Annotated in this window: 50 protein-coding genes, 7 tRNA genes and 2 pseudogenes (2 of these 59 running past the window's edge); 53 read left to right on the top strand and 6 right to left on the bottom strand. The window is 59.3% G+C overall.

Translation table 11 applies throughout. From position 1 onward, the window contains the following. The 13 genes from CLU84_RS14335 to CLU84_RS14275 all read left to right on the top strand — a co-directional run. Nucleotides 1-863: the 3' portion of an efflux RND transporter periplasmic adaptor subunit gene (locus CLU84_RS14335; RefSeq protein ID WP_233210167.1), read on the top strand. 313 nt of this gene lie to the left of the window's left edge; only the last 863 of its 1176 coding nucleotides appear in the window; its start codon lies beyond the left edge, outside the window; its stop codon occupies nt 861-863. Beyond that, nucleotides 860-4069 (top strand): efflux RND transporter permease subunit, encoded by a 3210-nt coding sequence (locus tag CLU84_RS14330; RefSeq protein WP_099737735.1) that lies wholly within the window; start codon nt 860-862, stop codon nt 4067-4069. The genes CLU84_RS14335 and CLU84_RS14330 overlap by 4 nt, the downstream gene beginning before the upstream one ends. Nucleotides 4070-4151: 82 nt before the next feature. Next, nucleotides 4152-4238, top strand: a tRNA-Leu gene (locus CLU84_RS14325). 338 nt (nt 4239-4576) lie between these two features. Next, complete coding sequence (gene tig, locus CLU84_RS14320; protein ID WP_099737734.1) at nt 4577-5887, top strand: trigger factor; 1311 nt, start codon at nt 4577-4579, stop codon at nt 5885-5887. Nucleotides 5888-6022: 135 nt separating this feature from the next. Then, nucleotides 6023-6631 (top strand): ATP-dependent Clp endopeptidase proteolytic subunit ClpP, encoded by a 609-nt coding sequence (clpP, locus tag CLU84_RS14315; protein WP_099737733.1) that lies wholly within the window; start codon nt 6023-6025, stop codon nt 6629-6631. Nucleotides 6632-6807: 176 nt separating this feature from the next. Continuing rightward, nucleotides 6808-8070 carry an ATP-dependent Clp protease ATP-binding subunit ClpX gene (gene clpX / locus CLU84_RS14310; RefSeq protein WP_099737732.1) on the top strand — a complete coding sequence of 421 codons (1263 nt, stop codon included), beginning with the start codon at nt 6808-6810 and terminating at the stop codon, nt 8068-8070. 157 nt (nt 8071-8227) lie between these two features. Then, nucleotides 8228-10645, top strand: coding sequence for an endopeptidase La (gene lon / locus CLU84_RS14305; protein ID WP_099737731.1), 2418 nt, complete (start codon nt 8228-8230; stop codon nt 10643-10645). Between the two features lie 109 nt (nt 10646-10754). Then, nucleotides 10755-10830 (top strand) — tRNA-Gly (locus CLU84_RS14300). Between the two features lie 57 nt (nt 10831-10887). Continuing rightward, a tRNA-Gly gene (locus tag CLU84_RS14295) sits at nt 10888-10963 on the top strand. Nucleotides 10964-11020: 57 nt separating this feature from the next. Continuing rightward, nucleotides 11021-11096 (top strand) — tRNA-Gly (locus CLU84_RS14290). A 57-nt stretch (nt 11097-11153) separates the two neighbouring features. Continuing rightward, nucleotides 11154-11229, top strand: a tRNA-Gly gene (locus tag CLU84_RS14285). 16 nt (nt 11230-11245) lie between these two features. Next, nucleotides 11246-11319: transfer RNA gene (locus CLU84_RS14280), tRNA-Cys, on the top strand. 192 nt (nt 11320-11511) lie between these two features. After that, a complete protein-coding gene (locus tag CLU84_RS14275) occupies nt 11512-12720 on the top strand; it encodes a tyrosine-type recombinase/integrase (protein WP_099737730.1) in 1209 nt (402 codons plus the stop codon). On the opposite strand, the gene CLU84_RS14270 is transcribed toward CLU84_RS14275, so the two are convergent. Together CLU84_RS14270 and CLU84_RS14265 are read right to left on the bottom strand one after the other, a co-directional pair. After that, nucleotides 12717-13088 (bottom strand): helix-turn-helix domain-containing protein, encoded by a 372-nt coding sequence (locus tag CLU84_RS14270; protein ID WP_099737729.1) that lies wholly within the window; start codon nt 13086-13088, stop codon nt 12717-12719. The genes CLU84_RS14275 and CLU84_RS14270 overlap by 4 nt on opposite strands. A 2-nt stretch (nt 13089-13090) precedes the next feature. Next, the gene (locus CLU84_RS14265; protein ID WP_199173740.1) at nt 13091-13261 is read right to left on the bottom strand and encodes a hypothetical protein; all 171 of its coding nucleotides are present in this window, start codon (nt 13259-13261) and stop codon (nt 13091-13093) included. 35 nt (nt 13262-13296) lie between these two features. Between CLU84_RS14265 and CLU84_RS14260 the strand changes: the two genes are divergently transcribed. The 12 genes from CLU84_RS14260 to CLU84_RS14205 all read left to right on the top strand — a co-directional run bounded on the left by CLU84_RS14260 (nt 13297) and on the right by CLU84_RS14205 (nt 22632). Then, nucleotides 13297-13680, top strand: a complete 384-nt coding sequence (locus CLU84_RS14260) for a hypothetical protein (RefSeq protein WP_199173739.1) — start codon at nt 13297-13299, stop codon at nt 13678-13680. A gap of 42 nt (nt 13681-13722) precedes the next feature. Beyond that, nucleotides 13723-14310, top strand: coding sequence for a hypothetical protein (locus CLU84_RS14255; RefSeq protein ID WP_099737728.1), 588 nt, complete (start codon nt 13723-13725; stop codon nt 14308-14310). Between the two features lie 2 nt (nt 14311-14312). Next, on the top strand, nt 14313-14804 hold the full coding sequence (locus tag CLU84_RS14250) for a DUF1833 family protein (protein WP_099737727.1): 492 nt from the start codon (nt 14313-14315) through the stop codon (nt 14802-14804). Between the two features lie 372 nt (nt 14805-15176). Continuing rightward, nucleotides 15177-17861, top strand: a complete 2685-nt coding sequence (locus tag CLU84_RS14240; RefSeq protein ID WP_099737725.1) for a host specificity factor TipJ family phage tail protein — start codon at nt 15177-15179, stop codon at nt 17859-17861. An 83-nt stretch (nt 17862-17944) separates the two neighbouring features. After that, on the top strand, nt 17945-19918 hold the full coding sequence (locus tag CLU84_RS14235) for an SGNH/GDSL hydrolase family protein (protein ID WP_099737724.1): 1974 nt from the start codon (nt 17945-17947) through the stop codon (nt 19916-19918). A 39-nt stretch (nt 19919-19957) separates the two neighbouring features. Further along, the gene (locus tag CLU84_RS14230) at nt 19958-20350 is read left to right on the top strand and encodes a hypothetical protein (RefSeq protein ID WP_099737723.1); all 393 of its coding nucleotides are present in this window, start codon (nt 19958-19960) and stop codon (nt 20348-20350) included. After that, nucleotides 20347-20634 carry a hypothetical protein gene (locus tag CLU84_RS14225; protein WP_099737722.1) on the top strand — a complete coding sequence of 96 codons (288 nt, stop codon included), beginning with the start codon at nt 20347-20349 and terminating at the stop codon, nt 20632-20634. Before CLU84_RS14230 ends, CLU84_RS14225 begins: the two co-directional genes overlap by 4 nt. Then, nucleotides 20631-21170 carry a hypothetical protein gene (locus CLU84_RS14220; RefSeq protein WP_099737721.1) on the top strand — a complete coding sequence of 180 codons (540 nt, stop codon included), beginning with the start codon at nt 20631-20633 and terminating at the stop codon, nt 21168-21170. Before CLU84_RS14225 ends, CLU84_RS14220 begins: the two co-directional genes overlap by 4 nt. Next, complete coding sequence (locus tag CLU84_RS14215; protein ID WP_099737720.1) at nt 21167-21562, top strand: hypothetical protein; 396 nt, start codon at nt 21167-21169, stop codon at nt 21560-21562. Before CLU84_RS14220 ends, CLU84_RS14215 begins: the two co-directional genes overlap by 4 nt. Then, nucleotides 21562-21858, top strand: a complete 297-nt coding sequence (locus CLU84_RS14210; protein ID WP_099737719.1) for a hypothetical protein — start codon at nt 21562-21564, stop codon at nt 21856-21858. Before CLU84_RS14215 ends, CLU84_RS14210 begins: the two co-directional genes overlap by 1 nt. A gap of 170 nt (nt 21859-22028) precedes the next feature. Next, entirely contained in the window at nt 22029-22349 is a 321-nt protein-coding gene (locus CLU84_RS21940) for a hypothetical protein (protein ID WP_144445467.1), read from the top strand. A 31-nt stretch (nt 22350-22380) separates the two neighbouring features. After that, nucleotides 22381-22632 carry a hypothetical protein gene (locus tag CLU84_RS14205; protein ID WP_099737718.1) on the top strand — a complete coding sequence of 84 codons (252 nt, stop codon included), beginning with the start codon at nt 22381-22383 and terminating at the stop codon, nt 22630-22632. A gap of 69 nt (nt 22633-22701) precedes the next feature. Here the strand turns inward: CLU84_RS14205 and CLU84_RS14200 are convergent. Further along, nucleotides 22702-23999: pseudogene (locus tag CLU84_RS14200) on the bottom strand (Y-family DNA polymerase). A gap of 6 nt (nt 24000-24005) precedes the next feature. Beyond that, nucleotides 24006-24419, bottom strand: a complete 414-nt coding sequence (locus CLU84_RS14195; RefSeq protein ID WP_182312461.1) for a LexA family transcriptional regulator — start codon at nt 24417-24419, stop codon at nt 24006-24008. Between the two features lie 115 nt (nt 24420-24534). Here CLU84_RS14195 and CLU84_RS22070 point away from each other — a divergent pair. The 23 genes from CLU84_RS22070 (at nt 24535) to CLU84_RS14085 (ending at nt 47979) form a co-directional block, all read left to right on the top strand. Then, a tRNA-Cys gene (locus CLU84_RS22070) sits at nt 24535-24644 on the top strand. A 201-nt stretch (nt 24645-24845) separates the two neighbouring features. Then, a complete protein-coding gene (locus tag CLU84_RS14190; RefSeq protein ID WP_099737716.1) occupies nt 24846-25577 on the top strand; it encodes an SDR family NAD(P)-dependent oxidoreductase in 732 nt (243 codons plus the stop codon). An 11-nt stretch (nt 25578-25588) separates the two neighbouring features. Then, nucleotides 25589-26356 carry an SDR family NAD(P)-dependent oxidoreductase gene (locus tag CLU84_RS14185; RefSeq protein WP_099737715.1) on the top strand — a complete coding sequence of 256 codons (768 nt, stop codon included), beginning with the start codon at nt 25589-25591 and terminating at the stop codon, nt 26354-26356. Between the two features lie 13 nt (nt 26357-26369). After that, nucleotides 26370-27017, top strand: a complete 648-nt coding sequence (locus CLU84_RS14180; protein WP_099737714.1) for a nuclear transport factor 2 family protein — start codon at nt 26370-26372, stop codon at nt 27015-27017. A gap of 9 nt (nt 27018-27026) precedes the next feature. Then, on the top strand, nt 27027-28109 hold the full coding sequence (locus tag CLU84_RS14175) for an alkene reductase (RefSeq protein ID WP_099737713.1): 1083 nt from the start codon (nt 27027-27029) through the stop codon (nt 28107-28109). A gap of 309 nt (nt 28110-28418) precedes the next feature. Beyond that, nucleotides 28419-29321 carry a VOC family protein gene (locus CLU84_RS14170; protein WP_199173738.1) on the top strand — a complete coding sequence of 301 codons (903 nt, stop codon included), beginning with the start codon at nt 28419-28421 and terminating at the stop codon, nt 29319-29321. A gap of 15 nt (nt 29322-29336) precedes the next feature. After that, complete coding sequence (locus CLU84_RS14165; RefSeq protein ID WP_099737711.1) at nt 29337-30215, top strand: CoA transferase subunit A; 879 nt, start codon at nt 29337-29339, stop codon at nt 30213-30215. A 10-nt stretch (nt 30216-30225) separates the two neighbouring features. Beyond that, the gene (locus CLU84_RS14160) at nt 30226-30996 is read left to right on the top strand and encodes a CoA-transferase subunit beta (protein WP_099737710.1); all 771 of its coding nucleotides are present in this window, start codon (nt 30226-30228) and stop codon (nt 30994-30996) included. A gap of 1 nt (nt 30997) precedes the next feature. After that, entirely contained in the window at nt 30998-31903 is a 906-nt protein-coding gene (locus CLU84_RS14155) for an enoyl-CoA hydratase (protein WP_099737709.1), read from the top strand. Next, nucleotides 31900-32979: a nitronate monooxygenase family protein gene (locus CLU84_RS14150; RefSeq protein ID WP_099737708.1), complete on the top strand. Its 1080-nt coding sequence runs from the start codon at nt 31900-31902 to the stop codon at nt 32977-32979. The genes CLU84_RS14155 and CLU84_RS14150 overlap by 4 nt, the downstream gene beginning before the upstream one ends. A gap of 36 nt (nt 32980-33015) precedes the next feature. Then, nucleotides 33016-33774, top strand: coding sequence for an enoyl-CoA hydratase family protein (locus CLU84_RS14145; protein ID WP_099737707.1), 759 nt, complete (start codon nt 33016-33018; stop codon nt 33772-33774). A 29-nt stretch (nt 33775-33803) separates the two neighbouring features. Beyond that, a complete protein-coding gene (locus CLU84_RS14140) occupies nt 33804-34958 on the top strand; it encodes an acyl-CoA dehydrogenase family protein (RefSeq protein ID WP_099737706.1) in 1155 nt (384 codons plus the stop codon). Nucleotides 34959-34975: 17 nt separating this feature from the next. Next, entirely contained in the window at nt 34976-36115 is a 1140-nt protein-coding gene (locus tag CLU84_RS14135; RefSeq protein WP_099737705.1) for an acyl-CoA dehydrogenase family protein, read from the top strand. Continuing rightward, nucleotides 36112-37266, top strand: a complete 1155-nt coding sequence (locus tag CLU84_RS14130; RefSeq protein ID WP_099737704.1) for an acetyl-CoA C-acetyltransferase — start codon at nt 36112-36114, stop codon at nt 37264-37266. The genes CLU84_RS14135 and CLU84_RS14130 overlap by 4 nt, the downstream gene beginning before the upstream one ends. Nucleotides 37267-37377: 111 nt before the next feature. Further along, nucleotides 37378-38949, top strand: a complete 1572-nt coding sequence (locus tag CLU84_RS14125) for an amidase (protein WP_099738032.1) — start codon at nt 37378-37380, stop codon at nt 38947-38949. Between the two features lie 27 nt (nt 38950-38976). Further along, entirely contained in the window at nt 38977-40536 is a 1560-nt protein-coding gene (locus CLU84_RS14120; protein WP_099737703.1) for an amidase, read from the top strand. Between the two features lie 57 nt (nt 40537-40593). After that, nucleotides 40594-41469: an SDR family oxidoreductase gene (locus tag CLU84_RS14115; RefSeq protein WP_099737702.1), complete on the top strand. Its 876-nt coding sequence runs from the start codon at nt 40594-40596 to the stop codon at nt 41467-41469. A 79-nt stretch (nt 41470-41548) separates the two neighbouring features. Then, a complete protein-coding gene (locus CLU84_RS14110; protein ID WP_233210060.1) occupies nt 41549-42688 on the top strand; it encodes an acyl-CoA dehydrogenase family protein in 1140 nt (379 codons plus the stop codon). Next, the gene (locus CLU84_RS14105) at nt 42685-43863 is read left to right on the top strand and encodes an acyl-CoA dehydrogenase family protein (protein ID WP_099737701.1); all 1179 of its coding nucleotides are present in this window, start codon (nt 42685-42687) and stop codon (nt 43861-43863) included. The genes CLU84_RS14110 and CLU84_RS14105 overlap by 4 nt, the downstream gene beginning before the upstream one ends. A 219-nt stretch (nt 43864-44082) precedes the next feature. Beyond that, nucleotides 44083-44868: an SDR family oxidoreductase gene (locus tag CLU84_RS14100; RefSeq protein ID WP_099737700.1), complete on the top strand. Its 786-nt coding sequence runs from the start codon at nt 44083-44085 to the stop codon at nt 44866-44868. A 3-nt stretch (nt 44869-44871) separates the two neighbouring features. Beyond that, nucleotides 44872-45357: a MaoC family dehydratase gene (locus CLU84_RS14095; protein WP_099737699.1), complete on the top strand. Its 486-nt coding sequence runs from the start codon at nt 44872-44874 to the stop codon at nt 45355-45357. A 135-nt stretch (nt 45358-45492) separates the two neighbouring features. Further along, nucleotides 45493-46695: an acetyl-CoA C-acyltransferase gene (locus tag CLU84_RS14090; protein WP_099737698.1), complete on the top strand. Its 1203-nt coding sequence runs from the start codon at nt 45493-45495 to the stop codon at nt 46693-46695. Nucleotides 46696-46731: 36 nt separating this feature from the next. Then, on the top strand, nt 46732-47979 hold the full coding sequence (locus tag CLU84_RS14085) for a helix-turn-helix transcriptional regulator (protein ID WP_099737697.1): 1248 nt from the start codon (nt 46732-46734) through the stop codon (nt 47977-47979). A gap of 80 nt (nt 47980-48059) precedes the next feature. Here the strand turns inward: CLU84_RS14085 and CLU84_RS14080 are convergent, their stop codons facing one another. Together CLU84_RS14080 and CLU84_RS14075 are read right to left on the bottom strand one after the other, a co-directional pair. Beyond that, nucleotides 48060-48398, bottom strand: coding sequence for a hypothetical protein (locus CLU84_RS14080; protein WP_144445466.1), 339 nt, complete (start codon nt 48396-48398; stop codon nt 48060-48062). 388 nt (nt 48399-48786) lie between these two features. After that, nucleotides 48787-49920 (bottom strand): CaiB/BaiF CoA-transferase family protein, encoded by a 1134-nt coding sequence (locus CLU84_RS14075; protein WP_099738030.1) that lies wholly within the window; start codon nt 49918-49920, stop codon nt 48787-48789. Nucleotides 49921-50088: 168 nt separating this feature from the next. Here CLU84_RS14075 and CLU84_RS14070 point away from each other — a divergent pair, with 168 nt between their 5' ends. The 5 genes and pseudogenes from CLU84_RS14070 to CLU84_RS14050 all read left to right on the top strand — a co-directional run. Then, nucleotides 50089-50832, top strand: coding sequence for an SDR family NAD(P)-dependent oxidoreductase (locus CLU84_RS14070; RefSeq protein WP_099737695.1), 744 nt, complete (start codon nt 50089-50091; stop codon nt 50830-50832). Nucleotides 50833-51134: 302 nt separating this feature from the next. Then, a pseudogene (locus CLU84_RS14065) lies at nt 51135-52339 on the top strand (acetyl-CoA C-acetyltransferase). Nucleotides 52340-52356: 17 nt separating this feature from the next. Beyond that, entirely contained in the window at nt 52357-54519 is a 2163-nt protein-coding gene (locus tag CLU84_RS14060) for a 3-hydroxyacyl-CoA dehydrogenase NAD-binding domain-containing protein (protein WP_099737694.1), read from the top strand. 76 nt (nt 54520-54595) lie between these two features. Beyond that, on the top strand, nt 54596-56314 hold the full coding sequence (locus CLU84_RS14055) for a GMC family oxidoreductase (RefSeq protein ID WP_099737693.1): 1719 nt from the start codon (nt 54596-54598) through the stop codon (nt 56312-56314). Between the two features lie 31 nt (nt 56315-56345). Further along, nucleotides 56346-57671 carry the 5' portion of an acyl-CoA dehydrogenase gene (locus CLU84_RS14050; RefSeq protein ID WP_099737692.1) on the top strand. It continues 1086 nt past the right edge of the window, so 1326 of the gene's 2412 nt are visible here — the first part of the coding sequence; the start codon lies at nt 56346-56348; its stop codon lies beyond the right edge, outside the window.

Genomic DNA, 57671 nt, shown 5'->3' with positions numbered 1-57671 from the left:
GGCGCTTTCGCACGCTGCGGGCGCAGAACTTCATCAGCGCCGCCGAGATGGAGCGCTATGAGGCCAATTTGAAGGCCGCTCAGGCATCGCTGGACCAGGCCAAGGCACAGCTGTCCAGCCAGTCCAATCAGGAAAATTACACCCAGTTGCTGGCCGATGCCGATGGCGTAGTGACCAGCGTGGATGCCGAGCCCGGACAGGTCGTAAGCGCAGGCTCACCCGTGGTGCGCATTGCACTCGATGGCGCGCGGGATGCGGTGTTTAACGTGCCAGAAGATCGCCGCAGCGCCATCAAGCCCGGGCAGGCCGTCAAGGTACGCCCCTGGTCTGATGAATCTCGCCTGATTGATGCACAGGTGCGCGAGGTGGCTGCCAGTGCTGATGCGGCAACGCGCACCTATCTGGTCAAGGCAGCCTTGCAGGGTGCCGATTTGCCCGCGCTGGGCTCAACGGTGCAGGTCATCCCCGAAGGCATGGGTGCGGGCAAGCAGGCGGTGGGCGCGCAGGTCATCAAGCTGCCGACCACGGCTTTGCGCCAGGAAGGTGACAAGGGCCAGGGCACGGCGGTGTGGCTGTATGACGCGGCCAGTGGCTCCGTCAAGCTGCAGCCGGTGCAAGTCGGTGCAGCGGATGGCAACGAGGCGGTGATTGCCTCTGGTCTGCAGCCGGGTATGCAGGTGGTGGCCACGGGTGTGCATGTGCTGACACCGGGGCAAAAGGTCACTGTGTACCGCGATAAATATGCCAAGCCGGCTCAAAATTTACAGCCAAATCAGCCTCAAGCGCAGGCAGGTGAAGCGCAAGCAGCTCCTGAAACAGAAGCGAAGGCACAGCCAGCAGCAGCCGTGGGGGCTGGCAAATGAGCGGCGGAGACAAGCATAAGACAGGCGGTTCGCACTTCAATCTTTCCCGCTGGGCACTCGATCATGTGGCGCTGACGCGCTACTTCATCGTTGTGCTGATGGTGCTGGGCTTTGCGGCCTTTTTCCTGCTGGGGCAGGATGAAGATCCGCCGTTTACCTTCCGCGCCATGGTCATTCGTACCTACTGGCCTGGCGCCACGGCGGAGCAGGTGGCGCAGCAGGTGACGGACAAGATAGAGCGCACTCTGCAAGAGGTGCCCTATGCCGACAAGATCAGCAGCTACTCCAAGCCCGGCGAGTCGCAGGTCATCTTCCAGGTCAAGGACTACTCGCCGCCCAAAGAGGTGCCGCAGCTCTGGTACACGGTGCGCAAAAAAGTGGGCGATATGCGCTACACCTTGCCGCAGGGCGTACAGGGGCCGTTTTTTAACGACGATTTTGGCGATGTCTATGGCGTGATCTACGCGCTGCAGGCTAAGGGCTTCAGCTACGCCGAACTGAAGACGCTGGCCGACGATGTGCGCCTGCAACTGCTGCAGGTGCCCGACGTGGCCAAGGTGGAGCAGTTTGGCGTGCAGGACGAGAAGGTCTACGTTGAGCTGTCACATCGCGCCACGCAAATGGGGCTGAACCTGAAGCAGGTGCTCGATCAGCTCAACCAGCAAAACGCCGTGGCATCGGCTGGCATGCTGCAAACGCCTGCTGAAACCATCGTGCTGCGCGTGCAAGGTCAGTTCAACGATCTGAATCAGCTTCGCGAAATGCCGATTGCCGGCCCGGGCGGTGCCCAGTTCAGGCTGGGCGATATTGCCGAGGTGCGCCGTGGCTACGCCGATCCCGCCAATGTGATGGTGCGCTTTCAGGGCGAGCCTACGGTGGCGCTGGGTGTCTCCATGGTCAAGGGCGGGGACATCATTGCCCTGGGCAAAGCGCTGACGCTGACGACAGATCGCATCGCCAAGAGTTTGCCTGTGGGCGTTACGCTGAACAATATGCAGAACCAGCCCAAGGCGGTGGCGGATTCGGTCAGCGAGTTCCTGCAGGTGCTGGTCGAGGCCGTTGTCGTGGTGCTGGCCGTGAGTTTTCTGAGCCTTGGCCTGCACAAACGTCAGGGCCAGAATCCGCTATGGAGGCGCTGGTATATCGACCCTCGCCCCGGTCTGGTGGTGGGCATCACCATTCCGTTGGTGCTGGCGGCCACTTTTCTGGCCATGTGGTACTGGGATATCGGGCTGCACAAGGTGTCGCTGGGCTCGCTCATCATTGCGCTGGGCCTGCTGGTGGACGATGCCATCATTTCCGTGGAGATGATGGTGCGCAAGATGGAAGAGGGCTACGACAAGTACCGCGCCGCTACTTTTGCCTATGAAATCACGGCCAAGCCCATGCTGACCGGTACGCTGATTACGGCAGCGGGCTTTTTGCCCATTGGCATGGCCAAGTCCATGACGGGCGAATACACCTTTGCCATCTTCGCGGTGACGGTGATCGCGCTGGTGCTCAGCTGGTTTGCATCGGTCTACTTCGTACCCTATCTGGGTTTGCTGCTGCTCAAGAAGCCGCCACATGCGGCCAAGCTGCCGCCTGAGGTGGCATCTGGCGAGGTGTCTGCCGAAGAAGCTGGCATCAACACCAATGCCGGTGAGCACGAGCTATTCAACACGCCGTTCTACAACCGCTTTCGTCGCATGGTGAACTGGTGTGTGCAGCACCGCTGGCTGACGATTGGGGCCACGGTGCTGGTGTTTGCGCTGGGGCTGGTGGGCATGGGCAAGGTGCAGCAGCAGTTCTTCCCAGATTCCAGTCGCCCTGAGGTGCTGGTCGATATCTGGTTCCCCGAAGGTACGGCACTCAGTGCCAACAAGGAAGTCACGTTGCGCGTGGAAAAGCGCTTTCTGGAGCTGGAAGGGGTGGACTCTGTCAGCGAATGGATTGGCTCCGGTGCGCCGCGCTTTTATTTGCCGCTGGATCAGGTGTTCCCGCAGAACAACGTCTCTCAGTTCATTCTGGTGGCGAAGGACTTGAAGGCGCGCGAAGAAATTCGCAAAAAGCTGCCGGCACTGATGGCCGAGGAATTCCCCGAGGTACGGGCCCGCTCCAAGTTGTTGCCCAATGGGCCGCCTGTGCAATATCCGGTGCAGTTCCGCGTGATGGGGGCTGACCCCGCCAAGCTGCGCACTTATGCCGATAACGTCAAGAAGCTGATGCAGGACAACGCCGATATGCGCGGCGTGAATGACAACTGGAACGAATCCGTCAAGGTTATTCGTCTGCAGGTCGATCAGGACAAGGCGCGTGCCCTGGGGGTGACCAGCCAGTCGATTGCCGAAGCCACCGGCATGAACTTCAGCGGCACCACCGTGGGACAGTTCCGCGAGGGCGATAAGCTCATCGACATCGTGATGCGCACACCCAAACAGGATCGTGACGCCATCACGGATATTGCTGGCGTTTATGTGACCACCAGCGGCGGCAAGTCGATTCCGCTCACGCAAATCGCCAAGCCTGCCATGGTTTGGGAGCCCGGCGTGATGTGGCGCGAGAAGCGCAACTTTGCTATCACTGTTCAGGGCGATGTGCGTGAAGGCCTGCAAGGTGCGACGCTCACCAATGAATTGCTGCCGCAGCTGCGCAAGATGGAGGCGACTTGGCATGCCGGCGGTGATGTTGGCTATCGCATCGAAGTCGCCGGCGCGGTGGAGGAGAGCTCCAAAGGCTCCGGTGCCATCGTGGCGGGCATTCCGGTGCTGCTGTTCCTGACGTTTACGCTGCTCATGCTGCAGCTGCGCAGCGTCAGCCGCTCGCTGCTGGTGTTTATCACCGGCCCGCTGGGTGTGCCGGGAGTGGCTGCGGCATTGCTGCTGCTGAACCGCCCGTTTGGCTTTGTGGCGCTGCTGGGGGTGGTGGCCTTGATGGGCATGATTCAGCGCAACTCCGTCATCTTGATCGACCAGATTGAGACCGGCCGTGCGCAAGGCGTGCCCGCGTGGGATGCGATTGTGGAAGCGGCGGTTCACCGTCTGCGCCCCATCGTGTTGACTGCCGCTGCTGCTGTGCTGGCCATGATTCCGCTGTCACGCAGCGTGTTCTGGGGCCCTATGGCGGTAGCCATCATGGGCGGCTTGATTGTGGCGACCGTGCTCACATTGCTGGCGCTGCCCGCCATGTATGCGGCAGTGTTTCGTATCAAGAAGGAAACGGCCTGACCTCTTTGTGCTGAAAGCTGCCAATTTGCGGCTAGAATCTGCGTCTTGACCTCAGTAAGCGTAAATTTGCGCATTACTGACCGCGCGGGTGGCGAAATTGGTAGACGCACCAGGTTTAGGTCCTGACGGTGGCAACACCGTGCCGGTTCGAGTCCGGCTCCGCGCACCAGATACTGGCAGCTCATGCTGCCAAGAGCCCGCAACCTCAAACAAGGTGCGGGCTTTTTCTTTGCTGCACAGGGCTTTTTTGCAAAGCCGGTGTCAGCTTTTCAGGCAAACCCCTTATGTCCGATGACGGAGCCAGCGCAGCGGCTCGTTATAATGGTCGGCTTCGCCTGTTTCTGATTTGAATAAATGCCCGGTGCCAGACGCGGGGCTCATTACCGGAGCAGGCTTCGAAAATTTGTGGTGCCGCATGACGCTAGATGTGCGCGCACTGTGACTTTGCGCAATACGGTGCAGGTTGCACAGCAATCTGCACGGTCCTCATCCCTCTTAGGAAAAATCATGGCCGTTAACGTTGAAACTCTTGAAAAGCTCGAGCGCAAGATCACGCTGAGCGTGCCCCTGTCTGCTATCCAGTCCGAAGTGGATGCACGTCTGAAGAACGTTGCGCGCACTGTGAAGATGGACGGTTTCCGTCCTGGTAAGGTGCCTATGAGCGTTGTGGCTCAGCGCCATGGTTACGCTGTTCAGTACGAAGTGCTGAACGATAAGGTGGGCGAGGCTTTCGCTGCTGCTGTGACTGAAGCCGACTTGCGCGTTGCTGGTCAGCCCAAGATTACTGAAAAGGAAGGCGCTGCTGAAGGCGAAGCCCTGTTCGAAGCAGTGTTCGAAGTGATGCCTGAAGTCAAGATCGGTGATCTGACTGCTGCTGAAGTGGAAAAGCTGTCCACCAATGTGGACGACGCTGCTATCGACAAGACTGTAGACATCCTGCGCAAGCAGCGTCGCACTTTCGTCGAGCGCGCAGCCACTGAAGCTGCTGTAGATGGCGACCGCGTGACTGTGGACTTCGAAGGCAAGATCGACGGCGAAACTTTCTCCGGCGGTAAGGCTGAAGACTTCCAGTTCCTGGTTGGCGAAGGCCAGATGCTCAAGGAATTCGAAGACGCAACCCGCGGCATGAAGGCTGGCGAGTCCAAGACTTTCCCCCTGGCTTTCCCTGCTGACTACCATGGTGAAGACGTGGCCGGCAAGACTGCCGACTTCCTGGTGACAGTGAAGAAGGTGGAAGCCGCTATCCTGCCCGAAGTGAATGCCGAGTTTGTGAAGACTCTGGGCGTGGACGGCGGTTCAGTTGAAGCCCTGCGCGAAGACATCAAGAAGAACCTGGAGCGCGAAGTGAAGTTCCGCGTTCAAGGCCGCAACAAGCAAGCCGTAATGGACGCTCTGGTGTCCGTGGCTGAGTTGGACCTGCCTAAGGCTTCCGTGCAAGCTGAAGTGGGTCGTCTGCTGGAAGGCGCTCGCGCTGAACTGGAACAACGCGGTATCAAGGACGCAGCCAAGGCTGAAATCCCTGAAGACATCTTCCTGCCCCAGGCAGAGCGTCGCGTGCGTCTGGGTCTGGTGGTGGCCGAGCTGGTCAAGACCAATGAACTGCACGCTACGACTGAGCAAATCAAGGCTCACGTGGAAGAGCTGGCTTCCAGCTACGAAAAGCCTGAAGACGTGGTTCGCTGGTACTTCGGCGACCGTAACCGTCTGGCCGAAGTGGAAGCTGTTGTGATCGAAAACAACGTGACCGAGTTCGTGCTGGCCAAGGCCAAGGTGACGGACAAGGCTGTGTCCTTCGACGAACTGATGGGTCAGGCTTAATCGCTGTTGATCTATTGTCGGTACTTGCCCTAGGCAGGTACTGATAAGTTGAAAAGCGGGGCTTGTGCTTTTGCGCGCAGGCCCCATTTTCATTTCAGAATGCGGCTACAGTAGGCGCATAGCACTGGAGAAAACATGAGCGCATTGGATACACTGGGTTTGGGCATGGTTCCCATGGTCGTTGAACAGTCGGGTCGCGGTGAGCGCTCTTACGACATCTATTCGCGTCTGCTCAAAGAGCGCGTGATTTTCCTGGTCGGTGAGGTCAATGACCAAACCGCCAATCTGGTGGTTGCTCAGTTGCTGTTTCTGGAAAGCGAAAATCCTGATAAGGATATTTCTTTCTACATCAACTCCCCTGGTGGCAGCGTGTCGGCAGGCATGGCGATTTTTGACACCATGAATTTCATCAAGCCTGATGTGTCCACTCTGTGCACAGGTATGGCTGCCAGTATGGGCGCGTTCCTGTTGTCCGCCGGAGCCAAGGGCAAGCGTTATGCATTGCCCAATGCTCAGGTCATGATTCACCAGCCTCTGGGTGGTGCGCGTGGTCAGGCCACTGAAATTGAAATTCATGCCCGCGAAATCCTCAAGACGCGCGAACGCCTGAACAAGATTCTGGCTGAGCAGACCGGTCAGCCGCTGGAGCGCATCCAGCGCGACACAGAACGCGACTATTACCTTTCTGCCGAAGAGGCTAAGGAATATGGTCTGGTTGATCAGGTGATCAGCAAGCGTTCTTGAAATTGCTAGCGCCAAGCCCAGTCCCTGACTGGGCTACAAGGCAGCTTCAATCAAAAATCTGATTGCTGTTCAAAGGCTTTCAGAGCTTGCTCGGCGGCGTTTGCCCCTGATGGCATACGCCGCCTTGTCTTTGGTTATCATTAATTTTCGTTTTTTCGTAACGAGGCATAGCCCCCATGGCCGATAAAAAAGGCTCTTCCACCGAAAAGAATTTGTATTGCACCTTCTGCGGCAAAAGCCAGCATGAGGTCAAGAAGCTGATTGCCGGCCCGTCCGTGTTCATCTGCGATGAGTGCATCGACTTGTGCAATGAGATCATTCGTGACGAACAGCCTGCTGTCGACCCCAAGGAAGGTCGTGGAGATCTGCCTACGCCTGCAGATATCAAGAACAATCTTGATAACTATGTGATTGGGCAGGAGCAGGCCAAGCGCACGCTGGCTGTGGCGGTATACAACCACTACAAGCGCCTCAATCACAAGGACAAGGCTGGCAAGGACGACGTGGAACTGACCAAGAGCAATATCTTGCTGATTGGCCCCACGGGTTCTGGCAAGACGCTGCTGGCTCAGACGCTGGCGCGTCAGCTCAATGTGCCGTTTGTAATGGCCGATGCCACCACGCTGACCGAAGCCGGTTATGTGGGTGAGGACGTCGAAAACATCATCCAGAAGCTGCTGCAAAGCTGCGAGTATGACGTTGAGCGTGCCCAGCGCGGCATTGTCTACATCGACGAAATCGACAAGATTTCTCGCAAGTCTGATAACCCCAGCATCACGCGTGATGTTTCGGGTGAAGGCGTGCAGCAGGCGTTGCTCAAGCTGATTGAAGGCACGATGGCCAGCATCCCTCCTCAGGGCGGTCGCAAGCACCCCAATCAGGACTTCCTGCAGATCGATACGACCAACATCCTGTTCATCTGCAGCGGCGCGTTTGCAGGGCTGGAAAAGGTCATTGAGAACCGTACCGAAGCTTCTGGCATTGGCTTTGGCGCTGCCGTCAAGAGCAAGAAGCAGCGTTCTATCTCTGACATTTTCCAGGAGATTGAGCCTGAAGATCTGATCAAGTTTGGCATCATCCCCGAGCTGGTTGGCCGTATGCCTGTGGTAACTGCACTGTCCGAGCTGAGCGAAGAGGCGCTGGTACAGATTCTGACCGAGCCCAAGAACGCTCTGGTCAAACAGTACAGCAAGCTGCTGGCCATGGAGGGCGTGGAGTTGGAAATCCGTCCTGCAGCGCTTAAGGCAATTGCCCGTAAGGCACTGGCTCGCAAGACCGGTGCTCGTGGCCTACGCTCCATCGTGGAACAGTCGCTGATCAGCACCATGTTCGAGCTCCCAACAGCAGAGAATGTGGAAAAAGTCGTGGTGGAAGAGGCCACGATTGAGGACGGTAAAGAGCCGTTGCTGGTTTACCGCGAAGCCGCCAAAAAGGCTTGATACTGTAGCTGGCATGCAAGGCGTGTGATGAAAAGTCACCGCTTTGCCGCCGCAGGCTGAAAGGCAATGCCCCTGGAGAAGCAAAAAACAATTTGTAGCCAGGGGTTGAAATACACCGGTAGGCGGACCATCTTCCGCAGAGAAACCGAGGATATCTATGTCTGCAAAAAAATCTTTGCCTTCTACCGAGCTGAATCTGCCACTGCTGCCTTTGCGCGATGTAGTGGTGTTTCCGCATATGGTGATCCCGCTGTTCGTGGGGCGCTCCAAGAGCATCAAGGCTCTGGAGCTGGCCATGGAAGGCGACCGCCGCATCATGCTGGTGGCGCAAAAGACTGCGTCCAAGGATGAGCCTGCTGCTGAAGACATGTTTGATGTGGGCTGTGTGTCCACCATCTTGCAGATGCTCAAGCTGCCCGATGGCACCGTGAAGGTGCTGGTCGAAGGTCAGCAGCGCGCTCTCGTCAAGCAGATCAATGACGAAGATACGCATTTCACAGCCTCTGTCACGCCTGTTGAATCATTGGGTGAAGGCGCACATGCGCAAAGCGAAATCGAAGCGCTGCGCCGTGCAGTGACCCAGCAGTTTGACCAGTACGTCAAACTCAACAAGAAGATTCCTCAGGAAATTCTGACCTCTATCGCCAGCATTGACGATGCAGGTCGTCTGACTGACACCATTGCGGCCCACCTGCCATTGAAGCTGGAGAGCAAGCAAGCCGTTCTGGATCTGGTGGACATCAAGGAGCGTCTGGAAAACCTGTTCGAGCAGCTCGAACGCGAAGTAGACATCCTCAACGTCGACAAGCGCATCCGTGGCCGCGTCAAGCGTCAAATGGAAAAAAACCAGCGTGACTTCTATCTGAATGAGCAGGTCAAGGCTATTCAGAAGGAGTTGGGCGAAGGCGAAGACGGCGCAGACATCGAAGAGATCGAAAAGAAGATCAAGCTCGCCAAGATGCCTGCCGAGGCACGCAAGAAGGCAGAAGCGGAGATCAAAAAGCTCAAGCTGATGTCGCCCATGTCGGCAGAGGCGTCGGTGGTGCGTAACTACATTGAAGTGCTGACGGGTCTGCCTTGGTCCAAGAAGACCAAGATCAAGCACGACCTGGCCAATGCCGAAGAAGTGCTCAATGAAGATCACTTTGGCTTGGATAAGGTCAAAGACCGCATTCTTGAATATCTTGCAGTGCAGCAGCGCGTGGACAAGGTCAAGGCACCGATCCTGTGTCTGGTAGGTCCTCCTGGTGTGGGTAAGACCTCGCTGGGGCAGTCCATTGCCAAGGCCACGGGGCGCAAGTACGTCCGTATGGCGCTGGGCGGCATGCGTGACGAAGCTGAGATTCGCGGACATCGCCGTACCTATATCGGTGCCATGCCGGGCAAGGTGTTGCAGAGCCTCGAAAAAGTTGGCACGCGCAACCCTTTGTTCCTGCTTGATGAAATCGACAAGCTGGGTATGGACTTCCGTGGCGATCCATCGAGCGCCTTGCTGGAAGTGCTGGACCCCGAGCAGAACAACAAGTTTGGCGACCACTATGTGGAAGTCGACTTCGATCTGTCTGACGTGATGTTTGTGGCGACTTCTAACTCCATGAACATTCCTTCGGCGCTGCTGGACCGTATGGAGGTGATTCGTCTGTCGGGCTATACCGAAGACGAAAAAACCAATATCGCCATGCGCTACCTGCTGCCCAAGCAGATCACCAACAATGGTGTGAAGGAGAGCGAGCTGGAGGTGACCGAGTCCGCTATTCGTGACATCGTGCGCTACTACACCCGTGAGGCGGGCGTGCGTTCGCTGGAGCGCGAGCTGTCCAAAATTTGCCGCAAGGTGGTCAAGGGATTGCAGCTGGGCAAGCTCAAGCCTCAGGTCGTGGTGAATGCCGACAACCTGAATGACTACTTGGGTGTGCGCAAGTTCAGCTACGGCCGTGCAGAGCATGCCAATCAGGTGGGTCAGGTGGTGGGGCTGGCCTGGACGGAAGTGGGCGGCGATTTGCTGACCATTGAAGCGGCCATCATGCCTGGCAAGGGTGTCATCACGCGTACTGGCTCGCTGGGCGATGTGATGAAGGAATCCGTGGAAGCTGCCCGTACTGTGGTGCGCAGCCGCGCACGCCTGCTGGGTATCAAGGATGAAGCCTTTGAGAAAAAAGACATTCATGTGCACGTGCCCGATGGCGCGACACCCAAGGATGGTCCCAGCGCTGGCGCGGCCATGACAACGGCTTTTGTCTCGGCGCTCACAGGTATTCCTGTGCGTGCTGATGTGGCTATGACCGGTGAAATCACCCTGCGTGGTGAAGTCACGGCGATTGGTGGACTTAAGGAGAAGCTGCTGGCCGCTCTGCGTGGAGGCATCAAGACTGTGCTGATCCCTGAAGAGAACGCCAAGGACTTGCAGGACATTCCGGATAACGTGAAGAGCGGTCTGGAGATCATTCCTGTGAAGTGGATTGACCAGGTGCTCAAGGTCGCTTTGGAGCGCGTGCCTGATCCTCTGCCCGAGGAAACAGTGCCTGCTGTCAGCGCTGCAGATGCCAAGCCCACCGAGGCTGCAATCAAGCACTAAGCTTGTTTTTATGAAAAATGTGGCGTTTTTTCTGGGACCCCTCAGAACTGCGCTACAATTCATCCATCGCAGCAAACAACGTTGTAGAATGTTGGGCTTCGGTAGATATGCGGGAATAGCTCAGTTGGTAGAGCGATACCTTGCCAAGGTATAGGTCGACGGTTCGAACCCGTTTTCCCGCTCCAGATTTTTAGAGTCTGTAGCAATGCAGATTCGCATCGGAAGGTGAAAGCCTTTTGAATGCGGGAATAGCTCAGTTGGTAGAGCGATACCTTGCCAAGGTATAGGTCGACGGTTCGAACCCGTTTTCCCGCTCCAGATTTTTAGAATCTGTAGCAATACAGATTCGCATCAGAAGGTGAAAGCCTTTTGAAAGCGGGAATAGCTCAGTTGGTAGAGCGATACCTTGCCAAGGTATAGGTCGACGGTTCGAACCCGTTTTCCCGCTCCAGATTTTCAGAATCTGTAGCAATGCAGATTCGCATCAAAAGGTGAAAGCCTTTTGAATGCGGGAATAGCTCAGTTGGTAGAGCGATACCTTGCCAAGGTATAGGTCGACGGTTCGAACCCGTTTTCCCGCTCCAGGTTTTTTGTGATGACGGCGCGATAGCAAAGCGGTTATGCCCCGGATTGCAAATCCGGTTAGACCAGTTCGACTCTGGTTCGCGCCTCCAGATTTCTCCAAGGAAATCAACAAGTTAGGCCTCCCACACGGGAGGCCTTTTTGTTTTTGCACGCGCAAAACCCCCGCAAAAACGATGCTGACCGCGCGAAAAGTGCGGTCAAACCACGCCTCATCTGCATTACTTGGCGGTGAGACGAGTACACTGCGCCACTGAGTTTTTATACAGCTGTTGGGGGTGTATATGGCAAGTGTGAGAGAGACGCGCACGGGTCGCTTCGAGCTGACGATCCGAAACAAGCTGCTGCCCAAACCGGTGTATCTGTCGTTTGACACGCGGGAAGCGGCCGAAACCTATGGCAAACAGTGTGACATGCTGCTGGCGGGTGGCGTGGTGCCGCCCAATTTGATCAACACCGAAGTGCAACCCAAGGTGACTGAGCGCTTGCGCTACATCATCGGGGCTTGGATGGATACCGGTCAGCCCGCGAAAAGTGACCTGGAGATCCTGCGGTTGCTGCAGATTGAGCTGGGCAAAGTTCTGATCGCTGACGTCAATTACAAATGGGCCGAAGCCTGGGTCAAGTCGATGAAGCTTGATGCAGACAAAAACTATGCGCCCAGCACCATCCGCAAGCGCATCGGATCACTGTCCCGTTGCTTTGACTGGTGGCTAAGGCATGCTGCAGACGTGAATATGGGCAACCCGTTGAAGCTGCTGCCCCGTGGCCTGGCTTCATACAACGGCAAGGACCGTCAAGAGATTGAGGAAGCTAACGCAAATGCCAAGCCTGGTGCTACTGAGCTGGCCATCCGTATGGACATCAGCAGAGAGCGGCGATTGTTTGCGGGCGAGGAAGACAAGCTGTTGCGGGCCATGGCCGGTGAGAAGCGTCCAGACCGTGAGCGTGCATTGAGCGCGCCGGATATGCGGGCGATGTCAGCGCTGTTCAGTGTGATCGTCTGGACTGGGCTGCGGCTGCGTGAAGCCTACACATTGACCCGTGGGCAAGTCATGCTCGATGCCGTGAAGCTGCGTGTGCGTACCAGCAAGCAGTGGCATGGTGCCGTGAAGTGGCGGGAAGTTCCAGTGCGGCCGGAGTTGCTGCCTGTGCTGCGTGACTACTTGGCCACCTTGCCAGATCATGGGGCTGATCAGCTGATTTTCCCGTTCTGGGGAGGGGAAGAAGAAGAGATGGTGCGGGTGTCAAACAGGTTGTCAAACCGCTTCAAGACTGTGTTTGCGTATGCAGGTTGCGAGGCTTTGACTGAGCACGACTTGCGACATGAGGCAACCTGCCGCTGGTATGAGATGCGTCACCCGAAGACGGGTGACTGGATGTTCCGCGAGATTGAGATTCCGAAAATTATGGGCTGGGCACCTGGCAGCAAAATGCCGCAGCGCTACGCCAGCTTCAGAGCTGAAGACTTGGCCGCGCGCATGTACGGTTAGCACGCCAGCCCCGTGCTGGACAGCAGGCCGCTGAGGTCTGGTGGTGTGCGCCTCTGCCCACGTGTGCGGCGGGGCTCGCTGCTGGGCAGCAGAGGTGATGGCGCGGCAGGGTCTTGGCCCTTGTCCAGCGCATCTGCGCGTGTGCGCTGCAGCTCTGCACGGCGCTTGGCGGCTTCGGCCTGGGCCATGTCGTTGAGGCATTGCAACAACGCTTGGCGGGGGATGACCCAGCCCTTGCCGAATTTGATACCGGGCAGATCGCCGCTGCGGATGCGGGCCTCGGCCGTTTCCTTGTCGCAGCTCAGCAGCTCTGCCAGTTGCGCAGCGGTGTAGATCTCGCTGTCAATGATTTGTGCCGGCGTATCCATTCTCAGGCTCGCTTTCTTTGTTCTTGTTTGTGGGGTGTCAGTGTGGCCATGCTGTCGTCGGCCTGGTAGACCTCGCCGCCTTCGCTTTGCGTGCGGGCGATCAGGCGGCGCGCCGCTTTGTGGACTTCACCGGCCGTGAGCTGCTGCAACTGGAACTCGTGCAGATCCAGCATTTCGCGCAGGGCATACGACCCGGCACGCCAGCCCCTTGTTGCGCACCAGCATGGCATCGGGCCGGGCGCGTCAGCGCCGCAAATTCACCAGTGTGCCCAGTGTGCACACGTGTGCATGGCTGATGACGCAGGCGCAGGCGCAGGCTTTTGAGGCATGGTTTGCCGAGAAGCTGGTCGACGGTGCGCAGTGGTTCAACATGCCGCTCAGGACGCCCATGGGTTCGGGAAAGCTGCTTTGCCGATTCATGGACATGTATGAAGGCCCGGATCTGGTGGGGATCGACCGCTGGCAGATCTCCGCTCCGATTGAGGTGTGGGCGCGGCCGCTTCTGCCGCCTGGCTGGGGCCTGCTGCCGGAGCTGGTGATCGGCTCCAGCATCATTGACCGGGCCGTGAATCAAGAATGGCCGAAGGCTTGAGGCAGTATCGCCAATAGCGCTTTGAATTTCACAGGATCAAACATGACATTCGATACCTTTTTGACGATGGCCTTCACCTCCTTGGTGTCCAGTGGATTGGCCGTGTTTCTACTGAAAAAATGGGTGGAGCATTTATTCAGCGCTCGGCTCGCAAAACTTGAAACGGAAAACCGCATGCGCGCCCATGAGCATCAGATTCGATTTACGCGCTTTGACGAAAAGTTGGCGCATGCAATTGAGGAAGCTTATGAATCTGTGTGTGCCTACACAGAGGCTGTACAACATTCTGTAAGGGTGATGCATGAGCAAGGTATCGATGCCGCCAAAGATTCAGTAAAAAACACAGACGAGCTTGCGTTTGAATTCATGAATGCCATGCGTCGAAATGCGATTTATCTTCCTGAAGGGATCACGAATAAATTGCGCGAGACGCGTTACGCTTTGCGCGATGCATATTCTGCAGAGCTCTTTTATTTTCGTGACAAGCAAGCGGGCGAGACAGAAGCTGTATCGTCTGTTATTAAGGGCGTATATCGAAACGCAGGCTTACGAGATTCCTGCGACAAACTGATGCTTGAACTGCAGTGCATGCTGAGAGAGCATCTCAGTCGCTTTGAACGCGTGCATTGAGCATGGTAACCAGCACAGTTTTGAAGCTGTTATACGCCGGCGACGATGTGACGACCTTGCGCATCTGTACGCTCGACATCGAGCTGCCGAGTGGCGAGCACATACGCCTTGCCCACAGCTATGAAGACCTCACACTGGGCGTGGACGGTGTGCCACAACTCTTCGAGGCCTGCGGCTTGGAGATCTCCCTGCCAGAGCGCAGCACCATCGGGAACCAGTCCCTGCGCTTTGGCCTGGGGGTGGTCGATGGTCGGGCGCATCGCCTGATCAGTGACGCGCTCGACTCTGGCCAGCCTTCGTATGTTGTCTACCGCGAGTATGTGTCGACCGATACCTCGGCGCCGGCAACCGCACCGAAGCGCATGCTGATCCAGGGGGGCGATATGAATAGCAACGTCCTGCAGGTCGAGGGCAGTTACTTCGACCTGCTTAATCTGGCCTGGCCGCGTGATCGCTATACGGCGGACAAGGCACCTGGCGCCAAGTACCAATGAGGCAGTTCCTGCGGACGCGCTACGTGCGCGGCGGGCGCGGCCCCGTGGACTACGACTGCTGGGGCCTGGTGCGCGATGCGCGCTCGTCGCTGTTCGGCCGGGCGTTGCTGCCGACCCTGCAGGAGGCCCGACCGGGTGAGCTGCGCGGCATAACACGGGCGGTCGACCGGGTCATCGCCCTGCATGGCTTCGCGCCGTGCGCCCCTCGGGTGGGCGCGGTTGCCACGGCCTGGAGGGCCAGCCTGTGCGTGCATGTGGGGCTGTTGGTTCAGGTGGACGGCCAGCTGCGAATACTCGAAACCGATGAGCCCGATGGGCCATGTCTGACTGCTCTCAACCGATTTCAGGCCCGCTACACGCGGGTTTTGTTTTATGACGATCAAGATTTACCCCGGTCAGATGCCGAGCCAGCCTGTGGAGTCGCACCCGTGGGCGGGCACGATTGCGGGCTGGTTTGCGGCGGTGGGCATTGACTATGCGGCGCGCGAGATCCAGCCCATCACGCTGCATCTGAATGGCGTGTTGCTGCCGGTGGAGGCCTGGGCTGAGACGGTGATCAGCAATGAAGACCAGGTTGATATCCGCCCCATCCCTCATGGCGGCGTCTTCAAGCTGGTGGGCAGCATCTTCAACTTCTTCTTCGGCTGGCTGCTCCCATCGACCAGCAATCAGCGCTACGACACGCCGCAGGGCAAGCAGCTGAGTTCGGCCGAGGGCAAGGCGAACACGGCAAAGCTCAACGGCGTGGTGCCTGAGCTGCTGGGCCAGTTCATCCGCTACCCGGACTATCTGACCCCGCCGCGCCGCTACTTCAGCACGCCGCGCGAGCAGTGGCTGGAGATGCTGCTCTGTGTCGGTCCCGGCCAGTACCTGATCGAACCGGCCACGGTCAAGATCGGCAACACGCCGCTGAGCACACTGGAGGGCGCTGAGTTCACAGTGCATGGCCCTGGCGCCGATATCGGCGGCATCACCCAGCATGAAAACTGGTACAGCTGCCCGGAGGTGGGTGGCACCAGCGCCGGCACTGCGGGGCTTGAGCTGAGCGCCATTGACTCTGGCAACGTCAACCCCACGGCCAGCAGCTATGCGCTCAATGGCGCGCAGATCACTGCTGATGTGGATTGGCCCAATGCCTGGGGCTCTGGCACTGCCATGTCGCTGATGTTTGAGCAGGACGTGACGGTCGCCAAGGTGCTTTTGACGGGCGAAGAGGGCGGCTCCTACAACACCTTCACCGCCGACTGGCGCGAGATTGCGCCATCGCTGTGGATGCTGCTCACGGCATCCGGTGCGCTGACCGGCTCGCTGCGGGTGGAATCTGTGGCCGGCAACATGATCACCCTGGGGGAGCCGGTCAGCGATGGCGATGGGGGCTTCACCTATAAGCTCATCAGCGGCCTGCCCGATGGGGTCATATCGCTGGCCGTGTGCCGAGCTGGGCGCACCTACACGGCTGCGTCAGTGGCGGGACAGGTGCTGACGCTTGCACCCAGCGAGGGCGGCAGCTGGGCGGGCTTTGCGCCGCGCACAGTGCCGGCGGCAAAGGCCACGTTTGCCGTTCAGGCGGAAACTGTCTACGGTGAGCAGGCCGGCCCCTTTGTGGGATGCCCGGCCGCTGAGGTCTCCAGCACGCTGGAGGTGGACATCTTTTTCAGCCAGGGCCTTTGCTATGTCTCCGACAAGGGGGAGGTGCAGGGCAGATCCGTGGGGGTGGAGATCCAATACCGGGACTATGCCGCCGCCGGCACCTGGCAGAGCGTGGTCAAGTGGTACAGCGATGCCACCATGGACCAGATCGGCTTCACCGAGCGCATCGCCTTGCCCTATGCCATGCGGCCGCAGGTACGGGTGCGGCGCCGGGGTGCCAAGAGCACCAGCACGCAGGTACACGATGAGGTGCAGTGGTATGCCATGCGTACCCGGCTGCCCGCGCGCACCAGCTACCCGGACTGGACCACGCTGAGCGTGCGGGTGCGGGGCCTGGGGCAAATCGCGGCCAGGTCAGAGAATCAGCTCAACCTGGTGGCCACGCGCATGCTGCCCGTGCTGCAGGGCGATGGCTCCTGGACCGCTCCCCAGCCTACCCGCGATATCTCGGCTGCTCTTCGGCACATCTGCAGCACTGTGGGTTATGGGCTGGACAGCATCGACATGGCAGAGCTGCAGCGCCTGCATGGAATCTGGACGGCTCGCGGTGAAACGGCAGACCATGTGTTTGACGAAACCACGGTGCTTGCAGCATTGCAGGCAGTGTTGGCTGCCGGCATGGCCGAGCTGACGATTGATGACGGCCTGCTGCGCCCTGTGCGCGCTGGTGTACGCACGGTCGAGGACGGGCATGCCTACAGCGCGCAGAACACCACGGAGGGCATCGCGCGCTCATTCAGTGGTATCCGGCCCGATGACAACGATGGCGTGGAAGTGGAGTACAGCGATGCCAGTGACAACTGGAATACCAAGACGGTGGCCTGTGTGCTGCCTGGCTCGCTGGGCATCAAGCTGGAAAAGCTCAAGGTACTGGGGGTGACAGACCGCACGCGCGCCTGGCGCATCGGCATGCGCCGCGCCAGGCAGCTGCGGTATGAACGCTGGACATACAGCTTCACCACGGAGCTGGATGCGCTGAGCAACAGCTACGGCGACTTTGTCAGCCTGGTCGACGACATCCCCGGTTTCGGCCAGTCGGCCCTGCTCACTGGCATCAGCAATGCCGGCGGTCAAGCCCGGCTGGAAGTGACGGAGCCGCTGCGCTGGGATGGAGTAGATCCGTATGTCGTGGCGTTTCGCAAGGCGGATGGCACGTTGGCCGGTCCATGGTCGGCAGCTAAAGGGGTAAGCGCGTATGAAGTGATGGCCCCGATCCCGGTCGGGGAGTGGCCGCAGATCAAGCTGCCGGAGCCGCCCCATGTGTATTTCGGGCCGGTCACTCGCTGGAGCTTTCCGGCCATCGTCAAGAAGGTCAGCCCCAGCGGCACCGATGGAGCCAGCGTGCAGTGCGTGAACTACGACGCGCGCATCTTTGACGACGACAACAACGCACCGCCACCGCTTTGAGTAGCCGGCCACCTGGCCGTAGAGATCTTCAACACCCGCCCGCATGGTTCGCCCAGCGGGCTTTTTGTTTTGTGCGAGGACACATGACGACATTCGACACAGGCAACCCGCTGGGGAGCCCAGATCCCCGTGATCTGTTTGACAACGCGCAGAACACCGATGACGCGGTAAACGGCGAGGGCAAGACTTGGGTGGATCGGTTTGGCCGCACTCGCGTCTCTATGAAGGGCGTGGAGGAGGCCGTGCCTGATGCGATTGCTGCCAGGGATGACGCTACATCGGCCCGGGATGCGGCTGTCTTAGCGCGCGATGCATCTGTCGCTGCCGCTGGTCCTATGTATTTGACCGAAGCTGCCGGCCGAGCAGCTGTAGCCGATGGCGAAACCTTCAAGGTTCAAGGCAGTGGAAATGTGGCGACGACTATGTATCGCCGTACCAGCGCCGCAGTTAGCACTTTGGTGGCTGAATTTCCTTCTGTGGCCGCTGTAGACGGCGTATCTCGGGCATTCCAGGGTGCTGTTCCGGTTGAAATCTACAGTGCCGCCAATGAGTTTGTTGGCTACTACCTTCGCACGTCCGATGGTGCCCTGTCGGCATCAGCTACTGCGGCATGTGCGTTTATCCCTGTCACACCAGGCAATACCTATCGGATTAAAGCCTCGTCGTTTAGCGCTTCCAACTTCAAGCTAGCCTACCGAGCCAGTAAGGCCTTGACTGTTGGTGCATCTATTGCTGTCGGTGTGCTTGTTGATAGAGGCGTTGCCGGTGAGCGCGAGTTCACTGTGCCTAACGATGCCAGCATCAAGTATGCATGCATCAACGTCATGCTTTCCAGTGGGGCTTGGGACATCCGCGGCAGTGTCTCTGTCCATGTGATATCGGCCATTGACTTCCCGGACGCGACGGCGCGCGCCGCAGTGTCGGGCCTCATTGCGCAAGAGCCCGTCGGTAAGGGTGACCTGGGTAGCTTGGTTGTAAACCTGTATGACGCATCGCGAAACGTCGCAGACCGCTATATCAACCTGGCCTCGGGCTCTGCAAACTACGGAAATATCTCCGTATCAGCGGGCACGATGCTTGGGCGTTTTCCTGTTACTCCGGGGCTCACCTATCGGATTACTGCATCCTCGTTCTCGTCGACGACATTCGGGGTCATTCTGAAGGCAAACGACGATCCGCTGGATATTTACTCGCTCAATGGACTGGAGCCATTGGTCGCTGAGACTTCGTCCACACGCTTACTGTCCGTGCCTTTGGGGAGCAGCGCAAAATTTGCCTTCTTGAACTTAGTTTTCCCAAGTTTCAGTTGGGATATTCGCGCCTCTTTAAAGATCGAAGTCGTCGAAGAGATCGGCTCCATACGTGGGCGGCATCTGGCTGATGCAGTTGCCCGGCAACTGTTCTCTGGATCGACTGCTGGGCGATTGCGCGGCAAGCGCTGGGTCGTTGTTGGCGACAGCATTACTCAGAAGACCTACCGATCCAATCTCAACTATCACGACTATGTGAGCCAGCTGGTCGGCGGGATGCTGATCGACAACTATGGCATTGGTGGGAGCGGCTATTACAACCGCAGCGGTGTTGCAGACACGATCACGTCATCACCTGATTTCATCACCGTCTTCCTGGGAACCAACGATTGGGCTGGTGCAGGTGGGACCAATCTCCCATTGGGGGCCTTTGGTGACACAGGTACGGCGACCATGTCCGGTTGCATCAATACCTTGTTGAGCGGGTTGATTGCCAAGTTCTTCGGTGTGCCCATCGGCGTTGTCACGCCTCTGCCTCGTTTCAGTAATTGGGGAAGTGCGGCGGCTCCAAATGCTTCGGGCTATACGCTGAAGCAACTTTCCGAGCTAATCAAGCAATATGCGGCGCATTACTCGCTGCCTTGGCTTGATCTTTACTCCTCATCGAATCTGCCTGTATGGATTGCAGCTGCCAATGAGCTGTATTTCACCGCACCAGGTGAGACAGTGCCTGACGGCTTACACCCCAATGATGCTGGACATCAGGTGATGGGCCGAAAGTTCATCGAATTGCTCGCTCGTCTCTAGCCCCGCTTCGGCGGGTTTTTTTATGCCCGAGGGAGGGCTATGAATCAACTGGAACCAACCAATGTTGCGATTGCGCTGGCATCAGTGCTCTTCGGCCCCGCGCTGGCCGGTGTGATAGGTCCGTATGCCGTGATCCTGATCGCATCGACAGTGGGTGCGGCCTGGGCATTGGGGCGGCGTGACCCATCGGCCAGGTTGGGCGCGGCAGGGTACTTCCTGCGGCTCAATGCGACGGCACTGCTGATCACTGCGGGTTTGTCAACGCTTGCGGGCGGATGGCTGGGCTTTGAGGAAACCAACTGGATGCTTGCCCCTATTGCATTGCTTGTGGGCGGCATTGGTGACGACTGGCCCCGGCTGGCCCGCTGGGTGTTTGAGCGCCTAGGGCGAATTCTGGAGCGCCGCGCCGGCGGTGATGGAGGTGCGACATGACGTGGGAAACCCATCAGCTCATCGCAATGGTCAATCTCGCCATCTGCCTGGCCATTGGCTGGGCCTGTATCTGCCGGCTGAACTCGAACATCAGCCGGCGATTTCGGCTAGCCCGCGCTCGCTACGCGCTGCTGCTAGCCGGGGCCATGTCGTCTGGCTTGCAGCCGTTGATGTTTGGCACCTGGTCAAGCATCGCAGACGTAATTTTCAACTCGGCCGTGCTGGCCGGGCTCGTACTCAACGTGGTGCGCTGGTATGCGCCCGAGAAACAGGAGGCGTCATGACGCTTGATCAAATTATCAAGACCGGTATCAATCCGGCGCTGGCCCTGCTGTCTCCCGGCATGGATACGCCGCAGGCTCGGGTGATGCTGCTGACCATCGGTCTGCAGGAAAGCCGCTTCGAGCACCGCTATCAGATCGTGCAAGGGCGCCCGGGCGCGAAGGGCCCGGCGCGCGGCTTCTGGCAGTTCGAGCTTGGCACTGCAGCCAGCCGAGGCGGCGTCTGGGGTGTGTTTTTGCACTCAGCCAGCAATGAACCGCTCAAGCAGGTCGCAATGCAGCGCGGTGTAGCACTGTCGCCTACAGCGATCTGGCAGGCCATAGAGACTGATGATGTGCTTGCAGCTGCACTTGCTCGCCTGCTGCTGTGGACTGATCCCAAGGCGTTGCCCAAGCTGGGCGACGCAGAGACCGCATGGCAACAGTATCTGCGCACCTGGCGCCCTGGTGCCTATGAGCGCGGCAATGCTCAGCAGCGTGTGGATCTGCGCGCAAAGTGGGCCCGCAACTATGCCCAGGCGCTGGAGGCAGTGCAATGACGGCCGCAGCAAAAGCTGCTGCAGCGCTTGCCCTGGCGCTGCTGCTGAGCTTGGCGGGCAATGTGGTCCTGGCCCTGATGTACGTGGGTCAGCGTGACGCGGCAACCCTGGCCAGATCCAATGCCGATCATGCGGCCGATAAGGAATCGCTGGCGCGCAGGAGTGCAGACGTATGCACAAAAGCTGTTGATGCGCTGCAGCTGGCTGGTGATGGTCTCAAGCGCGAGCGCGACCAGGCGCGGGCACAAGCGGCTACGGTCGCTGCTGGCCATAAGGCCCGCGCAGACAAGATCCTGAGCACGCCGGTGTCAGTGCCTGGCGATGCATGCGCAAGCGCACAGGCCCGAGTGGCTGAGCTGCTGGCGTCCCGGAAGTCTGGAGGAGGTCAGTGATGCGCCGTCTATCCCTACTCTCGGCTGCGCTGGCGGCTGCTATCCTCCTGGCTGGTTGCGGAGCAACGCCGCCGGCGAGGGTCGAGATTCAACAGGTCAAGGTCGCTGTACCTGTGCCCTGTGATGAGCCTGAGCCAGAGCGGCCGAGCATGCCGACCGAGCACCTGCCGGCTGGTGCAGACGTGGACATGTACGTCCAAGCCTCCGGCGCCGAGCTTGAGCGCCGCGAGGGCTACGAAACCGAGTTGCAAGCGGCGCTGGCCAACTGCAAGCGGCCGCTCAAAGCGGCCATCTAAATATGAAAGCCTCCCCGGTGCTTCGGCATCGGGGAGGCTTTTCTGCATTTTGGTTTTGCAGAACTCATGACATGTTGTTCTAGCGGTTAAAGTACACTATATTTGTGTTGCAAAAAATGATTTTCAATATTTTTCAAACCTCGTAAGCACTGCATGCTTTAAGGATTTTCATGCCAACAGCATTTACTATTGATGGTGGTGAAATAAATTTTGGCGAGCACGTTGCAATATATGGCTGGGATGTCGGTATAGATTTGCGAAATGGTGCAGACTTGGATATTTCAAATGTTTCCATATATGCTGGAGTTGGAGTCAAAGCAGCCGATGCTGGAAACATAACCGCGAAAAATTGCACGTTCACTGAAATTCCTGAATGGGTTATATCGGGAAGATATACCAGTCCTGTAGGCTTTTCTGGAAAATTTTTGAAATATAAAGTTCTCCTGGACCCGGAAATTGCCCGTTCCAGAAAATGGTGGAAGAGTAAGTAGTTACGTTTTTCTTGTATAGGAGTGCCAGCGGATGACGATGTTTGATGTTAAGGGTGCAAAAAAAGTTAATCTCGATGGAAATATCACAACGGGAGACAAGATACTAAAGGGTCGAAATATTGATGAATTGAATGGGAGAAACAATATTGCGCTTGGTGAAGGGAAAAGCAATAAGGGTCTGATGAATAATATTTTCTACCCTGCAATTGCTGCAATATTGGCTGCATTGTGTATTGGTATGGCAGTATATTTTGTCCCTGAATTAAAGCAATTTCTTAAGTAAATTAGGTGGGGGCCGCGTAAGAAATTTATTTTGTCGCGCACGTTCGCATGCTAGGCTGATTCCTGTTTATTAGGCTCTAGCGATCGGTATTTCTTCAATCTTTGTTGTGTACCGTGGAGTGCGAAGCTCTTGGCGCATGCGCCAGCCGCTCTCATCCTGCTCGGGCAAGCCGGTGCTGGCGACATGCACCGTGCCCTTGCCGAAGCGCTTGTTGACCTTGTCCATGGCTTCCATCAGCTTGCTTTGATCGCGGCCGGGTTCCTCGAAAAGCAGGTCGCCTTGTTGCACGGTTGCCGAGCACAGATCCTGCAGCATCACCCCGGCCTTGGAGAGCTGGTAGCCGGGCTCATAGATCATGCGCAAGCCGCGCACCGCTGCGTTCACTAGGGCCTTAGTGTCGGAGGACGGGGGCTGCAACTGCATCACGGCCATTTTGTAAAACCTGGGACCGGGTCTGAATGGCGAGGTGTGCGCGAAAACATGCAGGGCACCTGCGCGCAAGCCACCAGCGCGCAGCTTTTCTGAGGCCCTGGTTGCAAATTCGCTCACGGCTTCAATCAGTGGGGGGAGGGTGGTGATGGGGTGGCCGAAGCTGCGAGTGCATGCAATCTGCTTTTTGGCGGCTGGGGCCAACTCCAAGCTCATGCAGCTGACGCCTTGCAGCTCGCGCACGGTGCGCTCCAGCACGACGCTCCAGCCATCGCGCGCGGCATGAGCGGGCAGCCTGGCAAGGTCCAGCGCCGTCAGCACGCCTTGCTCGGCCAGTTGGGCCGAGATGCGCCGGCCACGCCCCAGATCTCGCCGGCAGGCGTGCGGCCTAGAATGTTGATGCGCTGCTGCTTGGACAGCTCGGCCCAGTTGCAGACCCGCTGCAGCTCGGCGGGGTAGCTGCCCGGCTTGCGCTCTGAATCCTTGGCAACATGGTTGCAGAGCTTGGCCAAGGTCTTGGTGGGAGCCAGGCCCACGCATGTCGGGATGCCGGTCCATTTCAGAATGCGTGCACGAATGGCGAAGGCGCGCCGGGTCAGATCCCGCACGCCGTCCAGATCTCCGATGAATGACTCATCAATGCTGTAGATCTCCTGGGTAGGGCCCAGGCCGGCAGCCAGGGTCATCATGCGGTCGCTCATGTCGCCGTACAGCTCAAAATTCGGGGAGAGGCAGACAAGGCCTTTGTGCTCGACCAGATCGCGCAACTGAAAAAACGGCTGGCCCATCTTCACGCCCAGGGCCTTAGCCTCGTCGGAGCGTGAGATGGCGCAGCCGTCGTTATTGCTCAGGACGACGACAGGGATGCCCTCAAGAGCAGGCCGGAAAGCCCGCTCGCAGCTGACGTAGAAGTTGTTGCCATCGATGAGCGCGAACATACATGCTCATGCAAAGCGTTTGATGCAGGACTTGACCACGCCCCAGATTGCGAGCTCTTGGTTCTCTTTGGGGACGATGTCGGGATAGGTCGGGTTGCCGGCCTTGAGCTTGAAGCAGCCGCCAGCGTTGTGCAGCACCTTAACGGTGAAGTCGTTATCAAGCAGGGCCACGACGATGCTGCCATGGCGTGGGCGCAGTGCCCGGTCAACCACGATGAGGTCGCCGTCATCGATGCCGTACTCGCGCATGGATGGCCCGGCCACCCGCAATAGGTACGTGGCCTGCGGGTGCTCAACCAGCAGCTCGGCTATGTCCAGCCGTTTGCCGGAGAAGTCCTCGGCTGGAGAGGGGAAGCCTGCGCGCACGCTGCAATCTGCCAGAGGCAAAGCAACTGGGGAGGCAGTGAGTTGGACGGGCATGCCGCTCAAGAGTCGATGACTGTACATGCATACAGTATATAGATTGATTGAAATCAAACTCTATGAATCCACTATGCCGCCGTATGCTTTCGACGCTAGCTGTTCATCTTTAGTCGGCATCGATATCAGTGGGTATGAGCGGTTTGGTCGCAAGTTATTGATTCTTAATGGATATAGTGGATTGCAAATCCGGTTAGACCAGTTCGACTCTGGTTCGCGCCTCCAAAATAAGCCAGAACTCTCACGAGTTCTGGCTTTTTTATTTCAGATCCAAGATTCTCTTTTCGAACGCCAGTATTGCGCTGCGTGCTCCTGATTGAGTAGCAAATTAAACAAATTTGCTTAGTCTTGATGGACGATGGGCTGAATCCATTTTCTTTTTACGCTGTCTCCATATCTTGATTGCACATCAACAAGGAGACAAAAATGCGTTTAACAGGAAAAGTGGCCGTGGTCACAGGGGCCGGCCAAGGCATGGGCCGTGCGATTGCACAGCGTTTTGCAGATGAAGGCGCTACCGTGGTGGCGGTTGATCTGAACGAAGAAGCTGCCAAGCAGACGCTGGAAGGCAAGGGCGGCAAGCACCTGGCACGTTCCGTCAACGTGGGTGACAGCGCAGCCATTGACACGCTGTTTGCTGAAATCAAGCAAAACCTGGGCTCTGTGGATGTGCTGGTGAACAATGCAGGCGTGGGCTCTGTGGATCAGTTTGCCGATATCACCGATGCCACCTGGGAGCGCGTGATTGGCGTGAACCTGAATGGTGCTTTCTACTGCGCCCGTGCAGCGGTCAAGCAGATGCAAGAAGGCCAGGGCGGCGCCATCGTCAACATCTCCAGCACCTCGGCTGTCAGCGGTGACGGCCCTGCTCACTACTGCGCTTCCAAGGCTGCGCTGATGGGTCTGACCCGTGGCATGGCCAAGGAACTGGCCTCCAAGAAGATCCGCGTGAACACGCTGGTTCCCGGCCCCACCAACACACCCATGATGCAAGGCATTCCTCAGGAATGGGCTGATGCCATCATCGCTGGCGTGCCCATGGGCCGCATGGCCGAACCCGATGACATTGCCAAGGTGGCAGTGTTCCTGGCCAGCGATGACAGCGGTTTTGTGACCGGTCAGAACGTGGCAGTCAACGGCGGCAGCGCCTTCCTGTAAGGAGTATGAATATGAGCAAGCGTCTGGAAGGCAAAGTGGCATTCGTTACCGGTGGTAGCTCCGGCATTGGTGCTTCAACGGCAGAGCGTTTCGCCCAAGAGGGTGCCACGGTGGTGATTTGCGGTCGCCGCAAGGAAGCGCTGGATGAAGTCGTTGCCAAGATCAAGGCAGCGGGCGGCAAGGCTGAAGCGGTTGTGGCCGATGTGGGGATTGAGGCTCAAATTGTGGGCGCGCTGGAGCAAACTGCACAGGCGCACGGCAAGCTGGACATTCTGGTGAACAACGCCATGGCCTATACCTGGGGTGGCATTGAAGCCATGTCCACGCAAGACTGGCAAGCCAACTTCGGCACGTCGGTGGACGGTACTTTCTGGGGCACGCGCACGGCCTTGAAGCTGATGAAGAATGGTGGCGGCTCCATCATCAACCTCAGCTCGATCTGCGGCACGCTGGGCACACCCTATATGGCGGGCTACTCGGCAGCCAAGGCTGCGGTGATTAATTTCTCGCGTGCAGCGGCTGCCGAAGGTGCTGCTGCGGGTGTGCGCGTGAACGTGATCATTCCTGCGGTGATCGAAACGCCCGCCACTGCCGGCATGTTGGCTGATGAGGCGTCTCGCCAGACCACGGAAAAGCTGATCCCCATGGGGCGCGTCGGTCAGTCGCAAGAAGTGGCCAATGCCATTTTGTTCCTGGCCAGCGATGAGGCCAGCTATGTGACCGGTGCCTCGCTGCCTGTGGATGGCGGTCGTTCGGCTGTGCTGGTGACGGCGCTGTAAGAGAGAGTTGAAGATGAGTGAACCCGTGAATCAGTGGCCAAAAACGCTGGAAGAGCGTATCGACAGGCTGGAGTCGCTGGATGCGATTCGTCAGCTGGCTGGCAAGTACTCCCTGTCGCTGGACATGCGTGACATGGATGCCCACGTCAACCTGTTTGCACCCGATATCAAGGTGGGCAAAGACAAGGTTGGACGTGATCATTTCATGGCCTGGCAGGACAGTACGCTGCGTGACCAGTTCACGGGCACTTCCCATCATCTGGGGCAGCACATCATCGAGTTCGTGGACAAGAATCACGCCACCGGCGTCGTCTATTCCAAGAACGAGCATGAGTGCGGTGCCGAGTGGGTCATCATGCAGATGCTGTACTGGGATGACTACGAGCGCATTGACGGTGAGTGGTTCTTCCGCCGCCGTCTGCCCTGCTACTGGTATGCCACCGATCTGAATAAGCCGCCCATTGGCGACATGAAGATGCGCTGGCCCGGTCGTGAGCCCTATCACGGTGCTTTTCACGACCTGTTCCCTAGCTGGAAAGAGTTCTGGGCCAACCGCCCCGGCAAGGATGAGCTGCCACAAGTGGCAGCACCTGCGCCGCTGGAGCAGTTTCTCAAAACCATGCGCCGTGGCACGCCAGCACCGCGCATGCGTGTGCGCTAAGGAGTCGGTATGAATCAAACGCTTTTTACGCCCACCCATTTCGGCAAGATTGCACTGCAAAATCGCGTTGTCATGGCGCCCATGACGCGCAATCGCGCAGAGGTAGATGGCACGCCCACGGACATCATGGCCGAGCACTATGGTCAGCGCGGTGATGCAGGTTTGATCGTTGCTGAAGGTGCATGGCCTGAAGTGACGGGCCAAGCCTATTGCCGCCAGCCCGGCATTGAAACGGCCGAGCATGTGCGGGGCTGGCGCAAGGTGACGGATGCAGTGCATGCACGCGGTGGCTCCATCGTGCTGCAGATCATGCATTCGGGTCGCATTGGCAGCAGCCAGATCAAGCCTGCGGGTGTGCGCTCGATATCACCATCGGCCATTCAGGCGCAGGGCAAGATCTGGACCGATGCCGCTGGCATGCAGGACTTTGATGTGCCTCACGCTTTGAGTGCTGGCGAAGTGCGCAAAGCCATTGCCGAGCACGCTGCAGCCGCCAAGCGCGCTGTGGATGCGGGTTTTGATGGCGTAGAGCTGCACGGCACCAGTGGCTATCTGAGCCTGCAGTTTCTGCACTCCAGCACCAACCAGCGCACCGATGAATACGGCGGCAACGCTGCCAGCCGTGCGCGCTTTGCGGTGGAGTGTCTGGCTGCCATGGGTGAAGCGATTGGGATTGCCCGCGTGGGCCTGCGCCTGAACCCCGGCAACACCTTCAACGACACCTCGGATGAAAACTCTGAGGCCACCCATGCAGAGCTGATGCGCCAGGCAGCCAAGCTGGACATTGCCTACCTGCACGTCATGCGTGCACTGTTTGAGCCTTCAATTGATGCCTTCAAGCTGGCTCGTGAGAACTTTGGTGCCAACCTGATTCTTAACGATGGCTTTAATGCAGAAAGCGCTGAAGCGGCGCTGCAGGCTGGCGAGGGCCAGGCGGTGTCGTTTGCACGACATTTCATTGCCAACCCAGATCTGGTAATGCGCATGCGTCTGGGCTTGCCGTTGAGCAAGTTTGATCGCAACACCCTCTACACCGCTGGTGCCAAGGGCTACAACGATTATGCGCAGGCTGACGAGATTCAGACCGCCTGATTAAGAGATTGCTGGTCAGCTTTCGGGTTGATCCCTAAGTAGTTCATCGTGTTGGCCGCATTTCCTTTTGGGAGTGCGGCCTTTTTTGCTTTCTCCATTGTCGCCAGAGCGTCGGGCTGGACTACCTCAAATGGCTGAAAGGGTTTAGTCCTATTGGCTTGCATCGCTTTCTGTTTATTGGATGAGTGCTATGAAATTTGTTGCAAGAGGCCGTGATTCGTTAGTCTCAATGGACGATGTTTGTACCCCCTGTCAGAACCAGAATCCATCACATCACTAAACAAGATTTGGGTTGGAGGCCCCGGCATCATGATGGAAATACGTGGACTAGCGTACGTTGTCGCTGAGAGCTCTGATTTGGATCGCTGGGTCAGCTATGCACGTGACGTGCTTGGCATGATGCCCAGCACCACCGCTGATGGCGATTTGCTGATCAAGATGGATGAACGTCAGTTCCGCTTCCAGGTTCAGCCTGGCAGCCAGGACAAGTACTTTGCATCCGGTTGGGAAGTGGCCAACAAGGAAGCCTTTGAGCAGGCGCTCAAGGCGCTGGAAGCCGCTGATGTTCGTTACGAAATTGGCAATGCCGCACTGTGCGCCAAGCGTCGCGTGCAGCAGCTGGCTATCGTGCAGGACCCTTCGGGCAACCGCCACGAAATCGTCTGGGGCTTCAAGTCCGATTTCACCCACTTCGCATCGCCCCAAGGTGTGTCGCGCTTCATCACCGGTGACTACGGCCTGGGCCACACCGTGCTGCCCGCACCGGACTTTGACAAGACCGCAACCTTTGTGAGCGACGTGCTGGGCTTTGGTCTCTCGGACATCTACAACTTCAAGCCCGCAGGCGATGAAGGCCCGACCATCCGCATTCACTTCTTCCATTGTGCCAATGCCCGTCACCACAGCCTGGCGCTGGCTGAGTTCCCTTCTCCATCGGGCTGCGTGCACGTGATGGTCGAGGTGGACAACATGCCCGAAGTGGGCCGTGCCATGGACCGCATGCAAAAGGGCGAAGTCAAACTTTCGGCCACGCTGGGTCAGCACACCAACGACAAGATGATCTCGTTCTACATGAAGACGCCCTCCAATTTCGACCTGGAGTTCGGCTATGGCGGCGCCATCATCGACTGGGATCACCACATCACGCATGAATTCACGACCGTCAGCCTCTGGGGACACGACTTCAGCGTAGGTCGTCCTGAAAACAACTAATAGGAGGCTTGAGACATGGCCAATAAATTAATGACAGCGAAGGACGTTGTGGCATCCATCAAGGATGGCATGACGATTGGTATTGGTGGCTGGGGCCCTCGCCGCAAGCCCATGGCTCTGGTGCGAGAGCTACTGCGCAGCGACGTCAAAGATCTGACCGTGGTGGCTTATGGCGGTGCTGATGTGGGCATGTTGTGCGCCGCTGGCAAGGTCAAGAAACTGATCTTCGCCTTTGTGTCGCTGGACTTCATTCCACTGGAGCCTTACTTCCGCAAGGCCCGCCAGAACGGCTCCATCGAAGTGATGGAAATCGACGAAGGCCACATGGTGCTGGGCCTGAAGGCTGCTGGCATGCGCATTCCCTACATCCCCACTCGCGTGGGTCTGGGTACCGATGTGATCAAGCACAACAGCGGCATCAAGCTGGTGGACTCTCCTTACGACAACAAGGAGTGGGTTGCGATGCCTGCTATCAATCTGGATGTAGCCCTGCTGCATGTGGACCGCGCTGACTCGCGTGGTGTTTGCCAGATTGCAGGCCCCGATATTTATATGGACGACCTGTTTGCCCGCGCTGCTACCAATACGTTTGTGAGCTGCGACGAACTGGTTGAATCCAGCACTTTCGAGTCGGCTGACGCTGCGCGACTGGTGTTCTGGGAGCGTTCCGAGACAACTGGCGTGGTTCACCTGCCCGGCGGTGCTCACCCCACATCCTGCGCGCCTCTGTATGGCTTTGACGTCAAGCACTTCAAGGAATACGTAGCCAGCAGCAAGGAAGAGGGCGGCTGGAACGAATATCAGCAGAAGTACGTGCAGTGCACGGAGCAGGAATATCTGGAAAAAGTGGGTGGTATGGACGCAATCAAGCGCCTGCCCCTGCCTGTGTTCTAAGGAGGCAAAGATGAGTGAAATTGCATTGGTCGATCGCGTCATCTGCGCCGCGGCACGCGCCTGGGAAAAAGACGGTGAAGTTCTGGCCACCGGCATTGGCCTGGTACCACGTCTGGCGGCTTCGCTGTGCATGAAGTCCATCAACACAGATCTGATGATGACGGACTCCGAAGCCTGGGTGGTCAGCGAGCCCGTGCCCGTCGGCCCCCGTGGTGACTACAAGATCAAGCGTGAGTCCTGGATGGGCTTCTCCCGCATCTTCGACAACGTCTGGGGTGGCAAGCGCCACGCCATGGTGGGCCCCGTTCAGGTGGACCGCTTTGGTCAGGGCAACATCTCCATGGTGGGCGGCGACTACGCACGTCCCAAGTCCATGATGCTGGGCGTGCGCGGTTTTCCGGGTAACTCCATCAACCACGCCAACTCCTTCTTTGTGCCCAACCACAGCCCCAAGGTGTTTGTGTCGGGCGAGGTGGATGTGGTTGGCTCTGTGGGCTATAACCCCGCACGCCTGGCCAAGGGCTGGACGCTGGAAGAAACCACGGACATCCGTTTCATCTTCACCAACCTTTGCGTGCTGGACTTCGGTGGCCCTGACCATCAGGTGCGACTGGTCTCTCTGCACCCCGGTGTGACGGTTGGGCAGGTGCAGGAAGCCACAGGTTTCCCGGTGCATATCCCTGCCAACGTGGGGGTGACGGCCGACCCCACACCCGAGCAGCTGGCTTTGCTGGCCCAGCTCGATCCGCACAACCTGCGCGCTACGGCCATGGGAGCGTGATATGGAAAATGCAGCTTCCAGCGAATTTGTGACACGCGAAGACAAGGCCGTCTACGAAACCGACGAGCCCGTGCTCTACAGCGTGGACAACGGCATTGCCACGGTCACCATGAATCGGCCCACGTTCAACAACGTGCAGAACTCGCAGATGACCTATGCGCTGGATACTGCCTTCCGCAAGGCGACCGATGACGATAGCGTCAAGGTCATCGTGCTGCGCGGTGCAGGCAAGCACTTCAGCGCGGGGCACGATATTGGTACGCCCGGTCGAGACATCAATAAGCCTTTTGACCGTGCGCACCTGTGGTGGGATCACACCAACAAGCCCGGTGGCGAGCAATTGTTTGCCCGTGAGCAAGAGGTTTATCTGGGCATGTGCCGCCGCTGGCGCGACATTCCAAAACCTCTGATCGCCATGGTGCAAGGCGCCTGCGTGGCGGGCGGCCTGATGCTGGCCTGGGTCTGCGATCTGATTGTGGCCAGCGATGACGCGTTCTTTCAGGACCCCGTAGTGCGCATGGGCATCCCCGGCGTGGAGTACTTTGCCCACGCTCACGAGCTGCATCCCCGCATCGCCAAAGAATTCCTGCTGCTGGGCGATCGCATGACTGCAGACCGTGCCTACCAGATGGGCATGGTCAACCGCGTGGTGCCACGTGCCGAGCTGCAAGAGCAGGTCGATGCCATCGCTTTGCGCCTGACAGCCCAGCCCCGTCTGGGTCTGGCACTGACCAAGATGGTTGTCAACAAGGCTGAAGAGCTGCAGGGGCTGCGCTCCACCATGGACATGGCCTTTGGCTACCACCACTTTGCGCACGCTCACAGCCAGGCTATGGGCATGGGCCAGCTCGGCGGTCAAGACGCCAAGACCATGGCCAGCGCCAACAAGAAGGAGGTCGCGCAATGAGCGAGGTCAATGCACTGCGCACGCCTTTGTGCGATTTGCTGGGATGCCGTTACCCCATCGTCCAGACCGCCATGGGCTACGTGGCGGGTGCGGATCTGGTGATCGGTACGACAAACGCCGGTGGCTTTGGCTTTCTGGCCGGCGCCACGATTCATGCTGACAAGATTGAAGCCGAGATTCTGCGCGTCAAGCGCGAGACGGATGATCAGCCTTTCGGCCTGAACTTTCACATGTTCCAGCCCAACGCCCAGCAACTGCTGGACCTGGCCGTGAAGTATCGCCTGCGCGCCGTGAGCTATGGCCGCGGCCCGGACAAGAAGGTCATCGGCCGCCTGCGTGATGCCGACATCGTCTGCATGCCTACCGTGGGTGCTTTGAAGCACGCCCAGAAGGCTATTGAGATGGGTGCCAATGCCATCACCGTACAAGGTGGTGAAGGTGGCGGCCATACCGGCAGCGTGCCCACGACGGTGCTGCTGCCCCAGGTGGTAGACGCGGTGAGCGTGCCCGTGATTGCTGCTGGTGGTTTTTACGACGGCCGTGGCCTGCTGGCTGCGTTGGCCTTTGGTGCATCGGGCATTGCCATGGGCACGCGCTTTTTGATGACCAGCGACTCCAAGGTCCCTGATGCCACGCTGCAGCGCTACCTGGCCACCAAGGATGCCGAAAAAATTGCCGTATCGCATCTTGTCGACGGCATGCCCCAGCGCATGATTCCTAACGAATACCTGTCCATGCTGGAAAAGGCCAGTCCCATGAAGCGCCTGCGCATTGCGGTGAATCTGGCACTGAAGTGGAAGGCCGAAACCGGCATGACCACGGGCCAGGCCATGAGCATCTTCATGAAGGCCATGCGTGAGGATTCCTCCTCGGTGGCCCAGACCGTCATGGCGGCCAACGCCCCCATGCTGCTGCAGCGCTCCATGGTCGACGGCAACCCGGCCGATGGCGTGATGTCTGCCGGTCAGGTGGCCGCGCTGATTGGCAAGCTCGACAGCTGCGAAGACGTGATCAGCGGCATTGTTCGCCAGGCCATGGTCCGTCGCACTGCACTCAATGAATTGACTCCTGCGTAATAACAAGCCACTAACAGGCCAACGAGAAGACTGAATATGTCCACTCAACAATTTCACTCCAATATTCACGACAACGGCGTGGCAGAGCTGGTGATTGACCGCGCTCCTGTCAATGCCCTGAATTCCGCAGGCTGGTATGGCCTGGCCCAAGAAATCCAGTCGCTGGGCGAACGCCCTGATGTGCGCGTGATCGTGATCCGTGCAGAAAACCGTGGCTTCTGCGCCGGTGTGGATATCAAAGAGCTGGCCACCAATGACAAGCTCATCATCGATGTAAACGCAGGCAACTACGCCACATTCAAGGCCGTTCACCTGAACAAGGTGCCGGTGATTGCTGCCGTGCACGGCTTTGTGCTGGGTGGCGGCATCGGCATATGCGGCGCATCCGACATCGTGATCGCGGCTGAAGACGCGACCTTCGGCCTGCCCGAAGTGGACCGTGGTGCCATGGGCGGCGCAGCGCATCTGCAGCGGATGTTTGGTGTGCAAAAGACCCGCTACCTGTTCTTTACAGGCGAGATGATCGGAGCGCAGGAAGCCTTCCGCTTGGGCGCTGTCGAGCGAGTGGTGCCCCGTGAGCAACTGCGTGATACCGCCATGGAAATAGCCAACAAGATTGCCGCCAAGAGCCCTGCCATGATCCGCATCGCCAAGGAAGCGCTGACCGGCATCGAAGACGGCAATCTGGAAGACAAATACCGCTGGGAGCAGGGCTTCACTCTGCAGGCCTATATGAGCCCCGATTCCGCCGAGACGCGTAGCGCCTTCGTGGAAAAGCGCGACGCCAAATTCTGATTCGCCAAGCGCAACGAGGAGACAACAAGATGGATTTGACCTATACCCCTGCGCAAAAGGCTTTCCGCACCAAGGTGCGCGCCTGGCTCAAGGACAACGTACCCAAAGAGCGCCTCAAGAGCTACGACACGCGCGAAGGCTTTGAGCAACACCGCGCGTGGGAAGCCCTGCTGGCTGGCGCCGGTTACAGCGCCGTCATGTGGCCCAAGGATCTGGGTGGCAGCGGCTGCGACCTGACCGAATGGCTGATCTTTGAAGAAGAATACTGGGCCGCCGATGCACCCGCACGCGTGAACCAGAACGGTATTTTGCTGCTGGGCTCCACCATCATGGAGTTTGGTACGCCTGAGCAAAAAGCCCGCTTCCTGCCCCGCATGGCCCGTTGCGACGACATGTGGGCGCAAGGCTGGTCTGAGCCCAATGCTGGCTCTGACATGGCGGCCATCAGCAGCCGTGCTACGCGCCAGGGTGACAAGTTCATCCTGAACGGCCAGAAAATCTGGTCCACTCGCGCCATCTTTGCAGACTGGGTTTTTGGCCTGTTCCGCAGCGACCCCACCTCCAGCCGTCACCACGGACTGAGCTACATCCTGGTGCCGCTGAATACGCCTGGCATCACCGTGCGCCCCATCCGCGCCATCAATGGCCGCGAGCATTTCGCCGAAATCTTCTTCGACGATGTAGAAGTCTCTGCTGAGAACCTGATTGGTGCCGAAGGCAAGGGCTGGCATGTGGCCATGGCGACTGCTGGCTTTGAACGCGGTCTGCTGTTGCGCTCTCCCGCACGCTATCAGCGCAGCGCCCAGAAGCTGGTGGACCTGTACCTGCGCAACCAGGTCGATGCTGACCGCGATCATTCCATCCGCGACGCCGTGCTGCGCGCATGGCAGGGTGCCGAGGCCTACACACTGTCTTCGTACCACACCGTGGGCCGCCTCAACAAGGGCGCGCAGATCGGTGCGGAAGCGAGTACCAACAAGATTGTCTGGTCCGAACTGGACATTCTGATCAACGAAACCGCCATGCGCATTCTGGGTCAGCGTGCAGAGCTGATTGATGACGAAGAAGCCAATGACTGGCTCGAAGGTTTCCTGTTTGCGCAAGCGGGCCCCATCTACGCGGGTAGCAACGAGATTCAGCGCAACATCATTGCCCAGCGCATGCTGGGCCTGCCCAAATCCTGATCGGCTGGGAGAACACCATGGACTTCACCTTTACCGAAGATCAAATCGCATTCCGTAACTCGGTCAGCCGCTTTCTGATGACGGAAGCCGCGCCCGAGCTGCTGCGCGACATCTGGGAAACCGAGAGCGGTCGCTCGCCCGAGCTGTGGGCCAAGATTGCGGAGCAGGGCCTGATGGGCCTGTCCGTGCCAGAAGCCGATGACGGTATGGGCATGGCCGATATTGACTGGGCCTTGCTGCTGCAGGAAGTGGGCTACTACGCACTGCCTGATGCGCTGACCGACACCGCCTATGTGGCGGTGGGCATGCTGTCTGCTTTGCCGCAAGGCCATGCTGCCCGCGCCTATCTGCCCAAGATCGCCAGCGGCAGCTGCCGCGTGGCCGTGGGTCACCCCAACAATGCGACCGTGGCCGATGCGGAGCACGCTGATGTATTGCTGCTGGCCCAGGCCACGGCAACCGGGCTGGAGCTGCACCTGCTGACTCCTGCCCTGTGCGAAATCAAGGCACTCAAGAGCATTGACTCCTCGCGTCGCCTCTCCAAGGTGAGCTGGACCGCTTCTGATGCGACCCGTGTGCTTGATGGTGCTCAGGGCCAGAAGGTCTGGGATGCTGCTGGTGAGCGTGGCGCTCTGGCGGCCGCAGCCCAGATGGTGGGTCTGGCCCAGCGCATGCTGGACCTGTCTGTGGACTATGTCGCTCAGCGCAAGCAGTTCGACAAGGTGATCGGCAGCTTCCAGGCGGTGCAGCACCATCTGGCAGATATCGTCACCAAGATCGAATTTGCCAAGCCTGTTCTGTACCGCGCCTTCTATGCGCTGCAGCACAACGAGCCTGATCTGGCCGTGCGCATCTCCCACGCCAAGCTGCAGTGCAGCGAAGCGAGCTGGTTTGCCTCGCGCAACAGCCTGCAGGTGCATGGCGCCATGGGCTACACCTGGGAAGTCGATCTGCAGATGTTCATGAAGCGCGCATGGGTGCTTGATGCTGCATGGGGCGACAAGGGCTATCACTCGGCCCGCCTGACCCAAGGCCTGCTGCGCAGTCCCAATGCCCCTGTGGGTCCTGGTGCTACGTTTGATCGAGAAAGCGCTTCTCGCGGCGACTGCTCTGCGCAAGCTGCTATCAAAAACATTGTGGAAGAGGTGGCTGCATGAGCGCCCAGGCCTATATCGTTGACGCACTGCGCTCTCCCACTGGCAAGCGCAAGGGCTCTCTTGCTGCCGTGCATGGTGCCGACCTCGGTGCTCATGTCATCAAGGCGCTGGTGGAGCGCAATGACATCCCCGCAGCAGATTACGACGACGTGATCTTTGGCTGCGTGGACACCATCGGCGCTCTGGCCGGTGACATAGCACGCACCTCCTGGCTGGCCGCAGGCATGCCCCTGAACGTGCCCGGCACCACGATTGACCGCCAGTGCGGTTCGTCCCAGCAGGCCATTCACTTTGCGGCGCAAGCGGTGATGAGCGGCACGCAGGATGTGGTGCTGGCCGGTGGCGTGCAGACCATGAGCGCCATCCCGATCTCCTCGGCCATGCTGGCCGGTCAGCCTCTGGGCTTCACCACGCCGTTTGCGGAGAGCAAGGGCTGGCAGGCCCGCTTTGGCAACGCTCCCGTCAACCAGTTCTACGCAGCGCAGCGCATTGCCGATCACTGGGGCGCAAGCCGCTCAGACATGGAAGTGTTTGCCAAGGAAAGCCATGACCGTGCACTGAAGGCGATTGCCGAAGGCCGCTTTGACCGTGAAATCGTGCCCTTTGGCGACTTCAAGATGGACGAAACCGCCCGTCTGAGCACGCTGGAAAAGATGGCCACGCTGGAGCCGGTGGATCCCACCTATCCCTCCATCACCGCAGCGGTTTCCAGCTCCACCTGCGATGCAGCTGCTGCCGTTCTGGTGGTGTCGGAAGCAGCGCTCAAGCGCTACAACCTCAAGCCCCGCGCCCGGATTCACCACATCAGCGTGCGTGCCGATGACCCCATCTGGCACCTGACGGCTCCGATTCCTGCCACTGAGTACGCACTCAAGAAGGCTGGCATGAAGATGTCCGACATTGACCTGGTCGAGATCAATGAAGCCTTCGCTTCCGTGGTCATGGCCTGGCTCAAGGAAACCGGCTACGACCATGCCAGGACCAATGTCAACGGCGGTGCGATTGCTCTGGGTCACCCGCTGGGTGCATCGGGCGCCAAGCTGATGACCACGCTGCTGCACGAGCTGGAGCGCACCGGCGGCCGCTACGGCCTGCAGACCATGTGCGAAGGCGGTGGTCAGGCCAATGTGACCATCATTGAACGACTCTGACGATAGACATGCGGGCACCTGTGGGTGCCTGCATTGCGTGGAGTTGAAGTCAACGGCCAAGAGTTAGCGGTTAAGCAAGTCATCCAAAAAAATATCAACGGAGACAAAGACATGCAAGACAGAGCGGCAGATACAGATCGCAGAAAATTTCTCATGGGTGCCGCAGCGACAGCCGCTGCGGTGAGCTTGCCAGCGGCGCAAGCCAGCGCCAAGACCGTGGCGCAGGCCAGCGCGCCGGTCGATGCCATCACCATGGCAGCGCAAATTCGCAAGGGCGACGTAACGCCTCTGGAGGCGCTTGACGCCACCATTGCCCGCGTGGAAGCCTTGCCCCGGCTCAATGCCGTGGTTATCAAAGATTACGAGCAAGCCCGCGAGCACGCCAAGAAAATCTCGGCCATGGGCCGCGATGCGCGAAAGCAGGCGACGGGGTCAGCGCCGCTGTGGGGGCTGCCTTTTGTGCTCAAGGATCTGGGCGTGAGCATGACGGGCACTGTGACCACCAATGGCTGCGCCTTCTTTAAAGATGCCGTCGCCAAGCAGGACTCCACCCTGGTCACGCGCTACAAGGCGGCCGGTCTCAACATTTTTGGCAAGACGGCTTCGCCTGAGTTCGGCATGACGGCCACCACAGAGTCCAAGCTCTATGGCGCTACGCTCAACCCTTGGAACACCAAGCACACCACAGGCGGCTCATCTGGCGGCACGGCAGCCGCGATTGCCGCGGGCATTCTGCCCGTGGGCCATGCCACCGATGGCGGTGGCTCCATCCGTATCCCGGCTGCGCATTGCGGCCTGTTCGGCCTCAAGCCCAGCCGTGGTCGTGTGCCTGCAGGGCCCAATTCGCTGGATGGCGCAACCGGTCTTTCGGTCAACCACGTCATCAGCCGCAGCGTGCGCGACACCGCTTTGCTGCTGGACCTGACTGCCGGCCCTGAGTTCGGCTCGCGTGTGCGTCCACCTTCGGATGCGCCGCGCGGCTACCTCGAAGCGATGCAAAAGCCCGAACGCAAGCTGCGCATTGCCATCTGGCGCAAGAATTATTTCGGTATACCCGTGCATGCCGATTGCCTGGCTGCTGTCGACAAGGCTGCCAAGGCCTGCGAGGCCATGGGCCACATCCTCGAAGAGGCCATGCCCGATCTGCCCGTGGCAGAGATCTTTGCCGGCATGGGGCCGGGCATGTCCGCAGGCCTGCTCAGCAGCATTGAATACCGTGAAAAGCAGCTGGGCCGAGCTGTGCGCGAAGACGAGATGGAGCCCTTGAACTGGGCCGCACTGCAAGCTGCTAAAAAAGCCACAGCGCTGGAGCTGTACCGTGGCCGTGCGGGTTTTGACAAGGCGGGGCAGCTGATTGATGCCTTCCTGTCCAAATACGACCTGATTCTGACGCCCACCACCGCAGTGCCCGCTCAGTTGCTGGGCGCACTGCGGCTCGATCAGCCATACCAGAGCTATGCCGCAGAGGCCATGAACGCCTCGGCCTTTACTTCGCTGTTCAACATCAGCGGCCACCCGGCCATGTCGGTGCCGCTGCACTGGACGGCGGACAACATTCCTGTCGGCTCTCACTTTGTTGCGCCTTTTGGGGGAGAAGGGCGCTTGCTGCGTCTGGCTGCCCAGCTGGAGCAGGCCTTGCCGTGGGCACATCGCATGCCTGATCTGTCTGCACTCAAGGCTTGAGTGTTTAACGAAAAGAGGAGCGAGAACATGGAATCAGTGAATCAGGGCATGGACAGGCGCAGCCTTATTCAAGGGGCTGCTGCTGTGATGGGGGCAGCGGCGGTTCCGGCAATGGCCAAGGAGAAAAAGGAGTCACAGATGCTTGATGGATACGCATGGGCTGAGCAGATTCGCCGTGGTGATCTCACGCCGCTGGAGGCCTTGGATGCTGCCATTGCACGCACAGAGGCTTTGCCCAAGCTCAACGCCGTAGTCATCAAAGACTATGAATTGGCCCGAGGCCTTGCCAAGCAGATGTCGGCCCTCGGCGCTGCAGATCGCGCCGCAGCGACAGCCAAGGCGCCCATGTGGGGCGTGCCCTTTCTGGTCAAGGATCTGAACCAGTACATGAAGGGCACGGTCACCACCAATGGTTGCCGCTTTTTCAAGGGCGCGGTGGCGGAGTACGACAGCACTCTGGTGGCACGCTACAAGGCGGCTGGCCTGAATATCTTTGGCAAGACGGCATCGCCAGAGTTTGGTCAGACGCCTACGACCGAGTCCTTGCTTTACGGCAAGTCGCCAAACCCCTGGAATGCGGCCCACACAACGGGCGGCTCGTCCGGGGGCGCGGCTTCGGTGGTGGCCGCCGGCATTGTGCCCGTGGCCCACGCCAGTGACGGCGGCGGCTCTATCCGCATTCCTGCTTCGCACTGCGGTCTGTTCGGCCTCAAGCCCAGCCGTGGCCGCCTGCCAACCGGGCCTGCGAACATGGAGGGCTGGATGGGCCTGTCCATGAACCATGTCATCAGCCGCTCGGTGCGCGACAGCGCACATCTGCTGGACCTGACGCAGGGGCGTGAGCCTGGCTCGCGCACCGTGCCGCCGCGTGATGTCGATGGCACCTATCTCGAAGCCTTGAATCAGGGGGCTCGCAAACTCAAGATTGCGGTCTGGCCCAAGAACTACTTTGGCATTCCTGTGCATGCCGATTGCCAGGCCGCCGTGGACAAGGCCATCAAGGCCTGTCTGGCACTGGGGCACGAAATTGTCGAAGACATGCCAGAGCTGCCCGTGGCCGATGTGTTCTCCGGTCTGGGCATTGTGACCTCGGTGGGCATGATGGCCAGCATTCGCGCCCGCGAAAAGCAGCTGGGTCGAGCCGTGCGCCAGGATGAGGTCGAACAGATGGATTGGCTGTATCTGGAAAAAGCCAAGACCTATACCGCAGAGCAGATGCTGATGGCGCGCACCAATTTCGATACTGCGGGCCAGATTCTGGATCGTTTCTTCCTCAAGTACGACCTCGTTTTGACGCCTGTGATGGCCGTGCCGCCGCCGCTGCTGGGCGTGCTGACGCTGGACCAGCCCTATGACTCGTTCGCACGCGAAGCGGTGAAGGCCTCGCCCTATACCGCTTTGTTCAATATGACCGGCCAGCCAGCCATGTCCGTGCCCATGCACTGGACGAAGGACAACCTGCCGGTGGGTGCGCACTTCGCGGCCCCATTCGGTCGCGAAGGCCGTCTGTTTGGCCTGGCCGCGCAGCTGGAGCAAACCGTTCCATGGGCAGATCGCACACCGGATCTGTCTGTCTTCAAAGCGTAATTCAAGAAAGCAGATGGGTTCTGAGACCGTCTGCACAGCAAGCAAAAGGGGAAAGAAATGGGTATTTGCAACCAGAGAACCGTCGTCATTACTGGTGCAGGCGGTGGCCTGGGCCGCGCTTATGCGCTGGCCTTCGCGCAAGAGGGTGCAAATGTGGTGATTAACGACATTCGCGCTGAAGCCGCTCAGGCGGTGGCCGATGAAGTCAAGGCCGCAGGTGGTCAGGCCATTGCCAACACTGGTGACATCACCACCGTGGCTGGCGTGCAGTCGATTCTGGATGCCACGCTGGCAGCCTTTGGCGATGTGAACGTGATCGTCAACAACGCCGGTGTGCTGCGCGACCGCATGTTCCTGAGCCTGTCAGAAGAAGACTGGGACATGGTCATGCGCGTGCATCTGCGTGGACACTTCTGCATGGCCAAGGTGTTCGGCGGCTACTGGCGCGACCAGAAGAAGGCGGGCAAGGATGTGGACGCTCGCATCATCAACACCAGCTCAGGTGCGGGTCTCCAGGGCTCCATCGGTCAGAGCAACTACGCGGCTGCCAAGGCTGGTATTGCGGGCCTGACGCTGGTGCAGGCAGCCGAGCTGGCCCGCTACGGCATCACGGTCAACTGCCTGGCACCTGCAGCGCGTACCTCTATGACCGAAGGCGCCATGCCCGACATGGTCAAGAAGCCCGAGTCTGGTTTTGATGTGTGGGACCCCATGAACGTGGCTTCCATCGTGGTGTGGCTGGGCAGCAGCCAGTCCAGGCATGTGACGGGCCGTTGCTTTGAATCCAAGGGCGGCGAGCTGTCCGTGGCCGATGGCTGGTTCACCGGCACCATCAACGACAAGCAAGGCCGCTGGGAGCCCGCCGAGCTGACGGCCGTGGTGGATCAGCTCATTACACAAGGCAAGGCCCCGCAAAAGGTCTATGGCACCTGATTGCAGCAGCGGCAAGAGCGCAGCCGGGACTCGCTGCCCGGCTCTGGTTATTCAATAAAAACGCAGGACGCGAGCCATCATGGATTTAAGTCTGAACGAAGAACAAAAAATGATTGCCGAAAGCGCGGCGGTGTTTTTGCAGGAAAAAAGCACCACGGCGCAAGTGCGCAAAGTCTCAGAAACAGAAGGTGGCCTGGACCGCGCTCTGTGGCAGGAAGTGGTGGACATGGGTTGGTGCAGCGTGGCTCTGCCCGAAGCCGCAGGCGGCATGGGCCTTGGCTGGCGCGAGCTGGTGCTGCTGCAAGAGCAGATGGGTTACCACCTGGCCTGCGTGCCGTTTTTTGATGCTGTCATTGCCGTCACCCCGCTGTGGAAGGCGCTGAGCATGAGCGAAAAAGGCTTGCCCGTGGTGGAGCGACTGGCTGCATCGGGCCAGATCTGCGTGCTGGGCATGACGGTGCGCGGCGAGCTGCCTGCTGCTGCGACGGTGACGGTTGACGGCGATACGCTGGTGCTGAACGGCCAGTGGAATCAAGTGGGCTCGGGCTCGCACGCCGATGTGTTTTTGCTGCCCGCCACGCTGCCCTGCGGGTCGCTGGGCTTGCTGGAGGTATCCGCCAAGGCGCAAGGCCTGAGTGTGCAGGCGCTGACGACGGTGGACGCCACACGCAGCAGCGCCAATGTGGCTGCCGTGAATGTGAGCCTGACCGGCGCTGCCGTGCTGGTGCATGGCGACGCGCTCAAAAAACTGTGGGCTCAGACCCGCAATCTGGCGGCGATTGGCTTGGCCGCTGAGCAGGTTGGCGTGGCCGACCGTGCGCTGAATCTGGCTGTGAATTACACCAAAGAGCGCCAGCAGTTTGGAAAAGCCGTGGGCAGCTTCCAAGGCGTCAAGCACCGTGCAGCGCAGATGCTGGTGAAGGTGGAGACGGCCAGATCAGCCGTTTACGCTGCAGCTTTCATAGCTGATACCGCAGGTGATGCAAGCGATCTGACCTATTTTGCAGCACAAGCCCGCACAGATGCTGCGGAAGCCGCTCTCTTTTCTACGCGTGAAAGCATACAGCTGCATGGCGGCGTGGGCTTCACCTGGGAGTTTGATCCCCATTTGTTCTTCCGCCGCGCGCAGGCTGCCAGCCAGCGTCTAGGGACTGTGGAGCAGTGGCGCGAGCAAGTGGCTGCGCGTTTGTTGGACGAGAGCGTGACGGAGGCAGCATGAACATGCAGGAATCAGAAATCAATGAAGCCTTTCGCGCTGAAGTGCGTGAATGGATGGCCCAGCACTTGACGGGCAAGTTCGCGCCCCTCAAGCATGCCAGCGGTCTGGGGGCTGAGGGCTATGACGCCCAGCTCGCCAAAGAGTGGGAGCGGGAACTGGCCAAGGGCGGCTGGACGGGTCTGGGCTGGGACACGCAATATGGCGGTCGCAATGCACCGCTGTCGCAGCAAGTCATCTTCCATGAGGAATATGTGCGCAGCGGCGGCCCCGGCCGTATAGGCCACATTGGCGAGACGCTGCTGGCCCCTACGCTGATGGCGTTTGGCTCGGCAGAACAGAAGGCCCGTTTTCTGCCCGGCATTCTGGCGGGCACCGACTACTGGGCGCAGGGCTACTCCGAACCCGGCGCGGGCTCTGACCTGGCGGCTATCCGCACCAAAGCCAACCGTGACCCGGCGACGGGCGAGTGGGTGATTCACGGCCAAAAGGTCTGGACATCGTGGGCGCATGAGTCCGAATGGGTCTTTGTGCTGGCCCGCACCGAAGAAGCCAGCGTGCCCGTGGCCAGTGCCCGCCATGCCGGCATGGTGCTGCTGCTGGTGCCCATCAAGCAGGCGGGCGTAGAAGTACGCCCGATTCGCCAGATCACAGGGACTTCTGAATTCAATGAAGTCTTCTTCGACGGAGCCCGCACCGATGGTGCTTTGCATCTGGGCCCCGTGGGCGACGGCTGGAAGGTTGCCATGTACTTGCTGGGCTGTGAGCGCGGTGCATCCACGCTGGGCCAGCAGGCGCATTTCCGCTATGAGCTGGATCTGATCATTGATCTGGCCAAGCGCAATGGCACGGCTCGCGATCCGCTGATTCGTCAGCGCATTGCCAAGGCAGATATGGGCTTGCAGACACTGCGCGCGCACGCGCTGCGCTCCAGCCGCGAAGACACGCCTTTCCGCGTGGCCTCGGTTTCCAAGTACGCGTGGTCCAACTGGCACCGCGATCTGGGTGAGCTGGCAATGGATGTGCTGGGCGAGCAGGGCGAACTGGAGCTCAAGGATCCTGCTCTTGCTGCGTTGCAGCAGCTGTGGCTGGTCAGCCGCGCGGACACGATCTACGCCGGCACCAATGAGATTCAGCTGAACCTGATGGCTGAGCGCGCTTTAGGCATGCCGCGCTGATTTTTGTGGGCCGCGCTGCCGCCTTTTGGCGTAGGTAGATACGCTGATGGGTGTCATTGAGAATGCGGAAAAACCTAGGGTTAGCCAGAGGGTTTTTTCCGCTTTTCCGCCTTTCAAGTGTCCATAGGACGACATTAGGGAATGACCTATCGTCCAAAGTGACGATGTTGCAGCGCAGCGCGAGCCTGAAGATGAACTTAACTTCCCCTTAGATGACTCATGAATAGCGCTCCTTCTTACGTTGCTCCCCACGACTTGCTCAAGGGCAAGACTGTGCTCGTTACCGCTGCTGCTGGCGCTGGTATTGGTTTCTCCGCTGCAAAACGTGCAGCAGAAGAAGGCTGCAAAGCCTTGGTGATTTCCGATGTGCACGAGCGCCGCCTGGCTGAGGCGGTGGAGCAGATCAAGAAAGATACGGGTTTGACCCAGGTCTTCGGAAAGCTCTGCGACGTGAGCAAGGAAGAGCAGGTGCAGGCACTGATCTCCGAAGCCGATAGCACCATGGGCGGCATCGATGTACTGATCAACAACGCCGGCATGGGCACCAGCTGCAAAGTCGTTGACATGAGCGACGAGGAGTGGGCCAAGGTCATCGATATCACGCTGACCGGCACCTTCCGCATGACCCGCGCTGCGCTCAAGGTCATGCAGCCACGTGGCAAGGGCGTGATCGTGAACAACGCTTCGGTGCTGGGCTGGCGCGCTCAGACCGAGCAGGCGCATTACGCAGCGGCCAAGGCCGGTGTGATGGCTTTCACGCGCTGCTCGGCGCTGGAAGCGGCCGAGTTCGGTATCCGCATCAATGCGGTGGCACCTTCCATTGCCATCCACGCTTTCCTCAAGAAGTCGGCGTCTGAAGAGCTGCTGGCCAAACTGTCTGAAAAAGAAGCATTTGGCCGCGGTGCTGAGCCTTGGGAAGTGGCAAACGTCATGATTTTCCTGGCCAGCGACTACTCTTCGTACATGACGGGTGAAGTGGTGTCCGTCAGCTCGCAAAGGGCTTGAGCGATGAGCGCTGTTGCTGAAAAAGTAGTGTTTGGCTCTGCTGCTGCGGTGCTGGCTTCGGTCGGCCGCCAGCTGGGCGAAACCGAGTGGATGCAGATCAATCAGGAACGCATCAACCAGTTTGCCGATGCCACGGGCGATCACCAGTGGATTCATGTGGACCCCGAACAGGCCAGGAACGGCCCGTTTGGTGCCTGCGTGGCTCACGGCTATCTGACGCTGTCGCTGGCCAATCTGTTTTTGCCCCAGCTCGTGGTCTATGAAGACCTGAAGATGGGCGTGAACTATGGCTGCGAGAAGGTGCGTTTTCCATCGCCCGTGTTGGTGAACTCGTGGGTTCGCGGCAGTGGCGAGGTGGTTGCTGCGACCCCGATTGGCACGGACGGCGTGCAAGTCACGATCCGTATCACGGTGCAGGTCAAGGGGCAGGACAAACCCGGATGCGTGGTCGAAACGATCAGCAGACTGTTTTTTATCCAGGAAAATTGAGTGAATGCAAACAGCTGTCCCGGCAGCGTTTGCATTTTTTATGAAGAGGGATGAGCTGCCGACAGAGTGGCCGACCTCGATCAGGGCTGCGCAAGCTGCCCAGGGCGCGACGAACAGTTAGTTAGGAGACAAGATATGAAAGACGCAGTCATCGTTTCGACGGCACGTACCCCCATTGGCAAGGCTTACCGCGGTGCATTCAATGACACCGAGGCTCCGGTGCTGGGCGGTCACGTCATTCGTGCGGCACTGAACAAGGTGGGTGTGGCTGGTGAGGATGTAGGCGATGTCATTCTGGGCATCGCGGCCCAGCAAGGCACACAGGGCTACAACCTGGGCCGCCTGTGCGGCTACACCGCGGGTCTGCCAGAGTCCGTGGGCGGCATGGTGATCGACCGCATGTGCGCATCGGGCCTGATGAGTATTGCCACGGCCTCCAAGAGCATCATGACCGGCGAGCTGGACATTGCCGTCGCCGGTGGCCTGGAGTCCATCTCTCTGGTGCAGAACAAGTACAAGAATTCGTATCGCGCCCAGTCCAAGGCCGTGCTGGCTGCAGAGCCCACTGCCTACATCCAGATGATCGAGACTGCCGAGCTGGTCAGCCAGCGTTATGGCATCAGTCGCGAAGCCCAGGACGAATACTCGCTGCGCAGCCAGCAGCGCGTGGCTGCTGCTCAGGCCAAGGGCCTGTTCGACGACGAAATCGTGCCTTTGACCACCGTCAAGCAGCTGTTTGACAAAGAAGGCAACGTCACTGGCACCGAAGAAGTGACGCTGACCCGCGACGAAGGCAACCGCGCTGAAACCACGCTGGAAAGCCTGGCCAAGCTCAAGCCCGTCTGGAAGAACGGTAAGTGGGTGCCAGAAGGCCAGTTCATCACGGCCGGAAATGCCTCGCAACTGTCTGACGGTGCCAGTGCCTGCGTGGTGATGAGTGCTGACGAAGCCCGCGCCCGTGGTCTGGCACCTCTGGGTACCTATCGCGGCGTGGCGGTGGCAGGCTGCCGTACGGATGAGATGGGTATCGGCCCTGTGTACGCTATCCCCAAGCTGCTCAAACAGCACGGCCTGACCGTGGGGGATATTGGTCTGTGGGAAATTAACGAAGCCTTCGCCTGTCAGGTAATCTACAGCCGCGATCAGCTGGGTATTCCAGATGACCGCTTGAACGTCAACGGCGGCGCGATCTCTATCGGTCACCCCTTCGGCATGTCGGGCGCGCGCCTGGTAGGCCACGCCCTGCTGGAAGGTCGCCGCCGCGGTGTCCGTTTTGTGGTGGTGAGCATGTGTATTGGCGGCGGCATGGGTGCTGCTGGCTTGTTTGAGCTGAACTGAACTGCCTGAAACCAGTCTTCAATTGAGGAGATGAGAATGATGGACAGCGCTTTCGCAAAGATGGGTTTCTCCACCTACACACCAAGCTCCATTGCCTGTGTGATTAAAGATGTGCCTATATTCGACACCCCTGTACCTGTACGGGTGGCTGCCGACGCTCCGTTCGTGACGGCCGAGCAATTCAGTGCGCTCATCAGCCAGCTGTATGAGGCCGCCATGGACCCAGAGGGCTGGAAGACTTTTCTGGAAACCTTGCGCTTGCAACTGGGCGGCAACTACGCATCCTTGATCGTGCGTCCCGGCTCTGCCGATGATGTGGGTTTGATCGTCTCGGTTGCCGGCGATCGTCGCGATCTGATGCCGAACTGCCCCAAGATCAGCATGAGCCCGTTTCGCAGCATGCCGACCGACCGCATCGTGACGCTGGGCGATGTGATGCCAGAGTCCGAGTGGCGCGCTTCGAGCTATTACAACGACTGGTGCAAGCAGATGCAGGTCTTCCATGTAATGGCTGCCGACATTGTCACCAAGGACAGCTGCGTCTACGGTCTGCGTGTCACCAGGCCCGAAGGTGCTCCTGCTTTCACCAAGCAGGAGCGTGCCTTTGGCACCATGATGCTGCCGCACATCAAGCGCGCGCTGAACCTGCATCTGTCCGTGAATCAGGACCGTCAGGTCATCTCCCTCTACAGCAAGGCCACGGCCCAGCTGATGGTGGGTGTGGTCATCCTCGATCAGAACGGCAATGTGCTGGAATGCAACCCGGCAGCGGCCGGCATTCTGGACATGCAGGACGGGCTGAAGATCACCGGCGGCGTGCTGGAAGCCAACTATGCCAACGACAACCGCAAGCTGCAGCGCCTCATCAAAGACGCGCTGATGCATACCCAGGTCTCGCGTCTGTCGATGACCGAAGGCATGTCGGTGAGCCGTCAGTCCGGTCAGCTCAACTGGGGTGTGGTGGTGCAAAGCATCTCCCCTGACGAGTGGACCGAAGGCAAGCAACGCCCTAGCGTTGCGGTCTTTGTGCGCGATACCGGTGGAAAGGCCGACCCACCCGTCAAGCTGGCCCAGCAGCTGTTCCAGCTGACACCGGCCGAGACTTCGCTAGCGATTCAACTGGCCAATGGTTTGTCGCTGGAAGAAGCGGCAGAAGCACTGAACATTCGCCGCAACACGGCTCGTGCTCATCTGCGCTCCATCTTCTCCAAGACGGGCGTGCGCCGCCAGACAGAACTGGTGCGTATCTTCCTCAACAGCGTTGCCTGGCTGGGGAATAAATAAAAACGGTTGATGGAGCGACTATGAAAAAACGGGCTTCGGCCCGTTTTTTTGTGGCTGTATGAGGGCGGATCGGTGTGCCTTCAAGCCAGACTCATGGACTGCCTTGCCGGAGATTCAAGCGCCGGACTGTTCTTGTGTTGCGGCCTGTTCAGTCTTCCGGGCTGTCGGTAAGAGTCTGTAGCACTGCAGGCTTCAAGCGCTTCGCCCAGCAACTCCAGCTGCCTGGGCCCGCTGACGTGAATGGCTGGGTGGCCATCAGGCTCATCAATGAAAAAATTGACACGAAGATAGTCGTGCTTGGAGGCCACATCGGCATAGAGCCCCAGCTCCGCCGCATACTTTTGCAGATCCTCCGCCCATTGCTTGAGCTGCAGCAGATCAGGCTTTGGCCGTTTTCCCTGGCGGCCCTGGATCAGCATTTCGCGCAAAGACGCCGGCAAACCCGGCAGCCGATTCAGTACAACGCTTCCACATATCTGTTTGACCTTGCCTCTGTTGCTGATCTTGCGTCCCATCACATCCTCTGAACTATGTCGACCGTGACTGAGCTGCCGAGAATACCCTTGCTTGAGGACCTGGTCGTTGATGAGCGTGACCGTAAGTGTCAGCAATCATGTTTTCCATTGAAATGCTTGCAGCCTGTTGCAAGTTGGGCTGCATATCGAGAAACTCTGAACCATCAACTGCTTAAAAACATAGCTGCCAGTGCTTGTTAAGCATAGATTTCAGTAGAAAAAATATCTGAATTCCATTGAAATAAAGCGCAAGCAGCTTTTGTTTTGATAGCGACTATCTTACTCCGCAGTCTCAGGCGCAGGCCTTGGTCTCCCGCAGCGTAGCAATCTCGACGGCGGCATAGCCCACGGATTCCAGCACGGCATCGGTGTCCTGTCCTATCTTGGTGCCTGGCACAGGCTGGCGTGCCGGGGTGCGCGAAAAGCGCGGGGCAGGGGCGGGCTGGCGGTGGGTGGTGCCATCCACGGGTAAGTCTATGAATAAATTGCGCCCGACGTTATGTGCGTGGTTGGGAGCATCTGCCAGGCTCAGCACCGGGGCAAAGCAGACGTCGCTGCCTTCGAGTTCTGCGCACCACTGAGACTGTGTCTTGCCACGCACGATGTCTGCGACGCGCGCCTTGAGGGCTGGCCAGTCGCTGGTCTTGTACTGGCGCTTGGGATCTACATCGGTGAGGCCCAGTTTCTGCAGCAGCAGGGCATAGAACTGCGGCTCGATGGCACCTATTGTGATGTGCTTGCCGTCGGCGCATTCAAACACCTCGTAGAAGGGCGAGGTGTTGAGAAAGTGGTTGTGCGCGGGCTCATCCTGCCAGTAGCCCATGCCGCTGCGCATCTGGTGAATCAGGCCGCTCATGGCGGTGACTCCGTCGATCATGGCGGCATCCACCACCTGGCCCTTGCCGGACTGCTTGGCCTCGTGCATGGCGCACATGATGCCGAATAGCAAAAACATGGCCCCACCCGCCATATCGCCGACGATGGTGGGTGGCAGCACAGGCACCTGACCGGGGCGCATGGAGGTCGCCATCACGCCAGTCAGCGCCACATAGTTGATGTCATGCCCTGCGGCTTGCGCCAGCGGCCCGGTCTGGCCCCAGCCGGTGACACGGCCAAAGACTAGGCGCGGTGCGCGCTTGGCCACTTCCTCGGGGCCAAAGCCCAGGCGCTCCATCACGCCTGGCCTGAAACCTTCAATCAGCGCATCCGCAGATTCAAGCAGCTTCCATGCCGCTTCTCGCCCGGCTTCGGACTTGAGGTCCAGCGCGATGGACTTCTTGCCTCGGTTCTGTGCCATGCGCGGGTAGTGGGAGGCCGCCGCGTGATCGGCGCTGCGCTCAATCAGGACGACCTCGGCTCCCATGTCGGCCAGCATCATTCCCGCAAATGGGGCAGGGCCAATGCCTGCGAATTCAATGACCCGCATGCCTGTCAGAGGGCCTTGAGGTTTTTCGGTGTTCATTTAGTCTCCTTTTGAGGTGTGAGCATTTGATCTTGCTGTGCGCTCTGCTTTTGACCCCGTCCATTTGAAGTATGTCCAGCTGTGCCGGGGTCTGAACACTGTGAGCTTTACAACAAAGTGGAGACGAAAAACATGTTCAGGCTGGATGGAAAAGTGGCGCTGGTCAGCGGTGCCGGTCGCGGTATGGGTTTCGGTATTGCACAGGCGCTGGTCACACAGGGCGCACATGTGGTGGTCAACGACTTTCATCAGGACCGCGCAGAGAATGCCGCCGCGCAGCTGCGTGAAGCAGGTTTCCAGGCTTCGGCCCAGGCGGCTGACCTGACGGATCGCGCTGCGATTTTTGCCATGGTCGAGCGCATCAAAGTCGAGGTCGGCGTGGTCGATATCTTTGTGCACAATGCCGGCATTCCGGCGCAGGGCTGGGGCTACACACCGTTTCTGCAGTCGCCTGAGTCGGAGTGGAATGCCTGGCTGTCGCTCAATCTCCACGGCCTGATGCATGCCTGCCAGGCGCTGCTGCCGGCCATGCAGGACAAGGGTTGGGGCCGCATTGTGGCCATCAACTCCGACGCGGCCCGCACGGCGACCGGTATGGGTTTATGCGCTTATGGCGCCGCCAAGGCGGCGGCCATTGGCTTTATCCGCAATCTGTCGGGCGAAGTCGGTCCGCACGGCGTGACGGCCAATGCGCTGTCGCTGGGCACCATGAACAACTGGGAAGGCTCCGAGAAGATTGCAAAGAAAGGGACTTCCGTAGGTCGTGCCGGGTCGCCCCAGGATGTGGGCGCTGCGGTGACCTATCTGGCATCGACCGAGGCGGAATGGGTCAACGGCCAAGTGCTGCCTGTGAACGGCGGTGGTCTGGTGGCCTGAGCATCGGAGCTGCTCCATCAGCAGCCTTGCGGGTCTTGCGACCTGCAAGGTTTTTTTGTGTCTGAAGATGCTGAAAAAAGTCACGCAGGCGACAAATTCAGGGCTGATATTGCGGTGAGCAGCTGCTTCGCGTGCAGCTTGGGCGGGTTTTTGGGCTTGATGGCCGCTGACCATGCATCTGAGCCGTTTTGGGGCCGTTTTTCTTATAGTCTGCCCCTAGTCTGAATCAAGTAGGTTTGGCCGGAATGCGTATGGCAATCTGAATAAGGATTCGACAACAACTTGGTGATGTGAGGTAGTCAATGGAGGCTTTGATCTTTGACCATGTCCGTACCCCCGGGGCAAGGGCAAACCGGATGGTGCGCTGCATGAGGTGACGCCGGTCTGGCTGGCGGCCCAGGCGCTGCAGGCACTGCGCGAGCGCAACCAGCTCGACACCAGCGTGGTGGACGACGTGGTCATGGGCTGCGTGGTGCCCGTGGGCGAGCAGGGCGGTAACGTGGGCCGCATGGCCGTGCTACAGGCCGACTATGCGCAAAGCGTGGCGGGAGTTCAGCTCAATCGCTACTGCGGCTCAGGTCTGGAGGCGGTGAGCTTTGCCGCTGCCAAGGTCATGGCCGGGCAAGCCGATATGACGATTGGTGCAGGTGTGGAGATGATGTCCCGCGTCCCCATGGGCTCCGACGGCGGTGCCTGGGCGCAAGACCCGCAACTGGCCAACAAAACTTATTTCGTCATGCAGGGCATCTCTGCCGATCTGCTGGCATCGTTGCGCGGCCACAGCCGCCGTGATCTGGATGCGTACTCTACCGAAAGCCACCGCCGTGCGGCCAAGGCCTGGGCAGAAGGGCGTTTTGACAAATCTGTCGTGCCCGTCAAGGATTTCCTTGGCATGACTCTGCTGGAGAAGGACGAAACCATTCGCCCCGAAACGACAGTGGAATCGCTGGGCGCACTCAAGCCCGCATTCACCGAAATGGGTCAGAAATACGGCTATGACAGCGTGGCGCTGCAGCGCTATCCGCAGGTCGAGCAGATTCAGCACCACCATCACGCGGGTAACAGCTCGGGCATTGTCGATGGCGCGGCGGCGGTGCTGATCGGCACGGCGGAGGCCGGTGCCAAGCAGGGAATGAAGCCCCGCGCCCGCATTCGCGGCTTTGCCAGCATTGGATCGGAGCCCACGTTGATGCTGGACGGCCCCAGCTATGCCGCCCGCAAAGCGCTGGAGCGTGCACGCATGCAGCCCTCGGACATTGATCTGTGGGAGCTCAACGAAGCCTTTGCCACCGTGGTGCTGACCATGATGGAAGAGCTGAACATCCCCCATGACCGCATGAACGTCAACGGCGGCGCGATTGCCATGGGCCATCCGCTGGGAGCCACGGGTGCCATGATTTTAGGGACGGTGCTTGACGAGCTGGAACGCACGGGCAAGCGCACGGCGCTGATCAGCCTGTGCGTGGCCGCGGGCATGGGCTCGGCCATGATCATCGAACGCGTGTGAGAGAGGGAAGAGTCATCATGACAACAGACATCATTCGCTACGCGGTGGACGCCGACGGCATCGCCACGCTGACGCTGGATTACCCCGGCAAGACCATGAACGTGATCGACCAGGCTTTCATGGACAGCCTGGACGCCTGCATTGAACGCATGAAGGCCGATGCCACGGTGCGTGGCGGCATCATCACTTCGGGCAAGGACAGTTTTGTGGCCGGTGCCGACCTGATGGGCATGGAAGCCAATATCGATGCCATGGCCGATATGCCCATTGAGGAGCTGTTTGAATCCTGCGCCTCGCTGTCCAAGCTGCTGCGCAAGCTCGAAACTCTGGGCAAGCCGCTGGTAGCCGCCATCAATGGCATGGCGCTGGGCGGTGGCTATGAAATTTGTCTGGCCTGTCATCACCGCATTGCTGCAGATGCACCGACCGTGATGGTGGGCCTGCCCGAAGCGCAGGTAGGTCTGCTGCCCGGTGCGGGCGGTACGCAGCGCCTGCCGCGCATGATCGGCATTCTGGCGGCCCTGCCTTTCTTGATGGAGGGCAAGCAGCTGCAGGCCGTCAAGGCCAAGGAAGCTGGTTTGGTCGATGACGTGGTTGCGCCTGAGCAATTGCTGGTTGCGGCACGCCAGTGGCTGCTGGCGCATGACTCGGCCACTCAGCCTTGGGATGTCAAAGGCTTTCGCATTCCCGGCGGCGGCCCGCTGGATCCGCGCGTGGCCCCGGCCTTTGTGGTGGGCAACACCCTGCTGCAGGCCAAGACCTTTCACAACATGCCTGCGCCGCTTTGTATTCAGAGCTGTATCTACGAAGGCTGCCAGCTGCCCATTGACAAAGGCCTGCGCATCGAGAGCAAGTACATGGCCACGCTGTCGCGCAGCCCTGTGGCACGCGGCATGATTCGCACGCTGTTCGTCAACAAGACCAAGGCCGAAAAAGGCATGCACCGCCCGGCAGGTTTTGAGCCTTTTACATGCCGCAAGCTGGGCATGATTGGTGCGGGCATGATGGGCGCTGGCATTGCGCTGGTGGCGGCGCAACGCGGCATCCATGTGGTGCTGATCGACCGCGAACAGACTGCAGCCGAGAAGGGCAAGCAGTACGCTGAAAAGGCGCTGACCAAGCTGGTGGACAAGGGCCGCCAGACCCGTGAGAAGGCAGAAGCCATTCTGGCGCGCATCACACCCAGCACCGATTACGGGCTGCTGCGTGATGCCGACATGGTGGTCGAAGCCGTGTTTGAAGACCGAGCCATCAAGGCTGAAGTCACGAAAAAGCTGGATGCCGTTTTGCCGCCTACTTACGTGCTGGCCAGCAACACCTCGGCCCTGCCCATCAGCCTGCTGGCGCAGGCCAGCGAGCGTCCTGATCGCTTTATCGGTCTGCATTTCTTCTCGCCCGCGGACAAGATGCCACTGGTGGAAGTCATTCGCGGCAAGCAGACATCAGATGCCACTCTGGCCCAGGCGCTGGACTTTATTGCCCAGCTCAAGAAGACGCCCATCGTCGTCAACGACAAGCGTGGTTTCTTCACCAGTCGCTTCATCGGCGCGTTTGTGGACGATGCCATTGGCATGGTGGCCGAAGGCATTGCGCCTGCGCTGATCGAGAACTGCGCCAAGCATGCGGGCATGCCCGTGGGGCCGCTGGGAATTACCGATGAGCTGTCCATAGATCTTGCCAAGCACGCCGGTGAGTCTCAGGCCAAAGAATTCCCTGAGGACTACAAGCAAGGCTGCTCGGTGCCTGTGATCAACAAGCTGTTTGACCTGGGGCGTCTGGGTCGCAAGGTGGGCAAGGGCTTTTATGACTACGACGAAAGCGGTAGCAAGCGCATCTGGCCTGGTCTGGCCGAGCATTACCCGCTGAAAAGCCAGCAGCCTAGCGCCCATGACCTCAAGCAGCGCATTCTCTATGTGCAGGCCGTAGAGGGTGCACGCGCCATGGAAGAGGGCGTGCTGCTGGCCCCGGCCGATGGCGATATCGGCTCGATTCTGGGCGTGGGCTTCCCGGCCTATACCGGCGGCCCTTTCTGCTTTATCGATGGCGTAGGCCTGCCCCAGTTTGTGGCCGAAGCCGATCGACTGGCCGAGCAGTTTGGCGAGCAACTGCGACCGCCACAGCTGCTGCGTGATATGGCGGCCAAGGGTCAGACCTTCTACGGTAAGACCGCAAGAGCCTGATGCCGGCTAAAGGGGCGGGTAATGCTCGCCCCTGGTTCAGATATTCATCCGATCAATAAATCAATGGAGACAAGCCATGGATGAAGTTTTTGATTACATCGTCATCGGTGCTGGTTCGGCGGGTGGCACCTTGGCAGCAAGGCTCAGCGAGAGCGGTCAACACAAGGTTTTGCTGCTGGAAGGCGGGGCCAGTCACAAGGACTTGCTGGTCAGCATGCCTTCGGGCTGGGGGCAGATGATCAACAACCCCCGCTATTCCTGGGGGCACGAGACAGAGCCTGAGTTGCATGCGGCCAGCCGCCGCATCAGCCTGCCGCGCGGCAAGCGTCTGGGCGGATCGTCCTCCATCAACGGCATGATTTATATCCGTGGCGACCGGGTCGATTACGACAGCTGGGCAGATCAGGGTGCAACGGGCTGGAGCTATGAAGAACTGCTGCCGTACTTTGTGCGTACCCAAGATCAGCAAAGCGATGATGAAGCATTTACCAAGCCCTGGCATGGCCGGGGCGGGCCGCTGACGGCCAGTAATTTGAAGAACCCGCACCCGGTATCGCTGGCCATGGTGAAGGCCGCTGTTCAGGCCGGCATGCCGGCATGCACAGACTTCAACAACGGTCACCCGGATGGCGCGGGGCTGTTTCAGGTCAATCTCAAAAATGGTCAGCGTTCATCGGTGGCAAAGAACGCGATTGAGCCCGCCATGCAGCGGCGCAATCTGGATGTGCGCATGCAGGTGCTGGTTACGCGCATTGGTCTGGATGGCCAGCGTGCTACGACCGTGAACTGGAAGGACAAGGCGGGCGGCAGCCACAGCGCGCGTGCTAACCAGGAAATTTTGCTGTGCGCCGGCGCGCTGCAGTCGCCGCAGTTGCTCATGCTCTCGGGCATCGGTCCGGCAGAGCATCTGCGCGAGATGGGGGTTGAGGTCAAGGTCGATTTGCCCGGCGTGGGTGCTAACCTGCAGGACCATGCCATCGCGCCCATGTCCTGGCGCATGAAGGCGGGAACGCCCAGCCTCAATCAGTCGTTTCGCGGCATGGGTATTGGCGCTTCGCTCATCAAGTACTTGCTGACCAAGCAGGGGGCCATGGCCATGCCTGCATCTGAATTTGCAGCCTGGTTCAGCAGCGACCCCAGCCTGCCTTACAACGATATTCAGCTGCATGGCCTGCCCGTGACGGGCGATATCGAAGGCTATATGCAAAGCGGCAAGAACTATCGCACTGAAGCCTTTCCGGGCATGACGCTGGCGCCGTATCAGGTGCGGCCGTACTCGCGCGGTGTGCTCAAGCTCAAGAGCAGCAAGCCTGAAGAATTGGCCAGTGTCCGCATGAACTTTCTGCACGATGAGCGTGACCGCAAGGCCTTGCTCTACGGTGTGCGTATGGCCAGCAAGATTGCCCAGCAGCCCGCGCTGGCGGGGCTGATCGAGACGCAGACCCGCCCTGGGCCAAACCTGCAAAGCGATGAAGAACTGCTGGACTGGATTGGCATGTATCTGGGCTCGGGTCACCACGCCAGCGGCAGCTGCCGCATGGGCCAGCCGCATGATGCTATGACGGTGGTGACGCCGGACCTCAAGGTCAAAGGCGTGCAGGGCCTGCGCGTGATTGATGCCTCGGTCATGCCACATCTGGTGTCGGGCAACACCAATGCGGCTTCGGTGGTGATTGGTGACAAGGGGGCCGATCTGGTGCTTGGCTTGCTGCCGCCAGCACCCAAGCAGTGGGATGTGTCGGGCCTGATGGCTGCGACAGTGCTGAGTTCGATGGGCGCGGCTGAAGTGGTGTGAGCCTTAGAGAAATCTGTGGAGACGAGAAGAAATGAACTTTGATTTCAGTGACGACCAGAATGCTTTGCGTACGGAGATTCGCAAATTTCTGACCAAGGAATCACCGCTGACGCAGGCACGCGCACTGCTCGAAGGTGAAGGCCGTTACGCGCAAGGCGTGTGGAACGGAATGGCGCAGCTGGGGGTGACCAGCCTGATGCTGCCCGAGGACTGCGGCGGTATTGGTCTAGGAGCCATGGAGATGTGCGTGGTGGCCGAAGAAGTGGGCCGCCAGCTCAGCCCCGTGCCACTGGCCTCCACCATGTATCTTGCCGTGCAGGCCCTGATGCTATCAACGCAAGAGCAGTCACCGCAACGCCAGAAATGGCTGCAGCCTGTTTCTGGCGGAAGTATTGGTTGTCTGGCAGCACCTACGGATGGTCAGAAACCGCTGGCAGATCTGCCAGTGTTTGATGGCAAGACCTTGAAGGGCGAATGCCTGCTGGTGGCTGACGGCATGGCTGCGCAATGGGGCGTGGCACTGGCGCGTAATGCGGCTGGCGCTGATGTGCTGGTGGCCTTTCAATTCGATACCTCGGTGCAGCGCAAGGCGCTCAAGACGCTGGATCCTTCCAAGCCCTATGCATCTCTGAGTTTTGGCGGCACGGCTGCCGAGCTGCTGGATGGCGCGGCCAGCGCCGCTCAGGTGCTGACACGTGTGCGCAATCGCGCCGCCGTTATGCTGGCGTTTGAGCAGCTGGGTGCGGCCGATGCAGCACTGGAGATGGCCGCCGCTTATGCCAAGGAGCGCAAGGCCTTTGGCCGTGCCATTGGCTCCTACCAGGGCATCAAGCACAAGCTGGCCAACCTCTACACCAACAACCAGCTGGCGCGTGCCCACTGCTACTACGGCGCATGGGCGCTGACGTCAGACATGGCGCAGGCCGCTGGTGCGCCAGATCTGGCCGCTGCCGCTGCGGCTGCGCGTGTGAGCACGACACAGGCGCTGTCCGATGCGGCGCAGGAAAGCCTGCACACCCACGGCGGCATGGGCTACACATGGGAGTTGGACTGCCACCTTTTCTACCGCCGTGCGCGTCAGCAGGCCGTGGAACTGGGCAATATCCACGCCTGGCGTGAGCAGGTTGCTGCCGAGCTGCAAAAGCGCATGGATGAACCTGCGCAAGAGAAGGTGGCTCAAAGCATGGCAGAGGGTGACAGCCAGTCCATGGACTTTGAAGATACGCCCGAAGAGGCCGCCTTTCGCGCTGAATGCCGCGCCTGGCTGCAGCTCAATGCCGAACCCAAGGCCAGTGCTGATGACTACTTTGGCCGCGACATGACGGCTGAGCAGCGCATGGAGGCTGCCCGTATCTGG

The organism is Comamonas sp. 26 (assembly GCF_002754475.1).
Taxonomy (GTDB): Bacteria; Pseudomonadota; Gammaproteobacteria; order Burkholderiales; family Burkholderiaceae_C; genus Comamonas.
The sequence above is the reverse complement of the archived record's forward strand: the minus strand, read 5'-3'. Positions and strand labels throughout refer to the sequence as shown.

Bases quoted from the DNA above. Each gene is read 5' to 3' on its own strand.
- CLU84_RS14330 (WP_099737735.1), top strand. From the start codon at position 860: ATGAGCGGCGGAGACAAGCATAAGACAGGCGGTTCGCACTTCAATCTT.
- tig (WP_099737734.1), top strand. From the start codon at position 4,577: ATGGCCGTTAACGTTGAAACTCTTGAAAAGCTCGAGCGCAAGATCACG.
- clpP (WP_099737733.1), top strand. From the start codon at position 6,023: ATGAGCGCATTGGATACACTGGGTTTGGGCATGGTTCCCATGGTCGTT.
- clpX (WP_099737732.1), top strand. From the start codon at position 6,808: ATGGCCGATAAAAAAGGCTCTTCCACCGAAAAGAATTTGTATTGCACC.
- lon (WP_099737731.1), top strand. From the start codon at position 8,228: ATGTCTGCAAAAAAATCTTTGCCTTCTACCGAGCTGAATCTGCCACTG.
- CLU84_RS14275 (WP_099737730.1), top strand. From the start codon at position 11,512: ATGGCAAGTGTGAGAGAGACGCGCACGGGTCGCTTCGAGCTGACGATC.
- CLU84_RS14270 (WP_099737729.1), bottom strand. From the start codon at position 13,088: ATGGATACGCCGGCACAAATCATTGACAGCGAGATCTACACCGCTGCG.
- CLU84_RS14265 (WP_199173740.1), bottom strand. From the start codon at position 13,261: ATGCTGGATCTGCACGAGTTCCAGTTGCAGCAGCTCACGGCCGGTGAA.
- CLU84_RS14255 (WP_099737728.1), top strand. From the start codon at position 13,723: ATGACATTCGATACCTTTTTGACGATGGCCTTCACCTCCTTGGTGTCC.
- CLU84_RS14250 (WP_099737727.1), top strand. From the start codon at position 14,313: ATGGTAACCAGCACAGTTTTGAAGCTGTTATACGCCGGCGACGATGTG.
- CLU84_RS14240 (WP_099737725.1), top strand. From the start codon at position 15,177: ATGACGATCAAGATTTACCCCGGTCAGATGCCGAGCCAGCCTGTGGAG.
- CLU84_RS14235 (WP_099737724.1), top strand. From the start codon at position 17,945: ATGACGACATTCGACACAGGCAACCCGCTGGGGAGCCCAGATCCCCGT.
- CLU84_RS14230 (WP_099737723.1), top strand. From the start codon at position 19,958: ATGAATCAACTGGAACCAACCAATGTTGCGATTGCGCTGGCATCAGTG.
- CLU84_RS14225 (WP_099737722.1), top strand. From the start codon at position 20,347: ATGACGTGGGAAACCCATCAGCTCATCGCAATGGTCAATCTCGCCATC.
- CLU84_RS14220 (WP_099737721.1), top strand. From the start codon at position 20,631: ATGACGCTTGATCAAATTATCAAGACCGGTATCAATCCGGCGCTGGCC.
- CLU84_RS14215 (WP_099737720.1), top strand. From the start codon at position 21,167: ATGACGGCCGCAGCAAAAGCTGCTGCAGCGCTTGCCCTGGCGCTGCTG.
- CLU84_RS14210 (WP_099737719.1), top strand. From the start codon at position 21,562: ATGCGCCGTCTATCCCTACTCTCGGCTGCGCTGGCGGCTGCTATCCTC.
- CLU84_RS21940 (WP_144445467.1), top strand. From the start codon at position 22,029: ATGCCAACAGCATTTACTATTGATGGTGGTGAAATAAATTTTGGCGAG.
- CLU84_RS14205 (WP_099737718.1), top strand. From the start codon at position 22,381: ATGACGATGTTTGATGTTAAGGGTGCAAAAAAAGTTAATCTCGATGGA.
- CLU84_RS14195 (WP_182312461.1), bottom strand. From the start codon at position 24,419: ATGCCCGTCCAACTCACTGCCTCCCCAGTTGCTTTGCCTCTGGCAGAT.
- CLU84_RS14190 (WP_099737716.1), top strand. From the start codon at position 24,846: ATGCGTTTAACAGGAAAAGTGGCCGTGGTCACAGGGGCCGGCCAAGGC.
- CLU84_RS14185 (WP_099737715.1), top strand. From the start codon at position 25,589: ATGAGCAAGCGTCTGGAAGGCAAAGTGGCATTCGTTACCGGTGGTAGC.
- CLU84_RS14180 (WP_099737714.1), top strand. From the start codon at position 26,370: ATGAGTGAACCCGTGAATCAGTGGCCAAAAACGCTGGAAGAGCGTATC.
- CLU84_RS14175 (WP_099737713.1), top strand. From the start codon at position 27,027: ATGAATCAAACGCTTTTTACGCCCACCCATTTCGGCAAGATTGCACTG.
- CLU84_RS14170 (WP_199173738.1), top strand. From the start codon at position 28,419: ATGATGGAAATACGTGGACTAGCGTACGTTGTCGCTGAGAGCTCTGAT.
- CLU84_RS14165 (WP_099737711.1), top strand. From the start codon at position 29,337: ATGGCCAATAAATTAATGACAGCGAAGGACGTTGTGGCATCCATCAAG.
- CLU84_RS14160 (WP_099737710.1), top strand. From the start codon at position 30,226: ATGAGTGAAATTGCATTGGTCGATCGCGTCATCTGCGCCGCGGCACGC.
- CLU84_RS14155 (WP_099737709.1), top strand. From the start codon at position 30,998: ATGGAAAATGCAGCTTCCAGCGAATTTGTGACACGCGAAGACAAGGCC.
- CLU84_RS14150 (WP_099737708.1), top strand. From the start codon at position 31,900: ATGAGCGAGGTCAATGCACTGCGCACGCCTTTGTGCGATTTGCTGGGA.
- CLU84_RS14145 (WP_099737707.1), top strand. From the start codon at position 33,016: ATGTCCACTCAACAATTTCACTCCAATATTCACGACAACGGCGTGGCA.
- CLU84_RS14140 (WP_099737706.1), top strand. From the start codon at position 33,804: ATGGATTTGACCTATACCCCTGCGCAAAAGGCTTTCCGCACCAAGGTG.
- CLU84_RS14135 (WP_099737705.1), top strand. From the start codon at position 34,976: ATGGACTTCACCTTTACCGAAGATCAAATCGCATTCCGTAACTCGGTC.
- CLU84_RS14130 (WP_099737704.1), top strand. From the start codon at position 36,112: ATGAGCGCCCAGGCCTATATCGTTGACGCACTGCGCTCTCCCACTGGC.
- CLU84_RS14125 (WP_099738032.1), top strand. From the start codon at position 37,378: ATGCAAGACAGAGCGGCAGATACAGATCGCAGAAAATTTCTCATGGGT.
- CLU84_RS14120 (WP_099737703.1), top strand. From the start codon at position 38,977: ATGGAATCAGTGAATCAGGGCATGGACAGGCGCAGCCTTATTCAAGGG.
- CLU84_RS14115 (WP_099737702.1), top strand. From the start codon at position 40,594: ATGGGTATTTGCAACCAGAGAACCGTCGTCATTACTGGTGCAGGCGGT.
- CLU84_RS14110 (WP_233210060.1), top strand. From the start codon at position 41,549: ATGGATTTAAGTCTGAACGAAGAACAAAAAATGATTGCCGAAAGCGCG.
- CLU84_RS14105 (WP_099737701.1), top strand. From the start codon at position 42,685: ATGAACATGCAGGAATCAGAAATCAATGAAGCCTTTCGCGCTGAAGTG.
- CLU84_RS14100 (WP_099737700.1), top strand. From the start codon at position 44,083: ATGAATAGCGCTCCTTCTTACGTTGCTCCCCACGACTTGCTCAAGGGC.
- CLU84_RS14095 (WP_099737699.1), top strand. From the start codon at position 44,872: ATGAGCGCTGTTGCTGAAAAAGTAGTGTTTGGCTCTGCTGCTGCGGTG.
- CLU84_RS14090 (WP_099737698.1), top strand. From the start codon at position 45,493: ATGAAAGACGCAGTCATCGTTTCGACGGCACGTACCCCCATTGGCAAG.
- CLU84_RS14085 (WP_099737697.1), top strand. From the start codon at position 46,732: ATGATGGACAGCGCTTTCGCAAAGATGGGTTTCTCCACCTACACACCA.
- CLU84_RS14080 (WP_144445466.1), bottom strand. From the start codon at position 48,398: ATGCTGATCCAGGGCCGCCAGGGAAAACGGCCAAAGCCTGATCTGCTG.
- CLU84_RS14075 (WP_099738030.1), bottom strand. From the start codon at position 49,920: ATGCGGGTCATTGAATTCGCAGGCATTGGCCCTGCCCCATTTGCGGGA.
- CLU84_RS14070 (WP_099737695.1), top strand. From the start codon at position 50,089: ATGTTCAGGCTGGATGGAAAAGTGGCGCTGGTCAGCGGTGCCGGTCGC.
- CLU84_RS14060 (WP_099737694.1), top strand. From the start codon at position 52,357: ATGACAACAGACATCATTCGCTACGCGGTGGACGCCGACGGCATCGCC.
- CLU84_RS14055 (WP_099737693.1), top strand. From the start codon at position 54,596: ATGGATGAAGTTTTTGATTACATCGTCATCGGTGCTGGTTCGGCGGGT.